The sequence below is a fragment of the Prochlorococcus sp. MIT 1223 genome (assembly GCF_034092465.1).
Lineage (GTDB): Bacteria > Cyanobacteriota > Cyanobacteriia > PCC-6307 > Cyanobiaceae > AG-402-N21.
Map to the genome: position 1 here is coordinate 569,788 of NZ_CP139303.1, position 56,061 is coordinate 625,848.

The window sequence follows — 56,061 nt, forward strand, 5'->3', positions numbered from 1 at the left end:
TTTCTATAACAAGTAAAAAGACTTAAATTAACTAAAATTAGTGGAAATATTATTTTTGAACACGTAAGTAGATTAATGGACTAGGTAGAAGACAAAGCAAGAATTTAGATTAAACTAATAATCATATAATTGCTAGAGAATTTTCTATAGATATCTAAGACTAGACTAGTCTAGAATGATAAAAAGGATTAACTCTGGAAATTAATAAAAAAAATTCATCAGTTGAAATCACTTAAAGAAGTTATGTTATTAAACATACAGAAGAGTTGATGCTCTTATTTACCGGAGAAGTTCCTTAGAGAAAAAGTAAAATATATTAATTCTACTTGAGCAGAAACTTAAAAGTTTTCATTCTAAAACTTTCTTTAAAAAATATGAAGTTAGATGTATTTATTCCCAATACGCTCTTGTCGAATCCAAGTACAGACGAGATGCTTGATTTGCAATATTAATCAATGATGTTTTTAATTTTTCTCTTGTTTTCAATCTCGATAGGAGCCTTAACTCTATTTTCATTAAAGAATGATGGTCCTAATAAGCAAGAATTAAAGTTAGCTCTAAGTTCCATGTACTCAAACTTTAAATCATTAATGAGATCTACTAAAGAGTTTCTTCTCCTTTTAGTCAAAGATATCATTCAGTCGAAATCCACTGATAATTCCCCGATAGAGAGTAGCCATAGACAAGATGAGGTTTTGATATCTCCTTCTACAACTATCCAACTATCAGATAATGTAGATGATAATTTAAATCCATCTTCTGAAGAAGATTTAGCCCTTAATGAATTTTCTCCTGATGTATTGCAATTAATAGAAGAAGAAGAAGAAAAAGTAGCCTAGGAGTATTTTATATAATCATGAACACTTGGTATGTATTTATATCCTAGGTAAGCAAGAAGAAATAAAGAGTTCAGGGCTAAGAAAACAAAGAATTGGATTTTTAAGAAAGTTTTACTGACTTGAGGATTGTCGCTTTTTATGTCAACTCTCATGGATTCATTTTCTGTTTACCTTTATCTTGAATGCAAGACCCGTTAATCATTTTTATCTTAATTTCTTGTAAAAATATAGGAAATGGAATTTTTTAGAATTTGACTTCAATTTCTGTTCAATCTTTATTGGAAGACTCTCTAAGTCAGCCAGCTATTGGAGATACCTCAAAATTTTTGTGGCATGCTACCCCTTTAGGGATAGCTGCTCTTTATAAGGAGAAAGAAGCTACTCCATCTAAGAGCACTTATGAAGAAGCTCTAACTGAAGGACTAGAAGTAGGTCTTGATTTAAGTAGAGAGGAGAGGGAATCTCATTATTCAGAGAAAGGATTGGTAATTTTGTTTTATTCTTAGCAGTTACCGAAGCTTAAAAAATTCCTATGAACCATCATTTAAGAGTCTCTTAAAAGCTTCTATCTAAACCCAAAATAAAAATCAAAGGAATAAGTTGGTTTTCCATTAACCAAGTTAATTCTTAATCATCACTAAAGAAATAATTCCAAATCAGCACATAGTTCTGATGTTAACTTCCAATAGCTTTTTTAAATAAAAAATGCTTGCTTCTCTAAACTTATGCTCAGTATTAGAAAATTATTGTTATTCCAAAAAATTATCCGATAAAGAGTTGGATTTCCTAGAAAGGTGCTGGCTAGATTCATTGAACACCTTTCACTACAATAGATATCCAAATATCGCGCCTGCAATAGTTTGCGATCAAGCTGGTATACAACGTGGAAGTTATTGGATCACTTGTAATGCAGCAATACTTGATCGTTTAAGACCAGTAGGAACGGGTAAAACAAGAAGAGCTAGGGTATTTGACGCTTTATGCGAATCTGGCCTAGCAGTTAATAGCTAAATAATTCTGAAATATTCAATCTACTAAAAGGAAGCTATAAATAATTCTAATAAAGTTTTTAATTTTTAGATTTAGACATAGCATTACCCTCTATCCAAAGGCTTTTTGTTTGAATCCTGCTTCTTAGCAAAAGCCAGGGAAGTGATAGCAGAATAAAAAGAGACGATAATGCAAACAAGTCAGTAGTAAATCTACTGATGCCCCATTCTGAGGAGGCTAGAGCGAAAAGATTAAATTCCATTTGAATCAAAACTTTTCACAAGCCTAAGCTGAAGTAGCAAATGATTATGGTTTTTGTAAAAAATATACAAGACAACTCCTATAGCATGAGTCTCTTGGCTCTTCGTAAATATATTTAAATTGATTTCACTGCTGATTAGTTAAGCATATAAATGAATTTGTTGTTTGATTGCAAAATCACTTAATTTCACAAGGAACAGAAAGAATTTAAACCTTATGTTTTGAAGACCTTTTGAATATTTGAATAAATGGCTTAAAAGGATTTAGCTCCATTACTTAATAACTCCTAAATTAAGTTGATTAGTTGTTTTAAAAGAGACTGCTTTGATTTGAGAAATTCACTTGTATAAGAAATTAATAATGGCTATTAAGCCTGGCACAAAAAAGTAACCAAACATACGCTGACTCAAATCATCAGTCATTAAGAACTGTAACATATCGTATGTATTTTTGTAAACCAAATTCCGGTAAAATTTCTGGGATTATCGAATGGGCTAAATTTGCTTTTGCAGACTTTTCTTTTGAAATTATTTGTTGATACTTATTTAGCCTGATTAATGATTATCTTAATTTTTTGGAGGATATTTATAATATAAAGGCATTCTAGTCTTAGCAGATTAAGGGAATAGGCTTATAATTAATTCCCAAAATGATATATTAATTTTAAAACTAAAATGAAAAAATTAAGAATAAATGTTATAATATTTGCAGTAACTATAGGAATTGAATTAATATTTAGACCATATATAATCCAACATGAAATACCTGAGAGGAAGCAAATAAGCATAACATAAGAGAAGTCCTCAGCAGACTTTGTTTTCCAAGTTTTTATAACCTGGGGCAAGAAAGCGAAAGTTGTTAGAATTGCCGCTGCGAATCCAAAGTTCACTGTATTTAGTATTATTTATGTAAAAGATAGTATAATATATTCAATTATTTAGTATTGAGTTTTTATTAATTAATATTAAATAGTATATATTTAGAAATGAATATTATTCAATATAAAACTAGCTCTTAATCAAAGTATTTTTTAGCCTATGTTATCTATTTCAGTTAAATAGTTTTTAAATTCTTCAACACCTTTTTCACCTATTAAGCCGATAGGATTACCACAAGTATCAATGATATTGCTGGCAATACTATCCTTTAACTGATTCTTATTAATTTGTTTAGTTAATTTATTTTTATATACCTCCTTTTTATTCTCTGCTATCGAAAATTTAATAGCACTTTCTTTAGAAAGTCCAAATCCAATAGAGTTACAGAATTTATTAGTAATATTTTTTGATACTTTATTTTGAAATTTAAGTATGCTTTCAGGTTTATTGTCTGCCGCAAAAATAGGTTTATTAAACTGAAAAAAAGTAAGTGTTAATGTAATTATAATAATTATATTATATCCTTTCTTAAGGTTCACTAATTTAGTGATTTTAACAAAATTTAGCTTCAGGTAATCCCAAAGGTAAATGCCATACATTGTTTTTTTTCTTATGCTGATTTTATGTTTATCAGAATTTTTAAGGAATGAAATACAATTCATGGCATAAAAGCATTTAAAATTAAACTTCATTTTAAATAAGCTTATAAGGCTTATATCTGCATAAATTCTCGCATTGCATCTTATTGCTATTGGGCAAAATTAAAAAAATACAAGAGTTTGCTTTTGAAAAGGAGTTTAAAAGATGTCAAGCCTATAAAAGTTTGTTATCTTTTTTTATGTGAGTATATTTACGAAATGGCGACTAGGAGAGAAAAGTACCCTGAGAAATGTCCTTGGGATGGGGGCCCTGATCAGAATTTAGCAAAAAAAGATCAATGGGTTATGCAAAATGGGATAGAAACTGTTGTTTTTAGCAAAAACAAACTAGATGAGCATTATTTCATTATAAAAACTCCTCAAAATGAGGAAACAATTCTGGCTTTTAGAGCCAGACTTCTTTTTCAAAAATTGCTCGACAAGGGCTTTAAGCTTCAAGAATTCTAATAAATCGTATTAGAGCTAGATGCTATGAGCTTTTAATTAGGCAAGTGTTGAATTGAAATCATTAAACTATTTATAGAGCGAAATGGCTAGGAAATTAAATTCCTAAATTTCTTGATGAAAGAAGTTTAAAGGAAAGGGTCCAAGAGTATTTGAGTCTTTATTAATGTCATCATGCTGGCAACTTATAAGTATTCCCTCTCCAAGGCCATATTCAATTCGAACATATATCTCCCCTGTCTTTTGATTTGCTTTCAAATAAACAGGGCCAGTAATATCAGTATTAGAAGAAATCTTCATTTGATTCCATTTAAATCTTTTTTCTATTTCTCTTAAAACATTGACTGCACTACTTGCAGAAGAGGCCATAATTCCAACAGTGAACCAATCTGCTTGATTCATATAAGGAAGAAGCTCATTAAACAAGAATTTATACTGATCTTTTTCGAGATCAGGTGCAGTTCTTAGAACTGATAATTGATTTAATGAGATTTTAGAATGAATAGAATTTGTTTTATCCATGCCAAATACTCCAAAAACTTATAAGGAATAATACCTACAAAAAAGAAAATTCACTAACTATAGTTTTCCACTTTTCCACAGGCAAGTAAAGTTTTTATGGCTAAAGAGGATTTGGAATTTTATAGATCTAATTTTCATTGGATCGTAAGAACCATTGATATGAATGAAGAATTATCTCAATATTTTAGGAATCAGAGATCAGAGACTTTTGTTTAAGTACAAGGTTATCGCTAGTTCTCGAATGATGACAATTCATTTCTGTGGAAAAGTATCCTATGAAACAGTATTCCCTATAAAGGCTTTAATTACTGCATAAGCTTGAAAAAAACAGATTAAGAATTTTTTCCGTAGGCCAGTATCATTTTCTACATTGTCAGGTTTGTCAGCACTTTCCCAATTGCTAAAAAATATTATTCCATTAGATTTCACTACTATTTAAATTTTTAATTCAGTGGATAATCAGGCATGTCATAAAATGATTGATTCCATTAACTGGGAAATGAAGGAGATGTTTTCAGAAAAATCACTGGAGAGTTTCTTCTATGAAGTGCTTAATCAGTATTCCAACTGCTATGAGGCTAATTCCAAGTAACTCAATAACTGAAAAAAGTAGAATTTATCAAACCAAATTTCAAGTATATTCGCCGGGTACATCATTCTTGCGTACTGTAACCTTACCTACTTTCTTCCCAGAGAATCTTAATAGCTCATCGCCTGAAAACTCATATCCAAGCTTAGAAGCTATTTGTGCTACGTCATCAGCTGTAGAGGTGCTTAAAACCCTATCCTTTAAATCATGGTCAGACTGCATTTTTTGTAGGAATTTCCTTAGTTGATCTAAAGACATGAATATTCTCTTATATACGAATGAAGCAATTCAATTCAATAAAAAGACCCTAGTTAAAATACCAGGGCCGGGTGATGGGGAACTTATTTCTAAACCATATGTCCAATTAAATCAACCCCCCTATATATAGTGCCGTTTCTTTTAATTAAAAGCGCTATATATAGGGTCTACTTTATCTCGATCAATATCTTATGAAATTATATCTATATAAATTCCTTCAATAGAAAGGAGTTATTTTATGCGTTTCTGAAGAATTCATTGTACTATAATTTATATATGCTTAAATATTATTTTAATTTTCTAATATATAAAAATATTAATTGCCATCCCATTTATTACAAAGTTTTTCCTCAACTAATATTTATTGATCTTTATTTTACTAATATTTCAATTAGATTTATCCTGAGATTTATAAAATTCAATTAGATTATTTAACATATCTATAACGACTTTATTTGAACATTTAGTTCTCTCTTGCAATCTCATGCAGGCTTCCTTGATATTGACAAAGGCATCTTCACAAATCTCAGCTAATTGCTCCTGTGATAATTGATTATCAGTCATTTTAATTTTAAGAAACTGTTCTCATAGTAACAAGAGAATCCTTAGATTGAAAAGAAATTTGCTTTAAAGTCTAGAAATTGACGTAATGAAAAATTATATTTAAATTCTTCTAATTGTTTTCATGATAATCAGTAATTTTCTTTGCGTCTTGTAATGACAATGAACTAATGCTTGAGGAGGCTGGCAATTTTAAGATTGCACAAATAGAAATAATGTCTGCAATCTCAACTCCTAAGGCCTCTGATAATTCCTTTACTCTGATTTTCATTTCTTAAAAGGTAAGGTTGAATTATTATAATTTATTATAAGAAAAAAACATCAAAGTTTCTTCTTATAATAAATTACATATTAATCATACTGATTAAATATCATATACTATTTTTTAGTCTTGGTCTTGATATAAGTAAAAATAATTGATTATCTAATTAGACATAATACACTTGGGGATGTTGAATAGAGTTAAAGCTGATAAAGAGAAAACTAGGTATGTCTTTGATTAGTCTTATAAATGCATCTAAAGATTTTGGAATAAAGAATATTTTCCAGGAGCTTGATCTACACATTAATAAAAACGAAAAGCTGGGATTAATTGGTGCCAATGGTTCAGGTAAATCAACTCTACTTAAGGTTATAGCTGGCATAGAACCACTTCTAGAGGGAGAAAGGAAGTGCGCTCCTTCATTAAAGATAAAAATAGTTCACCAAGATAGCTTGATCAAAGGGAATCATTCAATCCTAGAAGAAGTTTTAGAAGGGTGTGGTGAGAATAAAGAGCTCTTAATTCAATTTAAAGACGTCAGTGAATTGGTCGCAAAAGATCCAGAGAACAATGAGGCTCTTAAACAATTGGGGGTTATAAGTGAAAAAATGGATCACGCCAATACCTGGAATCTTGAGCAAAGATGCAAGGAGATCCTTAGGCGACTTGGGATAGAGAACCTAGATATGCCAATAAATAAACTATCTGGTGGCTATCAGAAACGTGTAGGTCTAGCTTCTGCATTGGTTGGGAATCCAGATGTCTTACTCCTTGATGAACCCACGAACCATTTAGATGCAACTGCGGTTGAATGGTTGCAAAATTGGTTGGAAAATTTTGAAGGCAGCCTTGTACTCGTTACTCATGACAGATATGTCCTAGATAGGGTTACAAAAAATATGATTGAGGTTGATAGTGGAAAGGTTAAAAAATATTCAGGGAATTATGCTTCATTTCTCCAGCAAAAAGTTGAACAGGAGCAAGCCGAAAAATCCTCAAACCAAAAATTCAAAGGAATACTAAAAAAAGAGCTGGCTTGGTTAAGACAAGGTCCAAAAGCCAGAAGCACAAAACAAAAAGCTAGAATTCAAAGAATTGAACAAATGAAACTAAAGAAAACTTCTATTAATAAAGGTTCATTAGAGATTATTTCTTCTTCTAGGCGCTTAGGAAATATAGCAATAGAAACTGAGAAACTTCTTGTAACTACTGATGGAGGAATGGACAGTCCTGTCTTGTTTAAAGATTTTACTTACAGCTTTACTCCAAATGACAGAGTTGGAATAATTGGGGCAAATGGAACGGGCAAGTCATCATTATTAGATGTTATTGCCGGCATTAAAAAACCAGCTTCCGGAAAAATAATAGTTGGAGAGACTGCACATATTGGATATTTAGACCAAAATACTCAAGATTTAGTTAAAGAAAGAGAGTTAAATAAAAAGGTTATAGATTTTATTGAAGAAGCTGCCATAAGGATAGAACTTGGCAAAAAAGAGTTTACAGCATCAAAACTTCTTGAAAAATTCTTATTCACTCCCAATCAACAACATTCTCCAATTGCAAAATTATCTGGAGGAGAAAAAAGAAGACTAAAGTTATGTAAAATGTTAATAAAAGTACCCAATATTTTACTTCTAGATGAACCTACAAATGACCTAGATATTCAAACTCTTAGCATATTAGAGGACTTTATAGAAACATTTAAAGGCTGCGTTATTGTTGTCTCACATGATCGATATTTTCTTGACCGAGTAGTTAATAGGATTTTCAATCTTCGGGAAAAGGAATTAAAGCGTTATGAAGGTAATTATAGTGACTTCCTTGCAAAAAATGAAGAGTCTAATAAATCAGGGAAAGATTTAATGGTAAATAAACATAGAGAGATGGATGTGTTAGCAGAAAAAGTAAATAATCAAAAATCTACTATCTCTATAAATTTAAGGAATCAATCAATTAATCCGAAACCTAGAAAAAGAAGTTTCAAAGAAAATCTAGAGCTTAAAAATATAAATAAAGAATTACCTTTACTTGAAGAAAGTAAGAATAGATTAGAGATTAAAATATCAACAGGAGATGGAAATATTATAGAACAAAGTAAAGAATTAGCTAATTTAATCGAGAGTATAAATAAATATGAGGAAAGATGGCTTGAATTAAGTGATATCTCTTACGATTAGAATAGAATAAGTATATTCAAAAGAGAAGGTCTAGGTAATATTAAAGATATACTTTACCAAGGTAATATTTGACCATTAGCATGCCAAAAGGTACCCGTATTAATTAAAGATAAAGAATCAATTCGATCAATTAGACCGGTTGCTGATTGCTTAGTAGTTATACCATTAGAGATAAATCCGGTCATACGAGTACTAACTAATCCAGGATGTAAAATAGCGACAGATATGCCCTTAGGATGTAAATCAATAGACAAAGATTTACCAGCCATACAAAGAGCTGCTTTTGACATTCTATATCCATACGAACCACCTGAAGTATTATCCTCAATAGACCCCATTCTACTTGTAATTAATATTATTTTTGATCCTTGCTTTAAATTGTCAATCATTGCTCTTGTAAAACATAATGGGCTCAAAGCATTAACTTCAAATTGCCTCTTTATACTTTCTGGATTAATATCTGATAATGTATTGGATTCATGAATACCTGCATTGTGAATTAAAACATCTATTTTTTGACCCTTAAGTTTATCTCTAAATTTAATAACTGAATTACCCGAGCTAATATCAACTCCTATCTCGACTCTTAAATTCAAATCATCTAGTTCATTGGATGATTTCCTACATGTAGCAATAACTTCTTCACCTCTAGCTTTTAACTGGCGGCAAAGTTCAAGGCCTATTCCCCTATTGGAACCAGTTACAAGATAAGTAGACAAATTATTTAAGCATCTTCAATTAGCTTAAGCAAGTGTCGATCCTTTAAGGGAATAGCTTGGATAAAAGATAAAATATTTCATATTTAGAAGAAATAAAGAGAATATTGTAAATAGTTATTTAAAATATTAGGAGAAAATATAAATAACTAAATTAGTTTTTCAGGTTGATTAAATGAGTTCAATTAAACATTACGACTTTTTAATCTGTATTTCTCGCCTGTTTTTGGTTGTACAAAAATAATTTGATTTTCATACTCACTAATTAATTTCTCTGAAGTTGCGTTAACTCTAGTTAAACTATTAATAAGACCAGAGAATTTTGCATCTCCACCTGTTGTACTAGCAAGTACAGTTAACGGTTTAAAAATACTTATTAGTTTAGGTAATACCCTTGCTCCTTGTATAAAATCTCCAACCATAGGTAATTTAAGATCGACCATCGGTGTTATAACTGCATCAAGCTCACGAGGAGAAATTTTACTATCAAAAAAACCATGAGGCTCCAAGTAAATTGAACCTATTTCATTAGAAATAATATATCCGTTTTCTTGATTAGGGACTGAAGCTCCAGCAGTTGCTTCTATTTCTAGTTGACATATTTGTTTTATATCTCCTGGGCTCAAGGTGGTTACAGATTCAAAACCTAGTCTTTTTACAACTTTAGAGGCTGACTTTGATCCAATAACAGGAATACTACGTGGCAAAAGTTCTAGAGAGGGTATATGAGAATGATCAGCCAAGCCTTGAGTCAGCACGAGCAAATCCAATTGATCAGGAGGTTCCAATTCTTTTTGCAATCGACCTTCTATCAACCAAGGGCCTGGGGGGAAAGAAAGAACTCCTTTAAGCCAAGGATCAATTAAGACTCTAACTTCGCCAAACTCAACTAACCATCCGCTCGATCCCAAATAGGTAGCAGAAAAACTCATAACTAAAAATCAATGTTTTTAAGTAGGTTAAATAAAAACCAACTTCTCATATGACTTCAATCGGTTTTGGGACATGGTCTTGGGGGAACAAACTCCTTTGGGGTTACAAGTCAGAAAAGCATGATGATCTTTTAGAAGAGACATTTCAAACAGCTATAGAAGAAGGCTTAACTCTTATTGATACAGCAGATTCTTATGGAACTGGTAGGCAGAAAGGTAAGAGTGAAGAATTACTTGGAAGATTTATCAATAATCTTCCTTCCTCTAAAAAAAAACACATCACCTTAGCAACAAAATTAGCTCCTTTCCCATGGCGTATTGGAAGGAAAGGTTTGCATCAAGCATTCTTTGAAAGCAAAGCAAGACTTAAAGGAAAGTTAAACAGAGTTCAGCTCCATTGGAGTACATATAAATATGCGCCATGGCAAGAGATTCAATTAATTGATGGTCTTGGAGACTTGCTAGAAAAAGGACATATTTTCGAAATTGGTTTATCAAATATCGGACCAAATAGACTTATGTATATATATAAAAGACTGATAAAACGAAAAATTAGAATTAAAAGTATACAGGTTCAACTTTCACTATTATCACCTCAAATTGATAAATACTTTATTCTTAAAGAAATATGTAATGAGCTTGGAATTGAGATCTTAGCTTATAGTCCTTTAGCCTTTGGTTTACTTACTCTACCTCCAAATATAGACGGCATATCATCAACTTTATTAAGAGAAAGTATTTATAAGAGGCTTTTACCATCTAGCAAAGAAATTAGAAGTAAGATTGAACAGATTTCTAATTCTAGAGATGTTTCAAGATCACAAGTTGCTCTAAATTGGTGCAGGTCACATGGAGCCATTCCCATACCTGGAATAAGAACTCCGATACAAGCTAAAGAAGCTGCTTCAGCAAAAAAGTGGGAGCTTTCTGAAACAGAAGTTTATGAGCTAGATAAATTGAGTAAAGCGTGTAAGATAAAAATGCCTAACAATCCATTTCAAAGTGATTAAGAATACTATTTAAATTAGTGGAATTAAATTTTCATATTATGATAATATTTTTAATTATATAAAATAATTAAATTAGGTAATACCTATCTTAAATAAATCTCCTATGGATTATTTAGAAAATGATGATTCAATGCCTGCATTTATTAGAGATGTAAAAGCATACTCAGAAAGACAATTTGAATATCATTCTCAACACAGCGCAGCTATACGTGAGCTAAAGGATTTAAATAAAAAACTATGTATAAGAGTAAATAATCTAGAAAAAGAGATTATATTAATAAAAAAGAATCTATAAGAGAACTTCTAATATTCTAAAAACATAGACTTTTATTAAGATTCAAGAGCTACTTCAATTGCGGCTATTAGTTTCTCGTTAGAAGGATCTATTTTTGGTTGAAAACGTGCAATAACATTACCATCTTTTCCTACTAAAAATTTTTCAAAATTCCAACTTACATCACCAGCAGGTTCTGTCTTATTTAAGGTTGTATAAGGTTCTGTTGTCTCACCTTTTGCATGAACTTTATTAAAGATCTCAAAATTAACTGAATACTTTACAGAGCAAAACTCCTGAATTTCTTCCAAAGTACCAGGCTCTTGGCCTCCAAAGTCATTGCAAGGAAATCCTAAAACCACAAAACCTTTACTTTGATACTTGTCCTGGAGGGACTGCAATCCAGAATACTGCGGAGTATTTCCACACTGACTGGCCACATTTACGATCAAAATGACTTTCCCTAAATAATCGCTAAGTTTCTTTAGGCTGCCTGTTGAAGTTTCGACAACAGTATCAATTACGCTTACTAACATGTCGATAAATAAAGATTTCACTATTACAACTCTAGTAAATTATCTAACAAATTGACTTTCTAAATTACATAATTCTGCCTTTTTAGGTCTATTAGTAATAAAAAGACGGTTTCAAGGCCAAAATCTATAAAAAGCATTAACGATTTTTCAATAATTGGCAGACGAGTAAAGGAATAGACCCATTATCATCCAACTAATGTATAAGCAGAATGAAAAGATACTGGTCAGATATCTCTCATAAGTTATTTCTGAATAGAGATTTAGTTTGTTATCAGTTGGGCAATATTAATAAATTAAATTTTCTTCAATGTATCCTTTTTAGCAAGGATTTTAACTTCTCTTATACATAGGGTAAGCCCCATTAAACAATACTATTAATGCAGTCGTTGATTAATTTATCAAATGACTCTAGTAATATAAGAAGAGCTTTTAGATTACTTCAGTATAATTATAAGGGAAAAGAATAGAAAAGGATTGGCATTTTTACTGAGGCAAAGTTATTTTTAACTTTAGAGAAGATACAGTTTTGCTTTCACACTAATGTAATAGTAGTTCTTATAATAAATAGAGATAAGTTCATTTAATGAATTGGGAATTAGCTAAAGTGCCTGATCAATCAGGAAAGATAGTTCTAATAACAGGGGCCAATAGTGGGCTTGGGTATGCAAGTACAAAAGCCCTGCTTATGAAAGGTGCAACTGTAATAATGGCTTGTAAATCAATGAGAAAGGCAACACTCTCCAAGAAAGAACTACTGGAAATAAAAGCACCTGGCGTTATTGATTTATTACAACTAGATCTATGTGACATAAAAAAGGTAAAAGAAGCCGCTGCAGAGATTTCAAGTAAATATTCTAAGCTTGACATAATAATAAATAATGCAGGGATTATGGCTCCTGACCATTATCTCAGCAAGCAAGGTTTAGAAAGCCAATTTGCAGTTAATCACTTGGGGCATATGGCTTTAACAACTTTTCTTCTTCCATTAATATCAAAAGAAAAGGACTCTAGGATTATAACGGTAACATCTGGAGCTCAACACTTCGGGAGAATTGAATGGAATAATCTAGATGGAAAAAATAATTATCAAAGGTGGAAGTTCTATGCCCAAAGCAAAGTAGCAAATGTAATGTTCGGATTAGAATTAGAGGATAAGTTAAGAGAAAAATTCGCGGAAACTAAATCTATACTTGCGCATCCAGGAATTGCTAAAACTAATCTTCAAAGAAATGTCTCTAAGAATTGGCATAATGTATATAAATCAATATCTCAAACATTTATTGAACCAATAATTCAAGAGGCAAGCAGCGGAGCCCTATCTCAACTTTGCGCAGCGACATATACAAATGCAAAAGGGGGTGAACAATATGGACCTAAATTTAATTTCTGTGGAAAGCCAAGAGTTGTCAAAAGTGCTAATTATGGAGTTAATAAAGAGAATCGAAGAAGATTGTGGGATTTAAGTTTAAATTTAATAAATGAATAAATCCTATATCTGTTCAGAGAAATCTAAAGTGATTCTGAATTAAAATATATGAAAGTATATCAATCAAACAGAAGAAAGGTACTAAAAAGCAAATGCGGCCTATATCGTCTTAGATTAGATGAACTATTACCTATATCTGGAAGAAGTTTAGTCTTTATAGGTCTAAATCCCTCAAAAGGGGATAGTTATACAAATGACAAAACCTTAATCCGCTTAAAGACTTTCTCTAAAGAATGGGGCTACGAGAAACTTACAGTTGTAAACCTATTTTCTAGAATTTCCAAAGATCCAAATATGATAAAAAAAGCAAGAAATCCTATAGGTAATTTCAACAATGAAATATTAGATGATGTTATTAAAGAATGGTCAATGAATTCAAAAGTAGATATGTGGTTAGCATGGGGAAATAAAGGAGCTTTGCTAAACAGAGATAAAGCAATTATAAAAAAAATAAAATCATATACTAATAATATTGAAAAGGAAAACAATAAGCGATTGTATGTTCTAAAATTAACTAAAGAGGGGCAACCAATGCATCCTCTATATGCTAAAAAGAAATCTGAATTAGAAAGGATTACAATCCTAGCGAATCTTCAGTTAAGCATTCTCGCAGAACAATAAGATTATTCTTATTGTTCAGAGCACAATCCATTCGAGTCTCAACGCAATTATTTTGGCTGACAGATAAACATTGACTAGAGTAAATGCCAATTAAATTAAATACGATGTTTCCAACAACCACAGCAAAGACTGACTGAAGGAATGAAAAAGTGAATTTCATAGAATAATATTTTAGAAATAATCTCAATAGACTTATATAACAATAATATTATATTAATTTCACAAAGATCTATTCAATATTATTAGAAAGGTTTAAAGACAATAAAAAATTAATCCCTTCATAAATGAATATAAAGAGATTAATCAATAAGTAAGTCTTAAGAAAATAATTAGTATGTCTGCAGAATTCCTTTATCTATCATCCTGCCTAACTTGATTGCTGCTGCAAGTTCACATCTTGAAAATTCAAATTGATGTAATGTTATCCAATCTAGTTTTTTACTGGCAATCATGCCAGTAGTTACAGATTCGAGATAAATAGAACCTATAGACATAGGTTTTTAACTAGAAGTATGTGACAGAGATTTTAAAAAGTATTTTTGAAATCTCTGAAGAATAGGCTTGAATGGGTTTAGTTCCATTGTACTTGTTTATAAATTTGAAAAGTTTAATGTAAGCTTATAGACTAGAAGACACCAGGTATAATCTGGCCTGTAAAAGCATAAGTGCCCAGTGCAGCAAAGACACCTATCATTGCAAATCTTCCATTTAATAATTCAGCATTGTTGTTCATTGATTTAAAAGGTGAAGGTTAATTGTGTAATTTAATTTGCCTCATCGGCAGATGCTATTAACAAATTCAACGAAGCTGTATCTCCTGGCTATTTATCAAACAAGTCCAGGAATCAATTGTCCGGTCGTTAAATAGGCGCCAACAGCAGCCCAGAAACCTAACATCGCTGCCCATCCATTAATTCTTTCTGCTACAAGCTTTTCAGGCTCTACAGAATTGTTCATAGCATTTTTGTCCATTTGAATAATAAAGAGATAGATAAGATAAAGGAGCCAGAAAAGGCTTCCGCTTGTAAAGAAATATAACACAATATGTTACTAAGTGTGAAGACAAAGGCGCTGTTCTTGCCTTAAAAGTAGTTAGATGACAACAATATACACTGGTAGCAAAGGGTTTATAAGGTATTAAATCCAGTTATTATAGGGGCATAAATTATTCTCATACATCAAATTTATAAGTCTAAATATAAATTTATTTAAAATCTTCGAGTCTCAATGCTTGAACAAGCTAAATCATTAAAGTCAAAGGCGAGATTTTGAATACTAATCCACACTAGAATAAAAAAAACACTAGGATAATTTTTTAATTTCCAATGAAAATGGGAGAATTAGAAGCTTCTATAGATATTTTCCCTATATGGAAGGCAGTTATTTGGTGTTTCTACCCGATGGCAGTTTTAGTACTTATAGAATTGCTCTCAAACAATATGAATGATGATGATGATGATGATGGAGGCAAAATGATACCTGCTTTTCAAGGTATGGGCGGTTAGGAAAATAAATAAAGCAATGCCTATTAAACTTGGAGATAAAGTACCAATTTTTTCCTTAAAAGATCAATTCGGAAAGATCAAAAGCAACGAAAAGTTAAAAGGGAAGCCATACGTACTATTCTTCTACCCTAAAGACGATACCCCTGGTTGCACAATAGAAGTATGCGGCTTTAGAGATAAATATGACCTATTCAAAATTCTAGGAGCAGAAGTATGGGGAGTTAGCAATGGAGATAGTGACAGCCACCTCGAATTCGCAAATAAAAATAATTTACCCTATCCACTCTTATGTGACACTAATAACTCTCTAAGAAAAGAATTTGGCGTACCCAAGTTTCTTGGATTGCTAGAAGGTCGAGTCACATATATTGTGGATTCAAAAGGTACTGTTTGTCATATATTTGAAGATTTACTAAATGGCCCAGCTCATATAAAAGAAGCTTTAAGAGTGCTAAAGGAAATACAAATCAAATAGATTTAAATATCTAAATATTCTACTTTTTAAATAGATTATTTAGTCTGTCTACATTCTTATATCCACTACTGTTAACCATAAAAGCTACAGTCGCAAACATCATTACACCTATAAATGAAACTCCGAAGAAAAGTTGTTGAACTGGTGAAAGTGCTATAAACATTTAGATAGAGAAGAAAAGCCATTTATAACTAAAATAATCAAATTCCGCGAGGATATTCTTGACATTAATACAATTAACAAACTATCTCGATTATTTATACTTTCCCAGAGCAAAGAATATATCGCCTCTTTAGCCGAAGTTTTTTTTGGTAATTTATATCTTAAATATTCTCGATAGGTTGAAGAGGCCATTAGCATATACATATTAAATTACCAAATAGAAACAACTTATTAACTTTCAGTGAATTAAATAAAATCACTACACTCAATATCTGAAGAAATAACATTTCATTACATTAGTCAAATCAATTGAATATTAAAAACTCGTTAATTAATTTCTGCATATCAATATCATATTTATTTCTTTTCAAGTTAAGTCTATTGAAATATTAATAATAATTCTACGTGTATATTCTTTTTATTTTAGTTTTATACAAATAAATAAAATATATTCCTGACGTAGCAATCATTGGAGCTGATAGCAGGAATAAAACCTGTAACATATTCATGTTATTTTATTTACATATTTATTATGTTGTCATGTTTTTTTCTATCTTGCAGAAGATCTTTACCTTTATTAACCAGCTTTGAATCATAGGCAATTAATCGTAATTCAGCACATACCTAGAGAAGGACCTGGTCTATTTGAAGTAATAGCAAAGGAATTAGGATTCGAGGTTAATGTTTTTAGAATGGACTTAAATCATCCCTTACCTAAACCAAAAAAAACAGATTTACTTTTGATAATGGGTGGACATATGGGAGTAAAAGACATTAATAATCCCTTATACAATTGGATGCAGAAAGAAGTGTTTTTAATACAAGAAGCAATTAAGAGTGGAGTTGGCGTTATTGGAATTTGTTTAGGAGCTCAATTATTAGCACATGCCTCGGGTGGAGGAATAGAAAAACTTCTAGAAGAGAGAAGTGGAAAACCATTGCCCGAGATAGGTTGGAGCAAGATTATTCCTGTATCAGAGAATAAAAACGAAGAAATTTCACAATATTTTAAGGCTCCATTAGATGTGTTGCACTGGCATGGAGATAGGATTCTTCTGCCTAAAAATTCACATCTGCTTGGAAGCAGCAATAGATGTAAAGAACAATTTTTTAAGATTGGGAATAGAGCTTATGGACTGCAATGTCATATAGAAACTAATGAAATGATGGTACAAGAGTGGATTAATAAAGACAAAGAATTCATTTACTCTGGACTAGGAGAGAATGGATTAGAAATACTTAGACGTGAGGAACTGATCTATGAAGGAATGAGTGAGAGTAGCAGAAAAGATTTAATAAGAGGATTACTAACAATACTTACATAAATTTAGATCAGAAAGTTATTAACAATTTAAATAGGTAAGAAAAGGGAATATTATTCAAAGAAACCATTTTTAAATAAAAAGAATCCCATTAGCAGAATTGGTCCTAATCCAAAAAATAACAAAACTATTTTCTGAACTAATGGACCAGGTTGATTTTCCTTCTTCAATTTAGGCATAATCTATTTAGGTTCTCTGAATATTATAAAATCTAATCACATAACTTTAAATCTAGAATTAAAATTAATCAAAAATTTATTATGTTTTCTGCCAAAAGTATCTTGATCTTCCTTCCTCAGGCCTTACAGCAATACAATTTCTAGCAATATTCCAAAGAGATTTATGTATTGGCATGGGATTAAAAAGATACACCTTTGGGAAAGCTCTTTTTATTGATTTGGTAGCAAGATTTGCGTAATAATGAGGAATAGTAGGTGAAATGTGATGTATTACATGTGTAGATCCAATTCGATGATGTAGAAAATCTATTATTCTTCCATATGGTCTATCAATTGAAAGAAAAGCACCCCTAATAAATGAAAATTCATCCCCAGCAAGGTGAGGGACGTCTGTATCTGTATGGTGAAGCCACGTATAAACTACAAGCCAACAATTAACTACCAAAAGAGGTCCAATATACATTGCTATTAAAGGAACAATTCCAAAGGAATTTCCAAAAGCAATAATAACTAGAAAAACTATTCCTACACCAAAATCAGAAATCCAAACTTTCTTTTTCCAAATAGATGGCCAAAGTTCCTGAGAGAAAGGCTCTATAGGCCAAAAATGATTTGACATTCCATACCTAGGTCCTCCAGTTGCACCTGTTAGCAAATAAGCAGGCCATCCAAACGAAAGATGTAAGACCAGTTGAACAATTCCATATTTATTTTTCCCTAAAGCGCGAGAAAATTCTATTTCTTTTTCGCCTCCTGGCTTTTCTCCGATGGAATTATTCCCAATAACTAATGGGACGTGAGTCTCTCCATCTGTAATGTGATTAGTAAAGCGGTGATGAACTGCATGTGAGCGTTGCCATGAAAAGTAAGGGACTAGTAGAAAAGAGTGCAGAATGTACCCCACAAAAGTTTCAAGTTTTTTATTATCCGAAAAAGCTCCATGGCCACACTCATGAGCTAAAACCCAAAAGCCCATTGCTGTAGTACCAGAAATCAATGAGTAAAGAATCCAAATAGGAATCATTGAATAGGTATATGGGATAGAAAGTCCAATGGCTATCACGAAGGACTGTATAACTAGAGATTGCAAAAGATAGCCCAGTGATCTGAGAGTACTGCGGGTAAAGCAAATATCTGGAACAACCTGTGTTATTTGTTTCATACTAGGAATATCTTCAAGGCTAATTTCCAAGGCCTTTCCTTTTAGACCAGATAGACGAACTTCTTTAAAGATCTTTAAACGTGAATTACTTGTCACAACTTAAGCTTTTAGTTATAGTATTTTTTTGCAAAATTGATTGCAATCAGGTTGATCTGCTTATTTATAAAGAAATAGTAACCTGAGTTATTTCATATTAATAGATCTTCAAGAGAAAAAACGACTAGGTCTCTTGACCAATATTTTTGGATATAAATATTAAAATGAAAATCATTAAATCTCAAAGAGTCAGATTTCATCAAAAAACCTAATTTCAGGAGCTTTGGCCTTGAGAAGCAATATTAAGGTTGTGCTTTTGGAGACGTTCTCATTTAGTCGATTATCGAGTCTATCCTCCCTTGCCTTTTATAGAGGTATTCCCTCTTACGAATTATTAGCCAACTAAATACGAAGATTTGAAATCTATTTATGATCATTGATCATTAAGTTTGTATGCTCATCCTGTTATCGATTCAAGTCTTAACCGTTTTTATGCCTTCACTATCATTCTCAACATTCGCCGTAGGAGAACTTAGTACCTCTGCAATCTTTGCTGGAGTGGCTTCTCTCGTTCTTTTCGCAGTCGTAGGATTAATTGCAGGACCAAATCTAGAAAAATTTGAAGAAGAGTAAAGGATGAAATAGCCACTAGGTACCATTCGACAAAAATGGTCCCACTATTTAGTGAATTTTAAAATTTGCCTATATAGCTAGTAAATCCATCTAGCTATATAGGCAAATTTTTTTAGGGATTAGTAATTATTGTAGATTGATTTACTGGCAAAAACTAACTATAGATTCTCTTTTCTGTATCAGGTCATTTTATAAATCAATATTCATTTAGCAAAAGTAAGTTCATATCAGTAAAAATTTATCTATATTAAATCAGAAAATATAATTAAAGAAAATAGAAATTCATCTTTTTAAAGCTAATTACTTCTATGGTTACAAATTTGATAAGCAAGAACAAAAGACTTTTCCCTAGAAATTTTATCCTTAGAAGGTGCTTCCGCTAGAAATCTTTCCTGCGCAATCGAGACACATTTATTCTTATGATCAACTAATTTAATTATTGGATTTATATAGATAGCAAATAAAATAAGAAAGCTTCCATAAGTAATAGAATTGCGATGTTTTTTCCACCATTCGTATCTATTTAAATGCAAATGCTTGATCAATTTCATGGTAGATTTTTTTTTATATTAGCAATTTATGCACTTTTTGCTATTTTTATTCTTATGTAATTAATCAATAAGATGTTTTTCTTCTAACTTGTTAGCTATTGCTTTGCCAGCAAGCCAACCACTAGTCCAACAATGTTGAAAATTGAAACCTCCTGTAACTCCATCAATATCAAGAATTTCTCCTGCAAAATATAATCCGCTACAACGATTACTCTCCATTGTTTTAAAATTAACTTCATCCAACTGAACCCCTCCAGCGGTAACGAACTCTTCTCCAAAAGGACCTTTGCCGATTATTTCTAAAGCATCACTTCTAAGAATTTCTACCAGTTTCCTTTCTTTAAAAGATGAGAAATTTGCCCATCTTAATTTATTAGAGATATCGGATTTATATAGCAAGTGAAGCCATAGTCTCTTTGGAATAAATTTAAAAGGGTGTACCCTAGATAAAGTTTGACATGGGTAATCATTTCTATACTGTTTGAGCAAGTCACTTATATATTCATTAGTATTGTTTACCCAGGCTATCCTCAATAAAGCTTTATATTTTATATTAAAAAGACTACGGGCGGCAAATGCAGATAATCTAAGTAAAGCTGGTCCGCTAATGCCCTTATGAGTAATTAATATGCGGCCTTCTTCCTCAAAAAGTTGATCTTCAAAATTGAGTGTTAATTTAACACTATCGACAGATATCCCTGCACAATTGAGAAGTGATTGATCACTTAATTTAAAACTAAATATAGAAGGCACCGAGGGGACTAATTCATGTCCTAAAGAAGATGCAATGCTCTTTCCTATTGGGTTGTCACCTGTTGCAAGTAAGACTTTATTGGAATAAAAGCAGCTCCCGTCTTTACATCTCAAAATAAACCGTCCTTTATCAATGGCTTCAACATCTATAACTGCTTTTTTCTTTAAACAAATTACACCTGCTCTGGAGGCTGATTGATGTAAGCAGCTAATCACTTCTCCAGATGAATTTGATTTAGGAAAGATTCGTCCATCTTTCTCAATAACAAGTTCCAACCCTCGTTCTTCAAACCAAGCAACAGCATCTCCAGTAGCGAAACGACTAAAAGCTGCTTTAAGTGGCAATTTTCCTCTTGGATAATTAGGGATCAGATCTGAAGGGACCCAGCTAGCATGAGTTACATTGCAACGTCCTCCTCCACTAATTCTGACCTTCTCAAGAGTTTTTCCTGCCGCTTCTAAAAGAATTACCGAAGTAACGCCTTCTTCCGCAGCTTTAATAGCCCCCATAAAGCCTGATGCCCCACCACCTACTACAGCTAATTGAAAATCTTTATTTAAATGCACTCTCAGGATTCAAATAATGAAGTAATTACTGCTAGGCAGATTAGATTAATTTTATGTCCTCACAGCATCTAATTACTATGAGAGATAATTAGATGTTTTTTGATTACTATTAACTAAATCTCACGACAAGATAATTAAAAAAAAATTAATGCATATAATTTTCATTGCTGTGGACTGTGTTTTAGGTGATTCTCATAGCTTTTTAAGGAGTCTTGCAGAATTTAACAATTAAAAGCCCCTTCAAGAAGAAGGGGCTTTTAATTGTTAAAAGAAAGCAGCTGCTTAATCAGCTTTTAAAACTATTTTTTTACTTCTGGAGCATTCATACCATCATAATCAGGTCCAACCATTACTCCGACAATTGCAAATAATACAATTGAGGCAATCCCAACCAAAATAGCTGTAGGAGCAGGTGTGCTTGTCAATCCAGCAAAAGTAGTGAGCATAATAATCACAAAATTTATCTAGCAAAAATACATTCCTAGGGGATAAAAAATGAAGAAGAGATTTATTTTGTAATTGATTTGTATCTAATGATCTAATCGTTACGATGCTTTGCAAACATTCTAAAAAAGACAAGTTACCAAAATCATAAGAATTTTTTATACGTAAAGGCTCAGAGAGGCCTCTTGCTATCTCAAAAGCTTGTTATCGATCCAACTAAAGCAATCAGAAGAGCAAGGCCTTCAGCAACATCAAAAGTCACTAACCAACAATTCTCAAAGGGCTCATAAGGCTAAGGGGCACCCTCAATAGAAGGTAATTCATTCTTGAGTTTCATATCTTTTTTTGATAGCTCACGAGTTTTGCTTGCTTCTATACAGTTATTCTTAAGTCTAAGAGTGTTAGGTATACTAGGTTTGATGACTACTTCACTGAGGAAAGCAAGACAACCTATGACGATAGACATTCTAAAAGCTCCAAATAGGTTATTCCCTAAATAGCTTCAGGCGTTGAAAAAGGGACATTAGAATACCCCATTTGAGCCCATACAATTGTTACGCCTTTAAAACAATTTCTGTTTTTCATCCCAAAGGTACATGGTTTAAATAAGAACTAGATCTGCATGTTTAACTACTTAAATTGAGCCGATATGGTCAATAATATCGTGAGCTATTACCTGGTTAATTGGCTGATAGTAATATTGTTATGTATAGCTGTAAGCTCTCTGATAGTCTCAATCAATATCAAATCAACTCCTCCAAAGATTATGGAAAAGAAACTTAAATTATTAGCTGAGAAAGCTATAAAGAGAAATGATTGATGCTTTTACACTAAAAGAATGCAAGAAAAACAAAGATATTCTTGAACTAAAAATCAAAAACCTTGAGTTCGCTATAGATAAATCAGAAAAGATGATTACAGAGTCTCAAATGGACCAGGAGACATTAAAATTCTTAAGACGCAAGCTTGCTCAATCAAAGCAAGACTTGGAAATTCTTTACTTGATCAAATATGAGCAATAACTTTCAATTCAATAATGCACACAAAGAATATCTCGCTGAGTTTTTTGACTGTGTTGATGCTGCCTGTTATGCATTACAAGAAGGTACCGGTTGTCCTGATGAAGCTATAGACCAATTACTTATGGAAGCAATTGGATCATGGCAAATACCTAACCTCGCGGAATTAGATCAAGCCCTTAAAGCTCAAGAACTAAAGACGTAACTTATACATATTTACCTTTCAAATACTAATACCAGTGTACGGCTTGGATATTATATTTTTTTTATTTAAAGAAACAAAGTAACTATTTTTCTTATCCCCAAAGCTTATAGATCTAAAGGGCTCACCATTTTTAAGATGCAATGCACAATTATCCTCAATTGCTATGCAACTATTTATATGCTTATCCAATAGAAGACTAGTTACATAAGGAATCCTACTTTCTTCTTCGTCATAATGAGGACAACATGTTCCTCTTACAAAATCCAAGCATTCAAGAATTGAAAGCTCTTTTTCCCAAGAATCAGTGATACCCTTCGTAAACCAACAAATTGCACCTGCGCTTACACCACTCATAATCACTCCTGCATCATAAGCATTTTTTAAAATTAGATCTAAGCCCCATTCTTTCCAAACAGCTAACATGCTCTTCGTATTTCCACCTCCTACATAAATAATATCTTGCTTATTGATATGGTCCTCCAAATCTATTGTCCTTTTAAATAAATCTATGTGTGTCGGTTTACACTCAAGCTTTGTAAATACATTATAAAAGCTAACCTTGTATGTATCACTATCTCCAGTAGCCGTTGGAATAAAGCAAATATTAGGATTCTTAACTTTGGAAAGATTAGTAATATATCTCTCAATTTTTAAATCCCTTAAAGATCTTCCAAAACCTCCTCCTCCTATAGCAATAATGTTTTTATCCTTATTCATCAAACTCATACTTTATAATTAATAGTATTATATCAATATTAGAAGAAGGACTAATCTCTTCTTCGTAAATTAAGCAGTAATAATTTGAAGTTAACTTATTAAGTAAAAACTATTTTCCAATTTGATTCAAAAATCTCCGACTTCTTTCATGTCTTGCATTAGTAAAGAAAATTTCAGGAGTAGACATCTCTATAACTTTACCTGAATCCATAAACAAAACCCTATCGGCAACTTCCTTTGCAAAACTAATCTCATGAGTAACGACAACCATTGTCATCCCTTTCATAGCAAGAGTACGTATAGCATCTAAAACTTCATTTACACGTTCAGGATCCAAAGCACTCGTTGGCTCATCAAACAAAAGCAGTTCAGGTTTTAATGCCAAAGATCTTGCTATAGCGACCCTTTGTTGTTCCCCTCCACTAAGTTGTCCCGGGAACTTATTGGCTTGCTGTAATATTCCCATTTGAGAGAGCAGAGACATCGCATGTTCCTCTACTTCCTTCCTATTAAGTTTCTGAACTTTGATCGGAGCAAGAGTTATATTGTCTAAAATTGAAAGATGTGGAAATAAATTAAACTGCTGAAACACCATACCTACTCTTTTTCTAATCTCCCGAACTTTCCGTTCATCCTGAGTTGAATAAAGTTGAATGCCTACAACATCAAGCATTCCAGAGTCAAAACTTTCCAATCCATTAAATGTTCTAATTAAAGTGCTCTTTCCTGAACCTGATGGTCCCATAACTACAAGAACCTCTCTTCTATTAACAGTCAAAGAAACATTATCAAGAGCAAGTAACCCTTTTGCATATGATTTCACAAGGTTTTTAGCTATGACTACTGGTTTCATGATTAATCAAGCATTGGTTTGCTAAAAGACATTGTTTTTTCAAGGTGCCTGGAAAGAAGAGCCATAAATGTGCATACAAACCAATAAACAAATGCAAGCCATAAATAAACTTCAATATAGCTTCCAATAAAGGCAGGGTTAGCTAATAAGCTTTGACTAATGCCAAGCAACTCTACTAATCCCAAGATTGCCATCAATGTTGTATTTTGAAGAAGTCCTATTGCTTGATTCCCAAGAGCAGGCAACGCAATTATTAGTGCTTGTGGAACAAGAATCAACCAAGTAATTTGCAACTTGCTAAGCCCCAAAGACTTAGCTGCCTCCTCCTGACTTATGGGTATTGACTGCAATCCACCACGTATATCTTCTGCTACATAAGCTGCAACAAATAATGAGAATGCAAATATAGCTCTTGAAACACGGTTAATTTCTAACCCCAAAGGAAGAAATAAAGGTATTAAGAGCTGACCAAAGAAAAGAACCGCTATAAGCGGAATAGCTCTTATGACCTCTATATAAATTGCACTTAGATATTTAACTATTGGTAATTCACTCTGCCGAGCTATCGCTAAAATAACTCCCAAGGGGAAGGCAATTAAAGAACTACACATCATCAAAAATATTGTAAGAGTTAACCCTCCCCAAGATCTACTCGCCACAGGTAATATGCCTAACCCACCAGATAAAAGAAAAATCCCAAGAGGAACAACACCTATCCAAGTTAAAGGTAATATTTTGCGAAGCCACCACCAGCGGGGGCCCCAAATAGTCACAATTGAAAGACATATTAAAATAACTAACCAGGTAGCAGGTCTCCACCTTTGATCATCAGGAAAAATACCAAATAAATATAAAGGTAGATTTGCAGAGACTACTTCCCAATTAGCTTCTAAGAAAAACCATTTAAATGTAAAGCCAAAAAGAATAGCAATCGTGGTAAAGACAGCTAATGAGATATAGACTTCAAAAGGACGTGAAACAAATATTCGCCTATAGAAATCACGTAATTTATCTCTTTTCATAGGAATAATCGTTTAACGTCTTTGATAGTTGAGAATAAATTTATTTACCACTTCCATTGCATTACTTATTATAAGATTAAGTAATAGAAAGCTAAGTAATAATAGAATAAACCCTTCGATAGCTCTCCCCGTTTGATTGATTACAGTATCACTAATTGCGTAGATATCTGAATACCCAACAGCAATTGCAAGAGTGCTATTTTTCGCAAGATTTAAATACTGACTAGTTAAACCAGGAAGGATTGCTGGAAGCGCTTGAGGAATTATAATTTTATATAGTCCATCGCTTTCTGACAGACCTAGACTCCTAAAAGCCTCCCATTGTCCTTTTTCAACTGAATTTATACCACCACGTACTACTTCGGAGATATATGCCCCAGTAAAGACACTAAGTCCAAGTAGTAATGCAGAGAATTCTGCCGATAAGGTAACACCCAAAAAATCCAAGCCCTGATTGGACATCGCTAAAATACCTCTAGCAGGAAAAAATAATGTGCCCTTAATTCCTAAGAATCCCACAAAATACCAACACATCAATTGCAAAAGGAGGGGCGTTTGCCTAATTAACATTACATAAGCTGCTGAAGTAACTCGAAGTAATGCATTAGTACCTGTACGCGCAAGTCCAACAAAAAAACCTATTAAAGTAGCTATTAATAAAGAGAGAAAAATAACTTTTAAACTATTCAGCCAACCAATAAATATAGCCCAGGCATAGCTGTCAGAGGGAGAGTAAGGTAAAGCATATTCAGCCAAAGCAAAGCTAGCTGGACGAGTTAACCAGGAAAAGCTAAACCCAAGACCTGTACGAATGAGATTTATAGATATGTTGTTAATCAATATCGACAACAACACAATCACTCCAGATACAATCCCAACTTGTAGCCAAAATCCCTTAAAGATTTTCATCTAATAAGTTAATAATTGCCTTTTATAAAGTTCAATTAAATGGTGGTGAAATTAGAATCCCACCACTATTGTAAAGTTGATTTAAGCCTCTAGGGATTGGTACATCGCTATTAGGTCCTAGGTGTCTATTATAAATCTCTCCATAATTACCAATAGAAGAAATTACATTGACTACAAAGTCATTGCTAAGGCCTAATTTTTCGCCAAGATCTCCTTCAACACCTAAAAAACGGCGTAATGATTTTAATTCAGGGTTTTCCCTTGCTAATTCTAGCTTGGCTCTAATATTTTCTTTTGTTATCCCCTTTTCTTCAGCCGCGATAAGTGAAAAGATAACCCAACGCATTGCATCTCCGAGTTTTTGATCGCCACCAATCGAGGCAGGAGAGAGAGGCTCCTTACTCAAAATATCCTCAAGAATAATATGATCTTTTGAATTTCTAAAACCTGATCGTGCTGCTGCTAGTTGAGATCGATCAGATGTCATAGCCGCACAGCGACCTTGTAAATATCCAGCAACTACCTGATTTAAGTCTTGATATTTAATAGGTGTATAAGGAAGAGATAAAGCTTCAAAAACATCATTTATATTTTGTTCAGTTGTTGTTCCCGAGCCCACACATATTGATTTATTCGCTAGATCGGAAATGTTTTTAATTCCACTATTTTTCTTCACCATAAGCCCCTGTCCATCATGAAATATAACCGGAGCAAATGTAAGACCATTCCCGGCTGATGAATCTCTGCTCAAGTTAAAAGTCGTATTTCGTGAAAGCAGGTCAACCTCTCCTGTCCTTACTGCAGTGAATCTTTCAGCCGCCGTGAGAGGTCTGTATTGAATATTTCCAGAGCTGCCTATAAAAGCAAAAGCAAAGGCCCTACAAATATCGACATCAATTCCTTGATAGTTTCCATCGCTTTTAAGAAAACTAAAGCCTGGTATTTTTCCACTAACACCACAAATAAGCTCATTACGTTTTTTTATCAACTCAAGCCTAGATTGATTCTTCTCGCTAGTTGAGGCACAGCCACTTATAAGCATTGAAATGGTTAGCATTCCAGCAAATAAACGTCTCATATTTTATGGTCCATGATTTTACAAGATATACCTAAACTAGTCCAAATAATCAAATGATTATTTTTTTTTTTCTAAATTAACTATTGGGAAATTAGAGGGAAACAAAAGGTATGGAGAAAAGAGTTTGGATGATCGGATATTTTGGAAGATCTAACATATCAGATCTGAACTAAAAACATAGAGTTAAAGAAGTAGAATGGTGAAATTTCATTCATCAAGAAATCATAGGGAAGAGTATTCTTCATAGGAAGCCGTGAAGAAATCACCTCTAAAAAAAATACTTCCATGAAGTTATAATTCACAAGCGATTATTTCAGTCTCTCTAGAGACTTGCATTAATCAAAATATGTATTTAAATATAATAAGTAATTATGTTTCAACTAAAATAACTAGCTCTTCAATGAAAATCGTGAAAATAATCCCCGGTTTTCAAAAAGCTTTTAAAGGTATTTTTTTCTCTAATTAATATCAATAAAATCTCTCTTTAGGAATAGAAAGGTTTGTCTTCAATAGAAAAAAAAATAAACGAGGTTTTGAGTAGTAAATCTTCTACTGGTTTTATAGATCCAATAAGATATAGAACAAATGAAGATATGCAAGTTTTAAAAGTTTCTGAAAGCAAAAGACTTTCTGGAGATATTAAAATTAGTGGGGCTAAAAACTCTGCTTTAGTACTAATAGCAGCATCCCTTCTCACCAAAGAATCTGTTCAAATAAGCAATGTTCCTAAACTAACTGATGTTTATTCAATGATAAAGCTACTTTTAGGCATAGGTGCAACGATCAGTGAAACATCAAATAAATTACTTTTGCAAACTAACCGAATAGATTTTCTAACAGAGAAATTAGATGTCGAAATAGTCCAGTCACTTAGAGCAAGCTTCTTTTGTATAGGACCTCTTCTTGCCAGATTCGGGGAACTTAGAATGCCATTACCGGGGGGGTGTCGGATAGGAGTAAGACCTATTGACGAGCATCTTAAAGGATTAAAAAGATTAGGGGCCAGTGTAAAGGTTGAGAAAGATCACATACTTGTAAAGGCCCTCAGTCCTGAAAAAAGATTGGTTGGAGCAAAAGTTAAATTCAATTGCAAAAGTGTTGGCGCTACAGAAACAATTCTAATGGCGGCAACACTTGCGCAAGGAAAAACGATTATTGAAAATTCTGCTCAAGAACCTGAGATTCAAGATTTAGCAAATATGCTGAGAAGAATGGGTGCGAAAATTAAAGGTGATGGAACTGATCGGATAGAAGTAGAAGGAGTCGATCAACTCAAAGGTTGTAGTCATACTGTAATGCCAGATCGAATTGAAGCAGGGACATTTCTGATTGCATCAGCTATTACACGTTGTCCTTTAACTATATCTCCTGTTATATATGAACATATTGAAGCTGTTATTTTCAAGCTAGAAGAGTCAGGTTGCTTAGTCAAAAAGAGCGATAACAGCATAAGTATATTCCCTATTAGAGATATAAAGTCGGTAGACATAACGACTCGACCTTACCCAGGATTTCCTACCGACTTACAAGCTCCTTTCATGGCACTTATGACTACAGCAAAAGGTACATCCAAAATAGAAGAAACGATTTTCGAGAAAAGGATGCATCATATTAATGAGCTCAATAAAATGGGGGCAAACATTGAGCTTCAAGGAAATACTGCTTTTGTAGTTGGAGTTAAAGAATTAAGGCCTTCTATTCTACAAGGGAAAGACTTAAGAGCATGCGCCGCCATAGTACTTGCTAGCCTTGTCGCTAGAGGTGAGAGCATAATTCAAGGATTAGAGCACCTCGATAGAGGATATGAGAATTTTGACATGAAGTTAAATAAAGCTGGGGCGTTTATTTCAAGATCTCGGACTTTCTAATCTACTTTTAAGAGTAGTTAGGTAGAGACTTATCTCTTTCAAGTTGGCATCATTCTGCTACTCCTATTAATAAGGCTAGGATAAAATCTATAGGGTGGAGTCAGAGCATTTCAACTTAAGTTTATCTTATATAACTAGTCCAGATAGCGATTAAGGGCTCTACCTATACTACTTAATCTATATTAATTATGGCGACAATAGTTATCCCAAAAAGTCTTAATAGCTGAGGAGAGGTTGTGGATGATATCGATTACTTAAATGTATGGATGATGAAATCTCCACTGCATCAGTCTTCTCTTGGAATTCCTCTATGCCCATTTTGCTTATCATCTTTCATCTCTTCCTTGGTTTTAGTATAGAAAGCAACCTCTTCTGGATCATTTGAACCAAGCTTATATCCCATGGTCACTATCAGATAAATTTTGTGTTTCCTATGTGCCGTTAGAGCCATTCATATAAAAAACATTGTTAATAGTCATAAGTTATCAAACTTGGAAAAGTTGTAATTCTATCTGCCCGACTACCTTCTTCCTATTATCAGAAGAAGTATGATTAAGGTGTCTCATTGCCTGAGGGTATCAAGAAAATTACCTATACATTAAATAAGAATTCCATCACATCTCCTTCCTTTACTTCATAGTCTTTCCCTTCACTCCTCAACCAACCTTTATTTTTAGCTTCAACTAATGAACCAGCTTCAATAAATTTTTCATATCCTATTGTTTGAGCCCTTATAAAACCTTTTTCGAAATCTGTATGAATAACGCCTGCAGCCTGTGGAGCTTTCATGCCTTTCCTAAATGTCCAGGCCCTAGTTTCTTTTTCACCAGTAGTAAAATATGTTCTTAGGCCTAATAAATCATAAGTTTCTTTTATTAAGGATTTCAATCCACCCTCAAGGATACCTAATCCCTTTAAGTAATCTAGTCTTTCATCCTCGCCTAATTCAATCAATTCAGCCTCTACTTGCGCAGATACTCGTATAGTCCGAGCGTTTTCAAGCATAGCTATTTCATTCACACTATTAGAATTTTGATTTCCCAAAGATAATTCGTCTTCCTTTAAATTTGCAGCATAAATAATAGGCTTATCTGTTAACAAACCTAAAGGTCTAATTAATTCTTTTTCCTCTTTAGTGAGTTTAATACTCCTTACTGAACCTCCTTTTTCTAATTCTTGATAGATAGTCTGCAAAGCAGCATCTTCCAATTTAGCCTCTTCGTTTGTTCTTAAATTCTTCTTAAGTCTTTCTCGCCTTTTTTCTACTTGAGCTAAATCTGACAAACTTAATTCTAGATTAATAATTTCTATATCTCTAGCAGGGTTAACTGAACCGGATACATGTATTACATCATCATCTTCAAAACATCGCACGACATGAACAATTGCATCAACTTCACGAATATTCGCTAGAAATTTATTGCCTAAGCCTTCTCCTTTGCTTGCACCTTTAACCAACCCCGCAATATCAACAAATTCAATTCTTGCCGGGATTATAATTTTGCTTGCACTAAGTCTTCCAAGAATATCCAATCGATTATCTGGGACAGAAACTGAACCAACATTTGGTTCAATCGTACAAAAAGGAAAATTTGCTGCCTGTGCTTTTGCATTAGCCACTAAAGCATTAAATAAAGTTGACTTACCCACATTGGGAAGTCCTACAATTCCAGCCTTAAGCATTTTTGGATTTAATTTTCGTATAATGGACCAGAAATTCATCATATTCTCGATAAATCGAAAATAGAGTTAGAAAATTCCAGGTCATGTTTCAAGAATAAAACATCCTACATAAATCAAAACTTTTTACAGTCTTGCCTCAAACGAAAAATGTCTGAAGGAACAAATTCCAAAAAGAAAAAAAAATTAATAATCCTTTCCACAGCTATATTTCTAGCGCTAAGTGGCGTCTTTTGGAAAGTCAAACCTGACAATGAAAGCAATAGAGATATAAGGAGCTTCACCACTATTGCAAAGGAAGGGACACTGCCTGGATTAATTACTGCAAGCGGTGAATTGCAATCAGAAAAGAGTGTAAATATAAGCCCAAAACGTCAAGGAATTTTAGAAGAAGTTTTTGTTGAGGCTGGCGACCAAGTTATAAAAGGTCAGCTTATAGCAAGAATGGACGATGGAGATTTGACCTATAAGCTAAATGAATTAAAAGCTGACTTCGAAAAACAAAAAACAAATTATATTAGAAGAAAATACTTGCTTCAGGAAGGTGCTATAAGTCAAGAAAACTATGATGACTATAAAAATCTTTTTTTAAAAAGCGAAGCCAAGCTAAATCAATTAGAAATACAGATAAATGACATAGATATTCGAGCCCCTTTTGAAGGCATCATTACTAGCAAATATGCAGTAGAAGGAGCTTTTGTCACTCCAACAAAAACTTCCACAAGTACTGGAAACGGAACTTCTCCACAGATTTCGATTGTGGAATTATCGCAAGGTCTTGAAGTAATTGCAAAAGTACCTGAAAGTGATATTGGACGAATTCAAGTTGGTCAAGACGCAACTGTAAGAGTTGACTCATTTCCAGAGAAACGCTTCCAAGCAAAAGTTCGAGACATTTCCCCAAGGGCAATAAAAAGCAATAATGTGACTTCCTTTGAAGTGACATTATTGCTTATCACTCCTCCACCAATTTTAAGAATAGGAATGAGTGCCGATATTGAATTCAATACTGGAGAGACATCAATAAGCACCTTGGTTCCGACTGTGGCAATTGTTACTCAGAAAGGTATGCCAGGATTACTTTTTGTTGGCGATAAAAAACAGCCAACCTTCAGACCAGTTGAACTAGGAGCTAGCAGTGGCAGCAAAACAGCAATACTTAATGGAGTAAACCCAGGAGATCAAATATTTATAGACTTACCTCCATGGTCTAAACAATCGAGAAATTAAGTAGCTACTTTTAAAAAGATTATTAATGAAAAAAAAAATTAAAAAACCAATATTACTCCTAGTAGATGGACACTCCTTAGCTTTCAGAAGCTTCTACGCCTTCAGCAAGGGAGGAGAAGGAGGACTTACAACAAAAGATGGTTTCCCTACAAGTGTTACATATGGATTTTTAAAAAGTCTTCTAGATAACTGCAAACTTCTTGGGCCAGAGGCTATCACTATTGCTTTTGACACTCCCGAACCAACGTTTAGGCATAAATCTGATCCCAATTACAAGGCAAATAGAGATGTTGCACCTGACATATTTTTTCAAGATTTAGAACAACTTCAGAAGATTCTTGAAAAAGCACTGAATATCTCTATGTGTTCAGTAGAAGGCTATGAAGCTGATGATGTACTTGGGACCCTGGCTTATCAAGCAATAAAAGATGGATGGTCAGTAAGGATTCTTACTGGGGATAGAGATCTCTTCCAATTGGTTAACGATTCACTTGATATAGCAGTGCTGTATATGGGAGGAGGACCATATTCTAAAAGTGGACAGCCATCTCTTATTAAAGAATCTGAGGTTATACAAAAGCTTGGTGTGATTCCTACAAAAGTTGTTGAGCTAAAAGCTTTAACAGGAGATAGTTCTGACAATATTCCTGGAATAAAAGGCGTAGGTCCTAAAACTGCGATTAATCTTTTGAAAGAAAATGGTGACTTAGATGGCATTTATACCTCACTGGAAAGACTTGAAGCATTAGGAGATAAAGCGACAAAAGGGTGCATTAAAGGAGCACTAAAAGCCAAGCTAAAAGTTGATAAAGATAATGCTTATCATTCAAAATATCTAGCAGAAATAATAAAGAAAGTTCCTATTAAAAAGCAACCTAATAGTCTACTTAGCAAAATAAATACAATAGAATTAAGAAATTCTCTTGAGGAATTAGAGCTTTTTAGCTTAGTACGTCAAATAGAAATTTTCAAAGCAACTTTTTCAGCTGGGGGTTATCTCTCCAATAAAGATCAGATAAAAGTTGATAACAATGAAATCAAGAGAAAGCCTCTTAGCATTAGTCAGAATAATTCAGAATCAATTAATAATTCGTCTATAGATATTAATCCTCAGATAATTAATACAGCAGATCAATTAACTAAGCTTGTTAGTAATTTAATGACCTATAAAGATATAGATTCACCTATTGCGATTGACACAGAAACAACAGATTTAAATCCTTTTAAAGCAGAACTTGTTGGAATAGGTTTGTGCTGGGGAGAAGGAAAGAAAGATTTGGCTTATATCCCTATCGGCCACAAATTACAGAATGAAATTTTTTCTCCTATTTCTAATAATCAACTTGGTCTAGATACCGTAATTAATGAGCTTAGACCTTGGCTTTCCAGTAATGAGCATCCTAAAGTACTGCAAAATGCAAAATATGATCGTTTAATACTTCTTAGACATGGAATAAACCTTGATGGAGTAACTATAGATACATTATTAGCCGATTACTTACTTGACGCAAGCAATAAACATAGCTTAGAAGAAATAGCAAAACGTGAATTTAGTTTTACACCTACCTCTTTCAATGAGATTGTTGATAAAGGTAAAACTTTTGCCGACGTCAGTATAGATTCAGCAAGTCTTTACTGTGGTATGGATGTTTATTTAACAAGAAAATTATCTAAAAGATTAAAGTCATCTCTTCAAGAAGTTGGCAATGAGTTAATCAAACTACTCTATGAAGTTGAACAACCTTTAGAGACAGTACTCGCCCATATGGAAAATACTGGGATAAGAATAGATGTACCCTACTTGCAGAAACTATCAAATTCTTTCCAAGAAAAACTTTCCTGCCTTGAAGGTGAAATCCAACAAGAAGCAGGGATAGATTTTAATTTAAATTCACCTAAGCAATTAGCAGAAGTTTTATTTGAAAACCTTAATCTCAACAAAAAAAAATCTAGGAAAACTAAAACAGGTTGGAGCACTGATGCTGCTGTATTAGAAAAACTATCTTCTGAACATACAATAATCCCTAAATTAATAGAACATCGAACAATCAGCAAACTTTTAAGTACTTACATTGACGCGCTTCCACAACTAGTTGAATCTGAAACACAAAGAGTGCATACAGATTTCAATCAAGCAGTAACAACGACAGGAAGATTAAGTAGCAGCAATCCCAATCTCCAAAACATTCCAAGTAGAACTGAATTCAGCAAGCAGATTCGTAAGGCTTTTTTACCTAAAGAAAACTGGAAATTACTTAGTGCAGATTATTCGCAAATTGAACTCCGTATTCTCGCTCACTTGTCAGAAGAAGAAGTTCTTCAAAAGGCATACAAAAACAAAGAGGATGTTCATTCTTTGACGGCAAAGTTATTACTAGAGAAGGACTCTATAAATGCAGACGAAAGGCGTCTAGGCAAGACAATAAATTTCGGTGTAATTTATGGAATGGGTGCACAACGCTTTGCTCGAGCCGCAGGCGTAACACAACAAGAAGCCAAAGATTTCCTGGCACGTTTTAAGGAAAGATATAAAAATATTTTTAAGTTCCTAGAACTTCAAGAAAAGCTTGCTTTAAGTAGAGGTTATGTAACCACTATTCTTGGTAGACGTAGATACTTTAATTTTGACAAAAGTGGGTTAGGACGACTACTAGGAAAAGATATAAATGAAATAGACCTTCTCACAGCACGCAGAGCAGGGATAGAAGCTCAGCAACTTAGAGCTGCAGCAAATGCCCCGATTCAAGGATCAAGTGCTGACATAATAAAAATTGCGATGCTGCAAATCAGTAGTAAATTAAAAGCATCTTCCTTGCCTGCAAATCTTTTATTACAAGTTCACGATGAGTTAGTACTAGAAGTAGATCCAAAAGCCTTAAATGAAGTCAAGCAAATAGTTGTTAATACAATGGAAAATGCATTAACTCTTAGTGTCCCTTTAACTGTAGAAACTGGTATTGGAAATAATTGGATGGAATGCAAGTAACAATTGCTCTCTTCATCTGAAATTTAAAGAAATAGAATAATTTGCTAATAAAGTTATCAGATTATTAAACGATCCACTCTCTAAGAAGAGCATCTGCATCCTTAATTTTATTTTCAACGCGGAGATTTTGAATTTGCTGTAATACACAGAAAGCAATTTCAGGATTCCTCTCTATAGAAACCTCATTTAACTCCGAAGATTCTGGTGTAGAGCTCATGTGTATTTAGAGTGAAACAGTTTTCTTGGGTAAAAAAGAACTATTTCTCGGACATATACAATATAAGACTAATGCATTAGCTCCCATTTTTTATCAAATCGTCTTCAATGAAAATCAATAGACTGATTTTCTAAAAGGAACAATATTTTCATCCCTCTAATCAATAGCTTATAATGCAAGGGTTAAATTTATTGAATCAACTCAGGAGGCAAGTCAATACGACTTAACTTCCAATGAAAAAGGCCTTCCCTCAACCAATAAGTTTTTATAGGTTGACTTAAATTATTTACTTTAGTACTTAAGATAAAGATATTCAGGCCCTGATAATAAAGATTTACTTTTATATCTTCCTCCTCCCATTGATCTTGATAGATTCTTGCATCTGTCAATAATTGGCCTTTATTAAGAAGTAATCTTAGACCATTATTTGTGACAGTGTAGTCAACTATTGAATCTACCATTTTCTCGAACACGGGATTAATCAGTGTCAATGAGAATGGAGATAATCTATTTCTATATTTGTTTAAAGCTTTATTTCTCAAGTTATTGGTCAATTGAGATTTAAGATCGCTTCTAAGCGAAGAGAAGTTTATATATTTATTAGCTTTTCTCGACTGCCTATTCTCTATCGCAGTTTTAAAAAAGAAGATTGATAAATATGGAGTAGAATAAAAGTATCCAAAGAAAATTAAAAAACTAATTACAAGGAGCCTGGTATTTAATTTATTAAATATTTTTATTGAAAATAAACTTTTCATCGGCATCCTAAATTAGTCTATTCTAAACAATGGTCTACTATTAACACTTTAGAAGTCCAACAATAAATACAGAATTATTTCCACAGGTATTTAATCCTATTAAAAATATCTTCTCTCAATTGCTTAGTTCAATATTCGTCTTTGGAGATTCACTTAACTCATAATTTCAATAGTTGTTTTTAGCAAAGTACTAATTATCTTACTTTTAAACTGATAATGCAATGGGCATTAAGGCTGATTGCATTAAATGTCAGAAAGGAGAAAAATAAGTTCAGAACTCGGAGGTACCAAATGTCGGTCGACACTCCACCTGAGTATCCCCCAGAAGTAATCTGACTTCTGGTTCCTGCTCCAACAGTCTCAATGACAAAGTAAGCTTGCGTCTGATGCGACAAAGACAATTGACATCTATCTAGGACAAGATGGATGTATTTTGCCAAGGATCAATGATTTAGGTGCGGCAAAACAATTAAGAACGTCAAATCAGTCGTATCTCTTCTGCATCGTATAGGTGCCCTCAAAAGAGATATAGCTTCACACCTAGAAAAATGGCCCCAGGTGCCAAAGCCAAGGTCTTCGAAAAGCTGGCGTAAATGCCATAAATAAAAAAGGGCCTCTTGGCCCTTTTTTATTTACAAGTTAATCAAGGAAAAAGCGTCTTTATTAAGTAAGTTTTCACGAGGTTAAGTATCAATGCATAAAGCTCATTAAGTTTAATTTTTGAGTTATTAGTAATTCGTTTACCTCTTTGATCAATGCACGCCTTCGCTCAACTCTGTGGAATAGTTGGATTTGCTCTTTATATTGTCTATTTCATTGGAGGAAAAAGCGACAATGACGGACAAGGAGTAAATCTTCCTGCTAAAAAGTAGTTTTAGCTTTTTCTCTCCTAAGGCTCAATTGAAAGATTAAAGCAAGTCTTCTTACTTCTTTGATTCAGGAGTGACAAGGCTTGCTTTTTAACGAGAACATCTTTCACTTTTTTTGAAGTTACTCAAATGAATGACTAGTCTAAAAAAGCCAACGGAATCTTCCCAACAAGGCAAAATAGAAACGAAGCTATCCAAGGAATCTCCAAAAGAAATTCCTAAAACCATATAAGACTGTGTCACTGAGGCTAACCAACACACTCACAAAGAAGAAAGAAGATTTCTTTTCTCTTGTACCCAATAAAGTAAGTATTTATTGTTGCGGGGTAACTGTTTATGACCTATGTCATATCGGTCATGCTCGCAGTTACATTGTTTGGGACATTTTAAGGAGATTTTTGACTTGGGAAGGGTTTGAAGTGACTTTTGTCCAAAATTTCACTGATATCGATGACAAAATCCTAAAGAAAGCCGCTGAAGAAGGTTGCTCCACAAATGAAATCACCGAAAGAAATATAAAGGCCTTTCATCGTGATATGGATTCATTAGGTATTTTGCGTCCAGATAGTATGCCTCGAGCCACCAATTGTATTGATGGCATATGCAATTTAATAAGAGAGTTAGAAGATAAAGGTGCTGCTTATTCAAAAAATGGAGATGTTTATTTTTCAGTTGAGAAGCACAAAGAATATGGGAAGTTAAGTCAAAGATCACTTGAAGAGCAGCAAATAGATGCTCATGGAAGGCTTACTAAAGGAGAGAAAGAAAACAAAAAAAATCAATTTGACTTTGCTTTATGGAAAAGTGCCAAAGAAGGTGAAACCAGCTTCCCCTCTCCATGGGGCGCTGGCAGACCTGGATGGCATATTGAATGTTCTGCAATGGTAAGGAAGGAACTCGGCGAAACAATTGACATTCACCTAGGTGGGTCTGATCTTGTCTTTCCCCATCATGAAAACGAAATAGCTCAATCCGAAACAGCTAATGGGAAAGAATTAGCTAAATATTGGCTTCACAATGGAATGGTGAATGTAGAAGGGAAAAAAATGAGTAAATCATTAGGTAACTTCAAGACAATTAGATCACTTCTAGAAAGTGGTTATTCCGCAATGAGTTTAAGATTATTTGTTTTACAAACTCATTACCGCAAACCACTAGACTTCACACAGGATGCACTCGATTCCGCAGCAAAAGGTTGGGATGGAATAAACTCAGCACTTTGCATTAGCCTTAAGTATTTTAATTATTTAAATTGGCCACATCCACATAAAGCAATTGAAGTGCTTGATAATCAATCAAAAGAGGAAGTTCTTACTGAAGAGTATTCCAAGCAATATCAAAGTTTTATTGAGGCAATGAATGATGATCTAAATACTTCAGCGGCACTTTCAGTAATCTTTCAAATTGCAAAGCCACTTCGATCACTTTCAAATAATATTGAAAGAGGCTCAATTGATGTAATTACTGAATTAGAAAAAGCAAAACATTATAATCGATGGAAATTCCTATTAAAATTAACTAATATTTTAGGACTAAAAGCAGAGATAAATAATATTAATCCTATTAATAAAGAGCTAAGCAATGAAGCAATAGAAACATTAATAAAAGAAAGAATTGATGCAAAACTATTAAGAGACTTCTCGAGAGCTGATCAGATAAGGGAAGTTTTAAGAAATAAAGGAATAGATCTTATTGATAAAAAAGATGGCACTACATCATGGATTTTCATTAAATAGATTTATCTTAATAAAAACATATTAAACTCATTAGATCCAGCTCTGAAAAAGGTCTGTAAGACTTATTACTAAACCAATTGCAATGACTGGAGGAGAAACCCAACGAAGCATAAATTTCAAATATTTACGCACCCTATAACTTGAATTAGCTAATGCTAAATCTTCATCATATTTTCTAGGTATTACCCAGCCAAGTAGAATTGAGATAAGAAATCCACCTAAGATTAGTAAAACATTGAAGATTGCATCCATATTTCCTAAAACATCTAAGGAAATCGCTGAAGGAATGCCAATAACAAAAACAATTAACGTTGAAACAATTACTGCCTTTCGCCTTTCCCAGTTAAGCTGATCCATAAGAGATGAGACTGGAACTTCTAAAAGAGAAATAGACGAAGTAATTGCTGCAATAAAAGCTAATCCAAAGAAAATTCCTGCTATTAATCTTCCAAAAATACCTAAATTTGCAAATCCCGTGGGCAACGCAATAAATAATGCTCCAACGGTAGATTCACTAATTACATCTGTAAGACCAAAACTTATTACTATCGGGAAAGTGATCATCCCAGCCAAAAGACCAACAGCAGTATCAAAAGAGACTATTCCCAAGGCTTCTTTTGGTAATTTATTATTTTTATCTAGATAAGAAGAATATGCAACCATAATTCCAATTCCAAGACTTAGAGAAAAGAAAGCCTGGGTAAAAGCATTGCGAATAGTGCCAGGTTCAAGAAGTTGTGAAGCATCCCATCTCAAAAGAAATGTGGAATAACCTTCCCAAGAACCTTTTAAGAAAGCCGCCCATATCGCAAGTAATAAAAGCAATCCAAATAACAATGGCATACATAACCGAGTTAGCCGCTCAATACCTCCTCTAACTCCCGCTGAAACAATAAAGGCAGTAAGCAATAAGCTAATGATTTGTCCGATAAAAACACTTTTACCAGTACTAATTCGATCAAAGAAGGCTCCTGCTTCAGAAATATCACTGGGCAATCCCACAAATAAAGAGTGAAAAAATGTATCAACTGTCCACCCCATAATGACAGCATAAAAAGAAAGGATTCCGCAAGAAGCAATTGCAAAAAGCCAGCCTAGTGGCTTCCAACTATCACCTGCGGCTTTGGAAGGTGCAAGAAAAGGACTAGCAGCAGTACTTCGACCTAGAACCATCTCTCCAACAAGTACAGGAACGCATACAAGTAAAACGATCAAGACATAAAGAAGCAAAAAGGCAAGTCCACCCCCTTGGGATGATCTATAAGCAAATCCCCAAAGATTACCTAGCCCAACAGCACTTCCAGCAGCTGCCATGACAAAACCAAAGCTAGATCGCCATTTTTCTCTTGATTGCATGTTTATCAACTCCAACTTTTTGAAGATATGTTTCTTGGGTTATACCTCCTAATGGGAGACTGGTCTTAATTGCCTTCACAATGTGAAAGCCATAAGCGTACTTGGGTCTACTGGCTCCATAGGGACTCAAACACTTGAAATTGCTGAAGAGTTTCCTGAAAAGTTCAATGTTGTAGCTCTTGCTGCAGGGAAAAACTTAGATCTCCTCACAAGACAAATCAAAACTCATTCTCCAGAAATTGTTGCTGTCGCAGACAGTTCTCTTATACCAGCTCTTAATGAACGAATAAATCACCTTCCAAAGGAAGGTTTTAAGAATGGCTTACCTAAATTGGTAGGAGGTCCAGATGGTTTAAATACCGCAGCATCATGGGACCATGCAGATATTGTCATTACTGGAATAGTTGGATGCGCTGGGCTTCTACCTACTCTTGCGGCAATTAAAGCAGGGAAAGATCTTGCCTTAGCCAACAAAGAAACACTCATTGCAGCTGGTCCTGTTGTTTTACCAGAATTAAAAAAAAGTGGAAGTCGATTACTTCCTGCAGACTCAGAGCATTCCGCAATTTTTCAATGTCTTCAAGGGACACCTTGGGCAGAAAATGCTCGTTTATCAACTGGAGTTCCCACTCCAGGACTTAGTAAAATTCTTCTAACTGCTTCAGGTGGTGCCTTTAGAGATTGGCCTCCAGAGAAATTAGAGCAAGCAACTGTTGAAGATGCCACATCTCATCCGAATTGGAGCATGGGCAGAAAAATTACAGTTGACTCAGCAACCTTAATGAACAAAGGACTTGAAGTAATAGAGGCTCATTATTTATTTGGACTTAATTACGAAAATATTGAGATTGTTATTCATCCGCAAAGCATCATTCATTCAATGATCGAATTAGAAGATACTTCTGTAATTGCACAACTAGGCTGGCCAGATATGAAACTCCCAATTTTATATTGCATGAGTTGGCCCCATAGGTTGTCCACTCCTTGGAAAAGGCTAAATCTAGCTGAAATAGGAAATTTAACTTTTAGGTCACCAGATACATCTAAATACCCATGTATGCAACTAGCATATGCCGCTGGCAAGGCTGGAGGAACAATGCCAGCAGTTCTTAATGCAGCAAATGAGGAAGCGGTAGCGCAATTTTTAGAAGAGAAGATTCATTTTCTGGGGATTCCCAAACTAATTGAAATGACGTGTGAGAAACATAAAAACGACTTAAGAAGCGATCCTTCACTAAATGATATTCTTTTAATTGATAAATGGGCTAGAAACGAAGTTAGATATCAGTCAAGAAAAGTATTAATTTAAAATAGACTAGTTTAAGAAATGAAAAATCAAATTGTTAGTCATCATCTATTACTATGCGCAACTCCAAGAAAATCTTCTTGTTGTGATAAATCAACAGGGGCATCAAGCTGGAAAAGACTAAAGTCAATACTTAAAGAATTGAATTTAGAGAACAGCAAACGTCCAGAAGGAATAGTTTTAAGATCAAAGGTAGATTGCCTAAGAGTATGTAAAAACGGTCCTATTCTTTTAATCTGGCCAGATGGAATATGGTATGGAAGAGTAAGTCCTAAAAGAATAGAGGCAATTATTTACAAACATATTTTAGAAGGCACTCCTATAAATGATTGGATAATAAACAAAACACCTATAAAGCAATCAAACACTTAAACAGAATTTTTTAAAAGCCATTTGTTTACCAAATAATCTCCCCAACATCCTTTCAAACCATGGAAACCATTATGACCACCTTTTTTAGTTAAGAGAATATCTATTTTCCTTTGTCCTAATTGTTTCACTCTCTCCATTAGTATCTGTGCTCCATAAACTGGAACCCATGGATCATCAAATGATTGAATAAAAAGAGATTTCGGAATCATCGTGTGGTTATCAAGTAAATATTTTAGTGGGGAGGCAAGTTTGTAATATTCTTCGACATTCTTAAAACCCCATCGCGGAGCTGTAATTGCAGAGTCAAAAGCGCGAATTGATGAAATTTTTTTTGTTTTATTTATATCAACTCCTAAAAGTAAACTTCTTTCTTCATCAGATATTCCAAAAGGGTCCGCAAGAGTTTGTCGAACAAGTCGCCATAAAAGCCATCTTTGATATACCGTATTTCTTCTTCTCTCAATTGATTCGCTACAAGCAGATAGATCTAATGGACTACTAATACATACCAGCCCATCAAGGCATGGAGAATTTGAATTAGCAGGATCCAAGCAAGTGTTTAGCAAAATGGTTCCTCCTAGTGAAAGGCCTACCCCATATAAAGGAAGAGATTTTCTACTTGGTAAATCTTCAGCAAGTGAATCACATATTTCCCTTGCGTGTGAAATAACTGGGAACAAATCACTGTTGCATTTAGCAGAGTAAGTTCCTGCCGCAAATTCCCTTCCAGGATCTGCTCCACGCAAATTCACTCGCAGTACAGCAAAGCCTGAATCAAGAAAAGAAGATGCCATTCGCCTTAATCCCTGCCTTCGACTAGACCCACCAAGGCCATGGAGTATTAGAACAAGACCTAGAATCTTCTTAGAAGAAATTGGTTCATCTAATAAACAAAGCAAATTCCCTGCTCCACATTTTCGAGAATGGTTTTCAGGAATAGGAACTAATATTTGCTTGCCTTTTTCTTGCTCTAATTCTTCAGATATAAAAGTATCCCGAAGAGTTTGAAGATCTCCCCCAATCCAAGGAAATCGCTCCTCAAAGTGAGGAACCCCAAGTTGTTCTAGACAAATTCCAGTTTGCTCATTAACCCTTACCACCTAATCCAAGCTCCTTTAATTCAACTAACAAGTCACCCAAGACTTTCTTAGCATCTCCAAAAAGCATAGAAGTATTGGGAAGATCAAATAGATCATTTTTTATACCTGAATACCCCGCACTCATTCCTCTTTTAACTACAAATACAGTTCTAGCCTCTTGCACATCTAAAACAGGCATCCCGTAAAGAGGGGAGGTTGTATCGGTTTTTGCCTGTGGGTTAACGACATCATTAGCTCCAAGTATTAAGACCACATCTGTAGCAGGAAATTCAGGGTTAATTATTTCCATTTCTTTTAATTGATCGTATGGAACATCTGCCTCTGCAAGCAAAACATTCATATGTCCAGGCATTCTTCCAGCAACTGGATGAATTGCATAAGAAACATTTATTCCACTTGCCTCTAGAGCTCTTGAGACTTCTCTAAGCGTATGCTGAGCTTGGGCAACTGCAAGACCATAACCTGGAACAATTACTACTCTTTCGGCCGCCTCAAGAGTTAATGCGCATTCTTCAACACTGCAACTTGTAATATTTGTATATTCGGCTGGTTCATTGGCTAATGAACCAGCGCTTGCGCCAAGCACTCCTCCAAAAAGAACGGATACTAAAGATCTATTCATGCCTTTACACATAACTTGGGTAAGAATCAACCCAGCTGCTCCAACCATTGCTCCTGCAACAATCAATAATTGGCTACCAACTACAAAGCCTGCAGCGGCAGCGGCAATACCTGAGTAACTGTTTAGCAGAGAAATAACTACAGGCATATCTGCTCCCCCTATTGAGAGAGTTACTCCAATACCAAGCAATCCAGAACTAATAACAAGTAGCCAAAGTCCACTGAAATTATTTCCATTGGAAAGTATTTCAACAATGGATGTTAGAGAAAGTACTGCGAAAGCAATATTTACTGCATGTCTAACTTTGCTTTGTGTCCAATTTGGTGTTGAGAGCCAACCTTGCAGTTTGGCCATTGCAACAATTGAACCAGTAAACGTTATTGCTCCTACAAAAATAGAAATAATTATAGATATTGATTCGACCTTGGATTCTGATATTGGGAAAAGTGAAACTCCAACGGCAACAAGCAAGGAAGACATTCCTCCACAACCATTAAAAAGAGCAACAGTCTCTGGCATAGAAGTCATTGGGACTCTTTGCGCAGTAAAGATGCCCAGCAATCCGCCAACTAAAGATCCAATAATTATCCAATAACCTTCAATAATGGATATATCATTTGTACCTATAAAATCAATTAAAACGCCTATTAAAGCAAGAGTAAGGGCAAAAGCGGCAAGACGATTTGCATCTCTCGCAGAACGAACCTTGGAAAGACCTTTAATCCCTAAAGCGAGAAGAAGAACAGCTAAAAGCTCTATCGCTGGCTTTAAAATCAATGAGATATTCATAATGATTACCTTTATTTTCTAGATGTTTTGCGGCTAAACATTGCAAGCATTCTGTCAGTGACAAAAAAGCCCCCTACAACATTGAACAATGCAAAGCCAAGAGCTATTGAACCCATTATCAACAAAGGCAAATTGCTACCTGCTCTAATAATCAAAGTTAATGCAGCTAACATAGTTACACCTGAGATTGCATTAGCCCCACTCATTAAAGGGGTATGCAAAGTAGGTGGGACCTTTCCAATTAACTCCAAACCAAGGAGACTTCCAAGGATTAAGACCCAGAGAGCATCCGAAAAAGATAATTCATTGCCAGTCATTAATTTAATTCTCCTGTAGAAAGAAGTTCTGGACATTGAATAACTCCATCTTTACTAATAAGGGCTCCCTTAACTAATTCATCTTCAGTATTAAGGGTTAACTCACCATTTGTAATCAAAGGATTTAAAAGAGCTAACAAATTCCTTGCATATAAATAACTTGCATGATTGGGAACTGTACAGGGCAAATCTGAAGCTCCAATAAGCTTTACGCCTTTTCTTGAAATGGTTTCATTGCTTTTTGTCCCTGAACAATTTCCACCTTGATCTACAGCAATATCAACAACAACTGAGCCAGGACGCATCTGATCAAGTATTTCATCATCTATAAGACAAGGTGCCTTTTTACCTGGCACCTGAGCTGTACAAATAGCAACATCGGCTTCTGATAAATGATGAATTAATTGCTGCCTCTGAGCTAATAAAAATTCCTTTGACACTTCTCGCGCATAACCACCAGATTCGGAAGGCTTTTCCGAAATTTCTGGAGGTTCAATAAATCTGGCTCCCAATGATTCAACCTGTTCTTTAACCGCAGGACGAATATCACTTACATATACAACTGCACCAAGTCTTTTTGCAGTTGCTATTGCCTGCAATCCAGCTACTCCTGCTCCAAGTACAACAACTTTTGCAGGCTGAACAGTTCCAGCTGCGGTCATCAACATAGGGAAATATCTATCAAGTGCGCTAGCAGCAAGAATTACAGACTTGTATCCAGAAATATTTGCTTGAGAAGAAAGTGCATCTGAAGATTGAGCTCTACTAATTCTTGGAAGCAGCTCTAGAGACAATGCAGAAAGACCTTTTAATTGAAGAACACTTGCAAGAGTTTTGTTCCCATAAGGTTCTAAGAGACCTGTAATTAAAGTCCCAGGAGAAAGTTTCTTTAAAAGCTCGTCATTTGGTTTTTTAACACAAAGTAAAACGTTGGATTCAGCTAAAGCCTTGTCATCTCCAGGTTCAACCAATTTAGCTCCTGCATCTATGTATGCTTGATCTAAAAAACCTGCTGATAAACCTGCTCCTTTCTCAAAATAAAGCGAACAACCCATAGCTATAAACTTTTTTACAGTTTCAGGAGTTGCGGCAACACGAGTTTCTCTTGGACTCGATTCCAGAGGAATAAAAAATCTAGCCAAAACAATTAATTTTATCTATCACAATTTGAGGTTACAGGGTGAAAAGGTTTTAATCCTTAGATCTTTCGTCAAGAAAGGTTTTCCTAATAAAGATTTTTAGCTATGAATAATATACGTAATTTAAATCGATCAATAAAATGAGCCTCACCGCGATCGAATGTCCAGATGGCGTATGTCATAGCCATCACGGTGGGCATGCTGTTCCAAGAACAGCCATGCAAAAAAATCTACAGACTCATGGCAAAGAATGGTGTGAGAGACTCGCCGAAAGAATATATGAGATGTCAGTAGATACTTACTCTCAAACTGTAATGCCAAGCCTTCATGGTTCAGGGTGGCAAAGAAAGCATCTTGACTGGGAATTCAAGCTAGCGAATCATGATTCCGAACCAGACGAAGCTCTCGTAGAAGGAATAATTAATGCCACAGAAAGCTTTCTACGGAGTAGTGAAGTTCATAGATTATTCATTCAAGAATTAGTTCAAGGAACTTTTGCTGAAGCTACTAATGACAAATTGAGATCAGTTGCTGTAAGGAAACTAATAGATAATGAGCTTATTAAAATAATTGAAGAAAAGAAAGATGAAATACTTGATCGCCTTGCAGAAAATCTTCTAGATGATGCTAATGGTGAGTTTGATTTAGCTCGTAAAGCAGCCAATGATGGAATAGAAGAGGTTGAAAGACTCCTTGTTAATCACACAGAGGCCATTTGAAGTTTTAACTTCAATCAAACAATTTCAAAAACAAAAAACCTAGTTTTTTTTGTTGATTAAGCCTCAAATAACAAGCGTAGCAAAAGAAAATTAAATAGTTAAGAAAAAGTAAAACCTTAAGGAAACATTCTTTTTTGTTCATAAAGCGTATTTGTGCTCACAAACAAAGCTTTATTGGCGCATCAAATGTATAGGGTGGTAGCCCCGTTGGAGAAAAAAAATGGATGCTTTTTCTGAACGGCGAATAAGCATTGCCAGCTCATGGGCTTCTAACAGAATATCTGTATTAGATACTTTTGAAAGGTATGAAGATAGTTATGCCATTACTCAAGAATTCAGGGAATGGATCATTTGCCTACATCAACACCCAGAACAATTAGAAGCTTCTCTTCTAAAATTCCCACATTATTTAAAAACTTCTCAAATTGAAGAGCCAATTGATTCTGATGAAGTTTTAGAGATGTAAACAAAAACATATTCCAACTTAGAAAATATATATAAGTTCATAAGAAATTCGTAGTTCTAGTTTTTTTTTCTTATCGTTATAGTTTTCCGCCTTAATTTATGGGCGTTCCAAATAAATCTGAACCTCAATTTATTGAGAATATTGTAATCGTAGGCTCTGGGCCAGCAGGTTATACATCTGCAATTTATGCCGCCAGGGCAAATCTACAACCATTACTAATAACTGGGTTTCAAAAAGGTGGGATCCCTGGTGGGCAGCTCATGACTACAACATTTGTAGAGAATTTTCCAGGTTTCCCAGATGGAATAATGGGCCCTGACTTAATGGATTTATTAAAGGCGCAAGCTCTTAGATGGGGAACAAGGCTTTTAGAAGCAGATGCAGAAAATGTTGACTTGTGCCAACATCCTTTTAATTTATTAACTTCTGAGCAAATGATCAAAGCAAAGTCTTTGATCATTGCTACTGGAGCAAGTGCAAACAAGCTTGGACTAATTAAAGAAAAAGATTTTTGGAGCAAAGGAATTAGTGCATGCGCAATATGTGATGGAGCAACACCACAATTTAGAAATGAAAAACTAGCAGTCGTGGGAGGAGGAGACTCTGCTTGCGAAGAGGCAGTTTATCTAACTAAATATGGAAGTCATGTTCATCTTTTAGTTAGATCTAACAAGCTAAAAGCTAGTGGGGCAATGGCAGACAGAGTTCTGCTAAATAAAGAAATCTCAGTACATTTCGAAACCGAAATAATTGATATTGAAGGGAATGAATGGCTAGAGAATATAAAAATAAAAAAAAGAGGTCTCAAAACTCATGAAACAATTAAGGTAAAAGGTTTGTTTTATGCAATTGGACATACTCCCAATACTGAACTATTTAAAAAGCAACTCCAAACAGATGGACTAGGATACATACTTACAAAACCTGGAAGACCGGAAACTTCAATTGAAGGAGTTTTTGCAGCAGGAGACGTTGCAGATTCAGAATGGAGACAAGGCGTCACTGCAGCAGCCAGTGGCTGTAAAGCTGCTTTAGCTGCAGAAAGATGGCTTACCAAAAACAATCTTGCACAAGTAATTAAAAGAGATTCTCCTGAACCTGCTTCAGCAGAAAAAGATATACCTATCAAAACATCAAACGAACAAAACTTTAAATTCGATGGGCCATGGCAAAAAGGTAGTTATGCACTTAGAAAGCTATATCACGAAAGTAAAATACCTCTTTTAGTAATTTATTCATCTAAGAGTTGTGGCCCTTGTCACGTATTAAAACCTCAATTAAAAAGAGTTCTTAAAGAGCTAAAAGGAAAATTCCAAGCAATAGAAATTGATATAGAAGAAGACCAAGAAATAGCCAAGCAAGCTGGTGTCGTAGGGACTCCAACTATCCAATTATTTCTAAAAAAAGAGCTAAAAGAGCAATGGAAAGGGGTAAAACAAAGAAGTGAATTCAAAAAAGCAATTACTAAGTTATTTTCCTCTAAAATATAAGACTTATCTGCGTCTGCCACCTCCAGGTCTGTTTCCGCCAGGTCTACCTCCACCAGCTCCAGCATTTCGTTCTCTATAAGTTATTCGCCCCCTAGTTAAATCGTAAGGGCTAATCTCCACTAGAACTTTGTCGCCAGCCAAAAGCTTAATTCTAAATTTAGTAAGCTTTCCAGCTGCTCTGCATAAGCATTGGTGACCTTCAGGCTGCTCAAGTGTTACCAAATAAAATCCATTGCCCTGTTCTTTCTCAATAACACCTGAGGTCTCAATCATGTTTTTAAAGTGTCCTTATTGGTTGAATCTAATTGTATTAATTAAACGTCCTTACTTTAAATCTTAAATAAGCATTATTGAAAAACTGATTGAAGCTCTCTAACGGTCTGTAATTGCCCGTAATAGTAATTTGCAGTCGCTCTACGGTCAAAATCCTTTAATTCGTCAAATGCTTCAAAGCCAAAGTTTTTCCACAATTCATTTCCACATGCCTTATCTAACTCAGACGAAGCCTCCTTAGCAAGGTTCTCTAGTCTTCTATTCAGGTTTTTAATTTGAGAAATTGACAAAACCAAACAAGCGTTGCAAGTAAATAGTACATCTGAACCATTAAAAAGCAATGCTTATTTGTTTAGATAGGAAATTTCTTCTTTTCTTCTGCATCAAGGTCTGCGCCAATCTCCTTAAGTCTCTTTAAAATTACATCGTAATATTCTTCTATGTAGCTTTCCATTGTTGTGGCTTTAGATTGCTCAAGGCCAAAAGCAGAATAGGTTTCTTCCATTGCTGCATCTAAAGATATGCCACTGCCGCTAACTTCTGAAAAAGATAATCGTTCGGCTACGTTTAAGGTTGATTCAAAAAATGATATTAATGATTGAGCCGCAGAAATAATTACAGGAGAGACTCTCCAAACTCTTGCTTTTCTATCACAAGATTTCTCACATAATTCAACAAGCTCTTCTGCTTTCCAAGCCTTTGGCCCAACAACAGGAAAGCTTTTTCTAATTGTCTTTGGACGATTTAATGCAGCTACAGCAAATCTTGCCATGTCTTGAGTATTCATATAAGCAATCTCTCCAGGCTTTCCACTTATCCATACTGGCTGACTATCTAGTATAGGTATTGCAAATTGTCCAAGTACACCTTGCATGAAAGCGGCACCCTGAATAATTGTGTAATCCAAGTCCGAATTGACTAAAAGTCTCTCAGTGCAATATTTAATATCCATTAAAGGCACATTTCTATATTTCTCAGCAGCTAACAAAGATAAAAAACTACTCTTTTTATATTTAATTGATCACAACATCTATACAGATTAAGCTTTCCATCCCAGTCAACATCGTAAACACTTCGAGGATCATCTGGCCTGCTTGTAGCCGAATCGATAACGGCATCAACTCCATTAAGAGAATTTTTAATATCTGAACTGCTCAACAGGTCACCTGCCGTCAATTCGCATCCCCATTCCTGAAGAAAAGATGCACTTCTAGGTCTACGAACCATGCACCTAACTTTATGACCAGAGTCAATAGCAGTTTTAGCTATCTGCCGTCCAAGGGTGCCGGTCCCACCAAGAATGAGAACCTGCATAGGAGATTTCATTATTAGAAGAAAGCCTAAAGGGAAGAATTAAAAAACGTGAGAACTTAATCTCCTTGAAGTTTTAACAACAGAGCACCCCCTAAAAGGCCTACTGGAATAAGTACCCAGAATACTGCTGCGATGCCAAAAATCTCTGATGCCATTTTTTAATTTTAAATCATCAAACCATTAAAGCTCACTTTTAATCCTATATGGCTTAAAAGTCTAGGTAAAGCCAACAAAAATCAACCAAATACAACTATATTTGGATAAAGTTCAATTCGAAAAATATTAAATTCAGTCCTATTGAATAAATCAAATTCCATCAATTATAAATTTGTTATTGCAAACAGTGATACCAATTGGGGTGATCATCATAAATGGGACTGGAATGGTCTTTATTGCCATTGGAGAGTAATGGGTAATAAAGAAAATAAAGCGATAGTTCTAATTCATGGATTTGGAGCAAGTTCAGATCACTGGAGAAACAATGCAAGTATCTTTGTTGAGGCTGGCTTTTGTGTATATGCTCTTGATCTAATTGGATTTGGTTCTTCTGAACAACCCAAACCTGAAAAGATCAGGTCACTAGATAACAATATTTGGGCAAGGCAATTAGCTGCTTTTTTAAAAGAAGTGGTTAAAGCTAGCAATAATAATAAAGCCATTTTGATTGGCAATTCTCTTGGTGGACTTGTCGCTGTTACAACATTTGCATTATTTCCAGAGCTTGTATTAAAAGTAATAGCAAGTCCTTTGCCTGACCCAGAATTAGCCTCAAATAATATCTCTCAAATTCAACCAATCAAGATGAAGTTACTTAAGAGATTAAAAGAATCACTTGTGAAAATATTTTTCCATCTGTTGCCACTGGAAATAATAGTTCCTTTTATATCAAGAACAAAAATAATTATTTTTGCTCTTGGATTAGCATATTTTCGAAATATTTCATCCGACAAAGGACTTCAAAGACTTGTTACAACACCAGCAAAGAAAAAAACTGCCGCACAAGCATTAAGAGCAATGTGTATTGGTATGTCATTAAGACCACCAGAGATCACAGCACCTTATCTTCTACTAAGACTTTCGAAAATAGTCAAAAATCCAAGCATTTTGCTCATATGGGGAGATTGCGACAGATTAGTGCCCATTTCAATAGGTCAAAATCTGATAAAGAAGCATCCTTGGATTAAATTATTAGTAATAAAAGATTCAGGGCATTGCCCACATGATGAATCTCCAAATTATTTCAATCATTACGTATTGAATTGGCTGGAGATTAACTAAAAAGATACAAAGCATGAAACATACACTTTCTGTACTTTTAGAAGATGAATCGGGGGCACTAAGCAGAATTGCCGGTCTTTTTGCTAGAAGAGGTTTCAATATTGAAAGTCTTGCTGTTGGTCCAGCCGAGGCACCTGGAATTTCTCGGCTTACAATGGTTTTAGAGGGAGATAATGAGACTCTTCAGCAAATGTCCAAGCAATTGGATAAACTCGTAAATGTGCTCAATGTTCTTGATCTCTCTAGTTTGCCAGCTGTTGAAAGAGAGTTAATGCTATTAAAGGTTTCTGCCTCAGAAGAAAATAGAAGTAAAATCCTAGACCTAGTTCAAGTATTCAGAGCAAAAGTTGTAGATGTTTCCGATGAAGCTTTGGTACTTGAAGTAGTAGGAGACCCTGGAAAACTAGTGACAATTGAAAAAATAATGGCACCTTATGGGATTATAGAAATTGCTAGGACAGGGAGAGTCGCACTTAAAAGAGCTTCTGGAATAAATACCGAAATGTTAAAAACCAAACCATCAGATAATTTACTTCCTACTTAAAGACAAATAAGCTGCACAATAATTAATTATTTAGGTGGACTACTTTATATATTTGATCTCCTTCTTCTAATACATCAAGAACTTTCATACCTTTAATTATTTGCCCAAAAACAGCATATCTGCCATCAAGGACTTCCAATAATTTCAATGAGATAAAAAACTGTGAGCTTGCCGAATTAATATTTTCTGATCTTGCCATTGAGATTGAGCCTTTCTGATGTTTTAGCTTTATATTTGATATTTGATTTGCGTCAACTATTGATTTACCGTATCTAGGGCTTTCCTCATTTTCTAATTTAATTTCAATTGGAATAAATCTAACCTGACCATTAATAGGATTAATATAATTATCCTTCGCATAAGATATATTTTTATTATCAGAGCTTTTATAATTTAGCATACCACCTTTGATTACAAAAGGTATTGGTTCTTTTATTGCGCCATGAAAGGTGGTTTCATTATATAATCCTTTATTTACTAAATCCAAGAAATTCCCAACTGTTAGAGGAGCTGATCTTCCATCAAGTAAAAATGTAATTATGCCCTTATTTGTATATATTTCGACAATCTCTTCATTACCTATACATTTAAAAGGAACGGTTCTACATACTTCATAAGAAGTAATTTTATCATTACATCCAAGCAATAATAATAATGTACTTAAATATAATAAATTAAAAAATTTCAAAATAAAAGCAACCCTAATTAGGCTTAATCGAATTATTAAATCTTAAACTCCTTCTAGATTAACGCTTAAAAACTTAGCAATTCTTGCTCCTTCTTCTTCTAATTCTAAAAGTGGCTGGGGTGATCCAACTTTTGATATTGGCAAATCTTTCTTAGACTGAATTCTTAAACAAAGTCTTCTTCTTGAATTAAAACCTTCTCTAGCGTCTAATTTAACTGCTTTTATTTGATTTAATGGTATGTCTATATCTATTTTATTGAAAAAGCCTTGTCTAGTTATCTTTAAAAGTCCAGAATTTTTATCAAATGAATTTTGCCCAGAACCATAATCAATAGAAATCATTCTCCAAAGATATACCGACAAAGCAGAAGCAAGAATTCCATAAATCCCCATTACCAGTCCTTGAGGTACAAATATCAAAGTTGAGGGCTTACCTAGAGGTAAAAAATCTTTTCCCAAATAACTTGAAAAAGCTGCAAGCAAAAAACCTATTCCTCCTATTGTCACCATTGAACCAATTAAGTAATTGGACAATTTACGTGAACCCTTAATTTCTTGAACAAAAAGTGTTTCAGGAGTCCCTTTATTGGGGATTGGAGACAGATCAGCCGACATGACTTCTTACAACTGACATTAATTGTGTATTAAAAGTGGTCAGAAAGCACTTATTTCTGTCAGAAATACTAAATACCAATACAAGCAGTTTCATATAAGCGCAATATTTCCCCAAATATCCCTTTAACCTTGTTAAACTCGCCCCGTATCCCAAAGTTCAGCAACGTTCACTCATGACGATCGCTGTTGGAAGCGCACCAGAAAGAGGATGGTTTGACCTCCTCGACGACTGGATAAAGCGTGACCGATTCGTATTTATTGGATGGTCTGGTCTCCTGCTATTCCCTTGTGCCTTCTTGGCAATAGGCGGATGGTTTGTTGGCACAACCTTCGTTACCTCCTGGTACACCCATGGTGTTGCCAGCTCCTACTTAGAAGGCTGCAATTTCCTAACCGCAGCTGTTAGTACCCCTGGAGATGCCATGGGTCACAGTCTTCTTTTCCTTTGGGGGCCAGAAGCCCAAGGAAGCTTAGTTAGATGGTTCCAACTAGGTGGTCTATGGAATTTCGTGGCTCTTCACGGTGCATTTGGCCTTATAGGCTTCATGCTTCGTCAATTTGAAATTGCAAGGCTAGTTGGTATTCGTCCTTACAACGCACTCGCATTTTCTGCTGTTATTGCTGTTTATACAGCTTGCTTCCTTATATACCCATTAGGTCAGCACAGCTGGTTTTTTGCGCCATCATTTGGAGTTGCAGCTATTTTCCGCTTTGTCTTGTTTATTCAAGGCTTCCATAACATCACTTTGAATCCATTTCACATGATGGGAGTGGGCGGAATTCTTGGAGGAGCACTTCTTTGTGCAATTCATGGAGCGACGGTTCAAAACACTCTCTATGAAGATTCAAGTCAATACTCTGATGGGAAAAAGCAAAGCAGTACCTTTAGAGCCTTTGATCCAGTTCAAGAAGAGGAAACTTATTCCTTTATTACTGCAAACCGTTTCTGGAGCCAAATTTTTGGAATTGCTTTCTCCAATAAGCGTTTCCTTCATTTCATGATGCTTTTTGTACCTGTAACAGGTATGTGGGCAGCTTCAATTGGTATTGTTGGTCTTGCACTCAACTTGAGGGCATATGACTTTGTTAGTCAGGAAATCCGCGCTGCAGAAGACCCTGAATTCGAAACGTTTTACACCAAAAACATACTTTTAAACGAAGGTATGCGCGCATGGTTGTCTTCTATTGACCAACCACACGAAAACTTTGTATTCCCAGAGGAGGTACTCCCACGTGGAAACGCCCTTTAATAACCTTTTAAAGGCTCCAAATCAAAGTATTGATGAAACAGGGTATGCCTGGTATGTAGGTAATGCTCGTTTAATCAATCTTTCTGGACGCCTTCTAGGTGCTCACATTGCACATGCTGGCCTAATAGTTTTCTGGGCAGGGGCAATGATGCTTTTCGAGGTGAGTCATTTCACTTTCGACAAGCCAATGTGGGAGCAAGGTCTAATTTGTATGCCTCATGTAGCAATGTTTGGCTATGGCATAGGACCTGGTGGAGAAGTCACAGATATATTTCCTTTCTTTGCAGCTGGAGTTGTACACCTAATTGCCTCGGCAATATTAGGTTTTGGAGGAATATTCCATTCTCTTGCTGGTCCTGAGAAACTAGAAGAAGCTTTCCCATTCTTTTCTACTGACTGGAGAGATAAGAATCAGATGACCAATATTCTTGGTTTCCATCTGATTGTTCTTGGGGTAGGTTCTCTTCTCTGGTCTATTAACTGGATGTATTTGGGTGGCGCTTATGACACCTGGGCTCCAGGCGGAGGAGAAGTAAGACTAATAAATCCAACCCTTGATCCAAGAATAATTTTTGGATATCTATTCCAAACCCCTTGGGGTGGAGGTGGATGGATGGTTGGAGTCAATTCAATGGAAGATATTGTTGGTGGTCACATTTACGTTGGTGTCATCGAAGTAATTGGTGGATTATTCCATGTATTTACTAGTCCATTTGGATGGGCTAGAAGAGCATTCATCTGGAATGGTGAAGGCCTTCTAAGTTATGCTCTTGGCGGAATTTGTGTTGCTAGTTTTGTAGCTTCATGTTTCGTATGGTTTAACAACACTGCCTACCCATCTGAGTTTTATGGCCCAACTAATGCTGAAGCATCACAAGCCCAAAGCTTTACTTTCTTAGTTCGCGACCAAAGAATTGGAGCAAATGTTGGCACAACAATGGGACCAACAGGACTTGGTAAGTATCTAATGCGCTCACCTACTGGAGAAATTATCTTTGGTGGAGAAACAATGAGATTCTGGGATTTCAGAGGACCATGGCTTGAGCCATTAAGAGGACCCAACGGTTTAAGTCTTGACAAGATTCAGAATGATATTCAACCTTGGCAAGTTCGCCGAGCTGCTGAATATATGACTCATGCTCCTAATGCTTCTATCAACTCTGTTGGAGGAATTATTACTGAGCCTAATGCAGTTAATTTTGTAAATCTTCGTCAATGGCTTGCTGCCGCACAATTCTTCCTTGGATGGTTTACATTCATTGGACATTTATGGCATGCAGGTAGAGCAAGAGCTGCTGCTGCTGGTTTTGAGAAGGGAATCGACCGCAAAACCGAACCTGCTCTTTCAATGCCTGACTTGGATTAAAGATAGTCCTTTTTGGGATATAGAAAAAAGCCCTCATTATTTGAGGGCTTTTTCATTGGGTACAAACCTTTAATAATCCTATTTTCTTTAAATTATTCCTTAG

The 56,061-nt window shown here is 34.6% G+C and carries 67 protein-coding genes and 1 pseudogene (1 of these 68 only partly in view); 28 read left to right on the forward strand and 40 right to left on the reverse strand.

What is annotated here, in order from left to right:
- Positions 1–566 precede the first annotated feature (566 nt).
- From SOI85_RS03105 to SOI85_RS03115, 3 genes are all read left to right on the forward strand, one after another.
- Positions 567–839, forward strand: a complete 273-nt coding sequence (locus SOI85_RS03105) for a hypothetical protein (protein ID WP_320664771.1) — start codon at positions 567–569, stop codon at positions 837–839.
- 260 nt (positions 840–1,099) lie between these two features.
- Positions 1,100–1,345, forward strand: a complete 246-nt coding sequence (locus SOI85_RS03110; RefSeq protein WP_320665104.1) for a hypothetical protein — start codon at positions 1,100–1,102, stop codon at positions 1,343–1,345.
- 199 nt (positions 1,346–1,544) lie between these two features.
- Positions 1,545–1,850: a hypothetical protein gene (locus tag SOI85_RS03115; RefSeq protein ID WP_320664772.1), complete on the forward strand. Its 306-nt coding sequence runs from the start codon at positions 1,545–1,547 to the stop codon at positions 1,848–1,850.
- Between the two features lie 58 nt (positions 1,851–1,908).
- On the opposite strand, the gene SOI85_RS03120 is transcribed toward SOI85_RS03115, so the two are convergent.
- The 3 genes from SOI85_RS03120 to SOI85_RS03130 all read right to left on the reverse strand — a co-directional run bounded on the left by SOI85_RS03120 (position 1,909) and on the right by SOI85_RS03130 (position 3,630).
- On the reverse strand, positions 1,909–2,091 hold the full coding sequence (locus SOI85_RS03120; protein WP_320664773.1) for a hypothetical protein: 183 nt from the start codon (positions 2,089–2,091) through the stop codon (positions 1,909–1,911).
- A 636-nt stretch (positions 2,092–2,727) separates the two neighbouring features.
- Positions 2,728–2,979: a SemiSWEET transporter gene (locus SOI85_RS03125; RefSeq protein WP_320664774.1), complete on the reverse strand. Its 252-nt coding sequence runs from the start codon at positions 2,977–2,979 to the stop codon at positions 2,728–2,730.
- 141 nt (positions 2,980–3,120) lie between these two features.
- Positions 3,121–3,630, reverse strand: coding sequence for a hypothetical protein (locus tag SOI85_RS03130; RefSeq protein ID WP_320664775.1), 510 nt, complete (start codon positions 3,628–3,630; stop codon positions 3,121–3,123).
- 195 nt (positions 3,631–3,825) lie between these two features.
- Between SOI85_RS03130 and SOI85_RS03135 the strand changes: the two genes are divergently transcribed.
- Positions 3,826–4,074, forward strand: coding sequence for a hypothetical protein (locus SOI85_RS03135; protein WP_320664776.1), 249 nt, complete (start codon positions 3,826–3,828; stop codon positions 4,072–4,074).
- A 102-nt stretch (positions 4,075–4,176) separates the two neighbouring features.
- Here SOI85_RS03135 and SOI85_RS03140 read toward each other — a convergent pair whose 3' ends face one another.
- The 4 genes from SOI85_RS03140 to SOI85_RS03155 all read right to left on the reverse strand — a co-directional run bounded on the left by SOI85_RS03140 (position 4,177) and on the right by SOI85_RS03155 (position 6,272).
- Positions 4,177–4,593: a DUF1824 family protein gene (locus SOI85_RS03140; protein ID WP_320664777.1), complete on the reverse strand. Its 417-nt coding sequence runs from the start codon at positions 4,591–4,593 to the stop codon at positions 4,177–4,179.
- Positions 4,594–5,224: 631 nt separating this feature from the next.
- Positions 5,225–5,440, reverse strand: coding sequence for a Nif11-like leader peptide family natural product precursor (locus tag SOI85_RS03145; RefSeq protein ID WP_320664778.1), 216 nt, complete (start codon positions 5,438–5,440; stop codon positions 5,225–5,227).
- Positions 5,441–5,827: 387 nt separating this feature from the next.
- A complete protein-coding gene (locus tag SOI85_RS03150; protein WP_320664779.1) occupies positions 5,828–6,004 on the reverse strand; it encodes a hypothetical protein in 177 nt (58 codons plus the stop codon).
- A gap of 109 nt (positions 6,005–6,113) precedes the next feature.
- A complete protein-coding gene (locus SOI85_RS03155) occupies positions 6,114–6,272 on the reverse strand; it encodes a translation initiation factor IF-2 N-terminal domain-containing protein (protein WP_320664780.1) in 159 nt (52 codons plus the stop codon).
- A gap of 218 nt (positions 6,273–6,490) precedes the next feature.
- Here SOI85_RS03155 and SOI85_RS03160 point away from each other — a divergent pair, with 218 nt between their 5' ends.
- Positions 6,491–8,443: an ABC-F family ATP-binding cassette domain-containing protein gene (locus SOI85_RS03160; RefSeq protein WP_320664781.1), complete on the forward strand. Its 1,953-nt coding sequence runs from the start codon at positions 6,491–6,493 to the stop codon at positions 8,441–8,443.
- Between the two features lie 53 nt (positions 8,444–8,496).
- Here SOI85_RS03160 and SOI85_RS03165 read toward each other — a convergent pair whose 3' ends face one another.
- Together SOI85_RS03165 and SOI85_RS03170 are read right to left on the reverse strand one after the other, a co-directional pair.
- Complete coding sequence (locus SOI85_RS03165) at positions 8,497–9,162, reverse strand: SDR family oxidoreductase (protein WP_320664782.1); 666 nt, start codon at positions 9,160–9,162, stop codon at positions 8,497–8,499.
- Positions 9,163–9,344: 182 nt separating this feature from the next.
- On the reverse strand, positions 9,345–10,091 hold the full coding sequence (locus SOI85_RS03170) for an MBL fold metallo-hydrolase (RefSeq protein WP_320664783.1): 747 nt from the start codon (positions 10,089–10,091) through the stop codon (positions 9,345–9,347).
- Positions 10,092–10,141: 50 nt separating this feature from the next.
- Between SOI85_RS03170 and SOI85_RS03175 the strand changes: the two genes are divergently transcribed.
- Positions 10,142–11,101 (forward strand): aldo/keto reductase, encoded by a 960-nt coding sequence (locus SOI85_RS03175; protein ID WP_320664784.1) that lies wholly within the window; start codon positions 10,142–10,144, stop codon positions 11,099–11,101.
- 103 nt (positions 11,102–11,204) lie between these two features.
- The gene (locus SOI85_RS03180) at positions 11,205–11,396 is read left to right on the forward strand and encodes a hypothetical protein (protein WP_320664785.1); all 192 of its coding nucleotides are present in this window, start codon (positions 11,205–11,207) and stop codon (positions 11,394–11,396) included.
- 35 nt (positions 11,397–11,431) lie between these two features.
- Here SOI85_RS03180 and SOI85_RS03185 read toward each other — a convergent pair whose 3' ends face one another.
- Positions 11,432–11,911 (reverse strand): glutathione peroxidase, encoded by a 480-nt coding sequence (locus SOI85_RS03185; RefSeq protein WP_320664786.1) that lies wholly within the window; start codon positions 11,909–11,911, stop codon positions 11,432–11,434.
- 583 nt (positions 11,912–12,494) lie between these two features.
- Here SOI85_RS03185 and SOI85_RS03190 point away from each other — a divergent pair.
- Together SOI85_RS03190 and SOI85_RS03195 are read left to right on the forward strand one after the other, a co-directional pair.
- A complete protein-coding gene (locus SOI85_RS03190; RefSeq protein WP_320664787.1) occupies positions 12,495–13,397 on the forward strand; it encodes an oxidoreductase in 903 nt (300 codons plus the stop codon).
- A 48-nt stretch (positions 13,398–13,445) separates the two neighbouring features.
- Positions 13,446–14,018 carry a DUF1643 domain-containing protein gene (locus SOI85_RS03195; protein ID WP_320664788.1) on the forward strand — a complete coding sequence of 191 codons (573 nt, stop codon included), beginning with the start codon at positions 13,446–13,448 and terminating at the stop codon, positions 14,016–14,018.
- A 329-nt stretch (positions 14,019–14,347) separates the two neighbouring features.
- On the opposite strand, the gene SOI85_RS03200 is transcribed toward SOI85_RS03195, so the two are convergent.
- From SOI85_RS03200 to SOI85_RS03210, 3 genes are all read right to left on the reverse strand, one after another.
- Positions 14,348–14,512 (reverse strand): hypothetical protein, encoded by a 165-nt coding sequence (locus SOI85_RS03200; protein ID WP_320664789.1) that lies wholly within the window; start codon positions 14,510–14,512, stop codon positions 14,348–14,350.
- A gap of 131 nt (positions 14,513–14,643) precedes the next feature.
- Entirely contained in the window at positions 14,644–14,751 is a 108-nt protein-coding gene (locus SOI85_RS03205; RefSeq protein ID WP_414477800.1) for a high light inducible protein, read from the reverse strand.
- Positions 14,752–14,846: 95 nt separating this feature from the next.
- Positions 14,847–14,990, reverse strand: a complete 144-nt coding sequence (locus tag SOI85_RS03210; RefSeq protein ID WP_320664790.1) for a high light inducible protein — start codon at positions 14,988–14,990, stop codon at positions 14,847–14,849.
- A gap of 359 nt (positions 14,991–15,349) precedes the next feature.
- On the opposite strand from SOI85_RS03210, the gene SOI85_RS03215 reads away from it, so the two are divergent.
- Both SOI85_RS03215 and SOI85_RS03220 read left to right on the forward strand, forming a co-directional pair.
- Positions 15,350–15,523, forward strand: a complete 174-nt coding sequence (locus tag SOI85_RS03215; protein ID WP_320664791.1) for a hypothetical protein — start codon at positions 15,350–15,352, stop codon at positions 15,521–15,523.
- Between the two features lie 16 nt (positions 15,524–15,539).
- Positions 15,540–15,998, forward strand: a complete 459-nt coding sequence (locus SOI85_RS03220; protein ID WP_320664792.1) for a peroxiredoxin — start codon at positions 15,540–15,542, stop codon at positions 15,996–15,998.
- 19 nt (positions 15,999–16,017) lie between these two features.
- On the opposite strand, the gene SOI85_RS03225 is transcribed toward SOI85_RS03220, so the two are convergent.
- Positions 16,018–16,161, reverse strand: a complete 144-nt coding sequence (locus SOI85_RS03225; protein ID WP_320664793.1) for a hypothetical protein — start codon at positions 16,159–16,161, stop codon at positions 16,018–16,020.
- 586 nt (positions 16,162–16,747) lie between these two features.
- Between SOI85_RS03225 and SOI85_RS03230 the strand changes: the two genes are divergently transcribed.
- Complete coding sequence (locus tag SOI85_RS03230; RefSeq protein ID WP_320664794.1) at positions 16,748–17,485, forward strand: type 1 glutamine amidotransferase; 738 nt, start codon at positions 16,748–16,750, stop codon at positions 17,483–17,485.
- Between the two features lie 50 nt (positions 17,486–17,535).
- Here SOI85_RS03230 and SOI85_RS03235 read toward each other — a convergent pair whose 3' ends face one another.
- Together SOI85_RS03235 and SOI85_RS03240 are read right to left on the reverse strand one after the other, a co-directional pair.
- Positions 17,536–17,661 carry a hypothetical protein gene (locus SOI85_RS03235; protein WP_320664795.1) on the reverse strand — a complete coding sequence of 42 codons (126 nt, stop codon included), beginning with the start codon at positions 17,659–17,661 and terminating at the stop codon, positions 17,536–17,538.
- A gap of 79 nt (positions 17,662–17,740) precedes the next feature.
- On the reverse strand, positions 17,741–18,823 hold the full coding sequence (locus SOI85_RS03240) for a fatty acid desaturase (protein ID WP_320665105.1): 1,083 nt from the start codon (positions 18,821–18,823) through the stop codon (positions 17,741–17,743).
- 528 nt (positions 18,824–19,351) lie between these two features.
- Between SOI85_RS03240 and SOI85_RS03245 the strand changes: the two genes are divergently transcribed.
- Complete coding sequence (locus SOI85_RS03245) at positions 19,352–19,492, forward strand: hypothetical protein (RefSeq protein ID WP_320664796.1); 141 nt, start codon at positions 19,352–19,354, stop codon at positions 19,490–19,492.
- Between the two features lie 296 nt (positions 19,493–19,788).
- Here the strand turns inward: SOI85_RS03245 and SOI85_RS03250 are convergent, their stop codons facing one another.
- The 4 genes from SOI85_RS03250 to SOI85_RS03265 all read right to left on the reverse strand — a co-directional run bounded on the left by SOI85_RS03250 (position 19,789) and on the right by SOI85_RS03265 (position 22,273).
- On the reverse strand, positions 19,789–20,043 hold the full coding sequence (locus SOI85_RS03250) for a hypothetical protein (protein WP_320664797.1): 255 nt from the start codon (positions 20,041–20,043) through the stop codon (positions 19,789–19,791).
- 60 nt (positions 20,044–20,103) lie between these two features.
- Positions 20,104–21,363: an NAD(P)/FAD-dependent oxidoreductase gene (locus tag SOI85_RS03255; RefSeq protein ID WP_320664798.1), complete on the reverse strand. Its 1,260-nt coding sequence runs from the start codon at positions 21,361–21,363 to the stop codon at positions 20,104–20,106.
- Between the two features lie 299 nt (positions 21,364–21,662).
- Complete coding sequence (locus tag SOI85_RS03260; protein ID WP_320664799.1) at positions 21,663–21,809, reverse strand: hypothetical protein; 147 nt, start codon at positions 21,807–21,809, stop codon at positions 21,663–21,665.
- A gap of 290 nt (positions 21,810–22,099) precedes the next feature.
- Entirely contained in the window at positions 22,100–22,273 is a 174-nt protein-coding gene (locus SOI85_RS03265) for a hypothetical protein (protein WP_320664800.1), read from the reverse strand.
- Positions 22,274–22,619: 346 nt separating this feature from the next.
- Between SOI85_RS03265 and SOI85_RS03270 the strand changes: the two genes are divergently transcribed.
- Both SOI85_RS03270 and SOI85_RS03275 read left to right on the forward strand, forming a co-directional pair.
- Complete coding sequence (locus tag SOI85_RS03270; RefSeq protein ID WP_320664801.1) at positions 22,620–22,829, forward strand: hypothetical protein; 210 nt, start codon at positions 22,620–22,622, stop codon at positions 22,827–22,829.
- Positions 22,819–23,031: a hypothetical protein gene (locus SOI85_RS03275; RefSeq protein ID WP_320664802.1), complete on the forward strand. Its 213-nt coding sequence runs from the start codon at positions 22,819–22,821 to the stop codon at positions 23,029–23,031. The genes SOI85_RS03270 and SOI85_RS03275 overlap by 11 nt, the downstream gene beginning before the upstream one ends.
- Before the next feature lie 18 nt (positions 23,032–23,049).
- Here the strand turns inward: SOI85_RS03275 and SOI85_RS03280 are convergent, their stop codons facing one another.
- The 5 genes from SOI85_RS03280 to SOI85_RS03300 form a co-directional block, all read right to left on the reverse strand.
- Positions 23,050–23,748 carry a peptidase E gene (locus SOI85_RS03280; protein ID WP_320664803.1) on the reverse strand — a complete coding sequence of 233 codons (699 nt, stop codon included), beginning with the start codon at positions 23,746–23,748 and terminating at the stop codon, positions 23,050–23,052.
- 109 nt (positions 23,749–23,857) lie between these two features.
- Positions 23,858–24,601 carry an amino acid ABC transporter ATP-binding protein gene (locus tag SOI85_RS03285; RefSeq protein WP_320664804.1) on the reverse strand — a complete coding sequence of 248 codons (744 nt, stop codon included), beginning with the start codon at positions 24,599–24,601 and terminating at the stop codon, positions 23,858–23,860.
- Positions 24,602–24,603: 2 nt separating this feature from the next.
- Entirely contained in the window at positions 24,604–25,623 is a 1,020-nt protein-coding gene (locus tag SOI85_RS03290) for an amino acid ABC transporter permease (protein WP_320664805.1), read from the reverse strand.
- A gap of 12 nt (positions 25,624–25,635) precedes the next feature.
- Entirely contained in the window at positions 25,636–26,532 is an 897-nt protein-coding gene (locus tag SOI85_RS03295; RefSeq protein ID WP_320664806.1) for an ABC transporter permease subunit, read from the reverse strand.
- A gap of 31 nt (positions 26,533–26,563) precedes the next feature.
- Positions 26,564–27,610: an amino acid ABC transporter substrate-binding protein gene (locus SOI85_RS03300; RefSeq protein WP_320664807.1), complete on the reverse strand. Its 1,047-nt coding sequence runs from the start codon at positions 27,608–27,610 to the stop codon at positions 26,564–26,566.
- A 593-nt stretch (positions 27,611–28,203) separates the two neighbouring features.
- Here SOI85_RS03300 and murA point away from each other — a divergent pair.
- Positions 28,204–29,478 (forward strand): UDP-N-acetylglucosamine 1-carboxyvinyltransferase, encoded by a 1,275-nt coding sequence (murA, locus tag SOI85_RS03305; protein ID WP_414477805.1) that lies wholly within the window; start codon positions 28,204–28,206, stop codon positions 29,476–29,478.
- Positions 29,479–30,069: 591 nt separating this feature from the next.
- Here the strand turns inward: murA and ychF are convergent.
- Complete coding sequence (gene ychF / locus SOI85_RS03310; protein WP_320664809.1) at positions 30,070–31,161, reverse strand: redox-regulated ATPase YchF; 1,092 nt, start codon at positions 31,159–31,161, stop codon at positions 30,070–30,072.
- Positions 31,162–31,308: 147 nt separating this feature from the next.
- Here ychF and SOI85_RS03315 point away from each other — a divergent pair, with 147 nt between their 5' ends.
- Positions 31,309–32,388, forward strand: coding sequence for an efflux RND transporter periplasmic adaptor subunit (locus SOI85_RS03315; RefSeq protein ID WP_320664810.1), 1,080 nt, complete (start codon positions 31,309–31,311; stop codon positions 32,386–32,388).
- 25 nt (positions 32,389–32,413) lie between these two features.
- Complete coding sequence (polA, locus tag SOI85_RS03320; protein ID WP_320664811.1) at positions 32,414–35,374, forward strand: DNA polymerase I; 2,961 nt, start codon at positions 32,414–32,416, stop codon at positions 35,372–35,374.
- A gap of 64 nt (positions 35,375–35,438) precedes the next feature.
- Here the strand turns inward: polA and SOI85_RS03325 are convergent, their stop codons facing one another.
- Entirely contained in the window at positions 35,439–35,591 is a 153-nt protein-coding gene (locus tag SOI85_RS03325) for a hypothetical protein (RefSeq protein ID WP_320664812.1), read from the reverse strand.
- 188 nt (positions 35,592–35,779) lie between these two features.
- A complete protein-coding gene (locus tag SOI85_RS03330; protein ID WP_320664813.1) occupies positions 35,780–36,355 on the reverse strand; it encodes a DUF2939 domain-containing protein in 576 nt (191 codons plus the stop codon).
- Positions 36,356–37,454: 1,099 nt separating this feature from the next.
- On the opposite strand from SOI85_RS03330, the gene cysS reads away from it, so the two are divergent.
- Positions 37,455–38,954 carry a cysteine--tRNA ligase gene (gene cysS, locus SOI85_RS03335; protein ID WP_320664814.1) on the forward strand — a complete coding sequence of 500 codons (1,500 nt, stop codon included), beginning with the start codon at positions 37,455–37,457 and terminating at the stop codon, positions 38,952–38,954.
- Between the two features lie 30 nt (positions 38,955–38,984).
- Here the strand turns inward: cysS and SOI85_RS03340 are convergent, their stop codons facing one another.
- Positions 38,985–40,310: a sodium-dependent transporter gene (locus tag SOI85_RS03340; RefSeq protein ID WP_320664815.1), complete on the reverse strand. Its 1,326-nt coding sequence runs from the start codon at positions 40,308–40,310 to the stop codon at positions 38,985–38,987.
- 82 nt (positions 40,311–40,392) lie between these two features.
- On the opposite strand from SOI85_RS03340, the gene SOI85_RS03345 reads away from it, so the two are divergent.
- Positions 40,393–41,619, forward strand: coding sequence for a 1-deoxy-D-xylulose-5-phosphate reductoisomerase (locus SOI85_RS03345; RefSeq protein ID WP_320664816.1), 1,227 nt, complete (start codon positions 40,393–40,395; stop codon positions 41,617–41,619).
- Positions 41,620–41,637: 18 nt separating this feature from the next.
- Entirely contained in the window at positions 41,638–41,988 is a 351-nt protein-coding gene (locus SOI85_RS03350; RefSeq protein WP_320664817.1) for a (2Fe-2S) ferredoxin domain-containing protein, read from the forward strand.
- Here SOI85_RS03350 and SOI85_RS03355 read toward each other — a convergent pair.
- The 4 genes from SOI85_RS03355 to SOI85_RS03370 are packed head-to-tail and all read right to left on the reverse strand — an operon-like array spanning position 41,985 to position 45,958.
- Positions 41,985–43,088 carry an alpha/beta fold hydrolase gene (locus SOI85_RS03355; protein ID WP_320664818.1) on the reverse strand — a complete coding sequence of 368 codons (1,104 nt, stop codon included), beginning with the start codon at positions 43,086–43,088 and terminating at the stop codon, positions 41,985–41,987. The two genes, SOI85_RS03350 and SOI85_RS03355, sit on opposite strands and share 4 nt — an antisense overlap.
- Positions 43,075–44,499 (reverse strand): NAD(P)(+) transhydrogenase (Re/Si-specific) subunit beta, encoded by a 1,425-nt coding sequence (locus SOI85_RS03360; protein WP_320664819.1) that lies wholly within the window; start codon positions 44,497–44,499, stop codon positions 43,075–43,077. The genes SOI85_RS03355 and SOI85_RS03360 overlap by 14 nt, the downstream gene beginning before the upstream one ends.
- Positions 44,500–44,510: 11 nt before the next feature.
- The gene (locus SOI85_RS03365) at positions 44,511–44,816 is read right to left on the reverse strand and encodes an NAD(P) transhydrogenase subunit alpha (RefSeq protein ID WP_320664820.1); all 306 of its coding nucleotides are present in this window, start codon (positions 44,814–44,816) and stop codon (positions 44,511–44,513) included.
- On the reverse strand, positions 44,816–45,958 hold the full coding sequence (locus SOI85_RS03370; protein WP_320664821.1) for an NAD(P) transhydrogenase subunit alpha: 1,143 nt from the start codon (positions 45,956–45,958) through the stop codon (positions 44,816–44,818). The genes SOI85_RS03365 and SOI85_RS03370 overlap by 1 nt, the downstream gene beginning before the upstream one ends.
- Positions 45,959–46,095: 137 nt before the next feature.
- On the opposite strand from SOI85_RS03370, the gene SOI85_RS03375 reads away from it, so the two are divergent.
- The 3 genes from SOI85_RS03375 (at position 46,096) to trxB (ending at position 48,630) form a co-directional block, all read left to right on the forward strand.
- Positions 46,096–46,674 carry an EF-1 guanine nucleotide exchange domain-containing protein gene (locus tag SOI85_RS03375; RefSeq protein WP_320664822.1) on the forward strand — a complete coding sequence of 193 codons (579 nt, stop codon included), beginning with the start codon at positions 46,096–46,098 and terminating at the stop codon, positions 46,672–46,674.
- Positions 46,675–46,894: 220 nt separating this feature from the next.
- Positions 46,895–47,140 carry a hypothetical protein gene (locus SOI85_RS03380; RefSeq protein ID WP_320664823.1) on the forward strand — a complete coding sequence of 82 codons (246 nt, stop codon included), beginning with the start codon at positions 46,895–46,897 and terminating at the stop codon, positions 47,138–47,140.
- Positions 47,141–47,238: 98 nt separating this feature from the next.
- Positions 47,239–48,630 carry a thioredoxin-disulfide reductase gene (gene trxB / locus SOI85_RS03385; protein ID WP_320664824.1) on the forward strand — a complete coding sequence of 464 codons (1,392 nt, stop codon included), beginning with the start codon at positions 47,239–47,241 and terminating at the stop codon, positions 48,628–48,630.
- 3 nt (positions 48,631–48,633) lie between these two features.
- Here the strand turns inward: trxB and infA are convergent, their stop codons facing one another.
- The 4 genes and pseudogenes from infA to petM form a co-directional block, all read right to left on the reverse strand.
- A complete protein-coding gene (infA, locus tag SOI85_RS03390) occupies positions 48,634–48,903 on the reverse strand; it encodes a translation initiation factor IF-1 (RefSeq protein WP_320664825.1) in 270 nt (89 codons plus the stop codon).
- 74 nt (positions 48,904–48,977) lie between these two features.
- Positions 48,978–49,193: a hypothetical protein gene (locus SOI85_RS03395; RefSeq protein WP_320664826.1), complete on the reverse strand. Its 216-nt coding sequence runs from the start codon at positions 49,191–49,193 to the stop codon at positions 48,978–48,980.
- Positions 49,194–49,255: 62 nt separating this feature from the next.
- A pseudogene (locus tag SOI85_RS03400) lies at positions 49,256–50,217 on the reverse strand (NAD(P)H-binding protein).
- A gap of 56 nt (positions 50,218–50,273) precedes the next feature.
- Positions 50,274–50,372, reverse strand: a complete 99-nt coding sequence (gene petM, locus SOI85_RS03405; protein ID WP_320664827.1) for a cytochrome b6-f complex subunit PetM — start codon at positions 50,370–50,372, stop codon at positions 50,274–50,276.
- A gap of 142 nt (positions 50,373–50,514) precedes the next feature.
- On the opposite strand from petM, the gene SOI85_RS03410 reads away from it, so the two are divergent.
- Both SOI85_RS03410 and ilvN read left to right on the forward strand, forming a co-directional pair.
- The gene (locus SOI85_RS03410) at positions 50,515–51,495 is read left to right on the forward strand and encodes an alpha/beta fold hydrolase (RefSeq protein WP_320664828.1); all 981 of its coding nucleotides are present in this window, start codon (positions 50,515–50,517) and stop codon (positions 51,493–51,495) included.
- 13 nt (positions 51,496–51,508) lie between these two features.
- Positions 51,509–52,039 (forward strand): acetolactate synthase small subunit, encoded by a 531-nt coding sequence (gene ilvN / locus SOI85_RS03415; RefSeq protein ID WP_320664829.1) that lies wholly within the window; start codon positions 51,509–51,511, stop codon positions 52,037–52,039.
- A 22-nt stretch (positions 52,040–52,061) separates the two neighbouring features.
- On the opposite strand, the gene SOI85_RS03420 is transcribed toward ilvN, so the two are convergent.
- Together SOI85_RS03420 and SOI85_RS03425 are read right to left on the reverse strand one after the other, a co-directional pair.
- On the reverse strand, positions 52,062–52,685 hold the full coding sequence (locus tag SOI85_RS03420) for a peptidylprolyl isomerase (protein WP_320664830.1): 624 nt from the start codon (positions 52,683–52,685) through the stop codon (positions 52,062–52,064).
- 84 nt (positions 52,686–52,769) lie between these two features.
- Entirely contained in the window at positions 52,770–53,342 is a 573-nt protein-coding gene (locus tag SOI85_RS03425) for a photosystem I assembly protein Ycf4 (protein WP_320664831.1), read from the reverse strand.
- A gap of 173 nt (positions 53,343–53,515) precedes the next feature.
- Between SOI85_RS03425 and psbD the strand changes: the two genes are divergently transcribed.
- Positions 53,516–54,592 (forward strand): photosystem II D2 protein (photosystem q(a) protein), encoded by a 1,077-nt coding sequence (gene psbD / locus SOI85_RS03430; RefSeq protein WP_320664832.1) that lies wholly within the window; start codon positions 53,516–53,518, stop codon positions 54,590–54,592.
- Positions 54,576–55,958, forward strand: coding sequence for a photosystem II reaction center protein CP43 (gene psbC / locus SOI85_RS03435; protein ID WP_320664833.1), 1,383 nt, complete (start codon positions 54,576–54,578; stop codon positions 55,956–55,958). Before psbD ends, psbC begins: the two co-directional genes overlap by 17 nt.
- A 52-nt stretch (positions 55,959–56,010) precedes the next feature.
- Here the strand turns inward: psbC and SOI85_RS03440 are convergent, their stop codons facing one another.
- Positions 56,011–56,061, reverse strand: partial view of a nucleoside triphosphate pyrophosphatase gene (locus tag SOI85_RS03440; RefSeq protein ID WP_320664834.1) — the final stretch only. 591 nt of this gene lie beyond the right edge of the window; 51 of the gene's 642 nt are visible here — the last part of the coding sequence; the start codon falls outside the window, past its right edge; it ends in the stop codon at positions 56,011–56,013.

Bases quoted from the DNA above. Each gene is read 5' to 3' on its own strand.
- SOI85_RS03105 (WP_320664771.1), top strand. From the start codon at position 567: ATGTACTCAAACTTTAAATCATTAATGAGATCTACTAAAGAGTTTCTT.
- SOI85_RS03115 (WP_320664772.1), top strand. From the start codon at position 1,545: ATGCTTGCTTCTCTAAACTTATGCTCAGTATTAGAAAATTATTGTTAT.
- SOI85_RS03120 (WP_320664773.1), bottom strand. From the start codon at position 2,091: ATGGAATTTAATCTTTTCGCTCTAGCCTCCTCAGAATGGGGCATCAGT.
- SOI85_RS03130 (WP_320664775.1), bottom strand. From the start codon at position 3,630: ATGAATTGTATTTCATTCCTTAAAAATTCTGATAAACATAAAATCAGC.
- SOI85_RS03135 (WP_320664776.1), top strand. From the start codon at position 3,826: ATGGCGACTAGGAGAGAAAAGTACCCTGAGAAATGTCCTTGGGATGGG.
- SOI85_RS03140 (WP_320664777.1), bottom strand. From the start codon at position 4,593: ATGGATAAAACAAATTCTATTCATTCTAAAATCTCATTAAATCAATTA.
- SOI85_RS03145 (WP_320664778.1), bottom strand. From the start codon at position 5,440: ATGTCTTTAGATCAACTAAGGAAATTCCTACAAAAAATGCAGTCTGAC.
- SOI85_RS03150 (WP_320664779.1), bottom strand. From the start codon at position 6,004: ATGACTGATAATCAATTATCACAGGAGCAATTAGCTGAGATTTGTGAA.
- SOI85_RS03155 (WP_320664780.1), bottom strand. From the start codon at position 6,272: ATGAAAATCAGAGTAAAGGAATTATCAGAGGCCTTAGGAGTTGAGATT.
- SOI85_RS03160 (WP_320664781.1), top strand. From the start codon at position 6,491: ATGTCTTTGATTAGTCTTATAAATGCATCTAAAGATTTTGGAATAAAG.
- SOI85_RS03170 (WP_320664783.1), bottom strand. From the start codon at position 10,091: ATGAGTTTTTCTGCTACCTATTTGGGATCGAGCGGATGGTTAGTTGAG.
- SOI85_RS03175 (WP_320664784.1), top strand. From the start codon at position 10,142: ATGACTTCAATCGGTTTTGGGACATGGTCTTGGGGGAACAAACTCCTT.
- SOI85_RS03180 (WP_320664785.1), top strand. From the start codon at position 11,205: ATGGATTATTTAGAAAATGATGATTCAATGCCTGCATTTATTAGAGAT.
- SOI85_RS03185 (WP_320664786.1), bottom strand. From the start codon at position 11,911: ATGTTAGTAAGCGTAATTGATACTGTTGTCGAAACTTCAACAGGCAGC.
- SOI85_RS03190 (WP_320664787.1), top strand. From the start codon at position 12,495: ATGAATTGGGAATTAGCTAAAGTGCCTGATCAATCAGGAAAGATAGTT.
- SOI85_RS03195 (WP_320664788.1), top strand. From the start codon at position 13,446: ATGAAAGTATATCAATCAAACAGAAGAAAGGTACTAAAAAGCAAATGC.
- SOI85_RS03200 (WP_320664789.1), bottom strand. From the start codon at position 14,512: ATGTCTATAGGTTCTATTTATCTCGAATCTGTAACTACTGGCATGATT.
- SOI85_RS03205 (WP_414477800.1), bottom strand. From the start codon at position 14,751: ATGAACAACAATGCTGAATTATTAAATGGAAGATTTGCAATGATAGGT.
- SOI85_RS03210 (WP_320664790.1), bottom strand. From the start codon at position 14,990: ATGGACAAAAATGCTATGAACAATTCTGTAGAGCCTGAAAAGCTTGTA.
- SOI85_RS03215 (WP_320664791.1), top strand. From the start codon at position 15,350: ATGGGAGAATTAGAAGCTTCTATAGATATTTTCCCTATATGGAAGGCA.
- SOI85_RS03220 (WP_320664792.1), top strand. From the start codon at position 15,540: ATGCCTATTAAACTTGGAGATAAAGTACCAATTTTTTCCTTAAAAGAT.
- SOI85_RS03225 (WP_320664793.1), bottom strand. From the start codon at position 16,161: ATGTTTATAGCACTTTCACCAGTTCAACAACTTTTCTTCGGAGTTTCA.
- SOI85_RS03235 (WP_320664795.1), bottom strand. From the start codon at position 17,661: ATGCCTAAATTGAAGAAGGAAAATCAACCTGGTCCATTAGTTCAGAAA.
- SOI85_RS03240 (WP_320665105.1), bottom strand. From the start codon at position 18,823: ATGAAACAAATAACACAGGTTGTTCCAGATATTTGCTTTACCCGCAGT.
- SOI85_RS03245 (WP_320664796.1), top strand. From the start codon at position 19,352: ATGCCTTCACTATCATTCTCAACATTCGCCGTAGGAGAACTTAGTACC.
- SOI85_RS03250 (WP_320664797.1), bottom strand. From the start codon at position 20,043: ATGAAATTGATCAAGCATTTGCATTTAAATAGATACGAATGGTGGAAA.
- SOI85_RS03260 (WP_320664799.1), bottom strand. From the start codon at position 21,809: ATGCTCACTACTTTTGCTGGATTGACAAGCACACCTGCTCCTACAGCT.
- SOI85_RS03265 (WP_320664800.1), bottom strand. From the start codon at position 22,273: ATGTCTATCGTCATAGGTTGTCTTGCTTTCCTCAGTGAAGTAGTCATC.
- SOI85_RS03270 (WP_320664801.1), top strand. From the start codon at position 22,620: ATGATTGATGCTTTTACACTAAAAGAATGCAAGAAAAACAAAGATATT.
- SOI85_RS03275 (WP_320664802.1), top strand. From the start codon at position 22,819: ATGAGCAATAACTTTCAATTCAATAATGCACACAAAGAATATCTCGCT.
- SOI85_RS03280 (WP_320664803.1), bottom strand. From the start codon at position 23,748: ATGAATAAGGATAAAAACATTATTGCTATAGGAGGAGGAGGTTTTGGA.
- SOI85_RS03285 (WP_320664804.1), bottom strand. From the start codon at position 24,601: ATGAAACCAGTAGTCATAGCTAAAAACCTTGTGAAATCATATGCAAAA.
- SOI85_RS03290 (WP_320664805.1), bottom strand. From the start codon at position 25,623: ATGAAAAGAGATAAATTACGTGATTTCTATAGGCGAATATTTGTTTCA.
- SOI85_RS03295 (WP_320664806.1), bottom strand. From the start codon at position 26,532: ATGAAAATCTTTAAGGGATTTTGGCTACAAGTTGGGATTGTATCTGGA.
- SOI85_RS03300 (WP_320664807.1), bottom strand. From the start codon at position 27,610: ATGAGACGTTTATTTGCTGGAATGCTAACCATTTCAATGCTTATAAGT.
- murA (WP_414477805.1), top strand. From the start codon at position 28,204: ATGCAAGTTTTAAAAGTTTCTGAAAGCAAAAGACTTTCTGGAGATATT.
- ychF (WP_320664809.1), bottom strand. From the start codon at position 31,161: ATGCTTAAGGCTGGAATTGTAGGACTTCCCAATGTGGGTAAGTCAACT.
- SOI85_RS03315 (WP_320664810.1), top strand. From the start codon at position 31,309: ATGTCTGAAGGAACAAATTCCAAAAAGAAAAAAAAATTAATAATCCTT.
- polA (WP_320664811.1), top strand. From the start codon at position 32,414: ATGAAAAAAAAAATTAAAAAACCAATATTACTCCTAGTAGATGGACAC.
- SOI85_RS03325 (WP_320664812.1), bottom strand. From the start codon at position 35,591: ATGAGCTCTACACCAGAATCTTCGGAGTTAAATGAGGTTTCTATAGAG.
- SOI85_RS03330 (WP_320664813.1), bottom strand. From the start codon at position 36,355: ATGCCGATGAAAAGTTTATTTTCAATAAAAATATTTAATAAATTAAAT.
- SOI85_RS03340 (WP_320664815.1), bottom strand. From the start codon at position 40,310: ATGCAATCAAGAGAAAAATGGCGATCTAGCTTTGGTTTTGTCATGGCA.
- SOI85_RS03350 (WP_320664817.1), top strand. From the start codon at position 41,638: ATGAAAAATCAAATTGTTAGTCATCATCTATTACTATGCGCAACTCCA.
- SOI85_RS03360 (WP_320664819.1), bottom strand. From the start codon at position 44,499: ATGAATATCTCATTGATTTTAAAGCCAGCGATAGAGCTTTTAGCTGTT.
- SOI85_RS03365 (WP_320664820.1), bottom strand. From the start codon at position 44,816: ATGACTGGCAATGAATTATCTTTTTCGGATGCTCTCTGGGTCTTAATC.
- SOI85_RS03375 (WP_320664822.1), top strand. From the start codon at position 46,096: ATGAGCCTCACCGCGATCGAATGTCCAGATGGCGTATGTCATAGCCAT.
- SOI85_RS03380 (WP_320664823.1), top strand. From the start codon at position 46,895: ATGGATGCTTTTTCTGAACGGCGAATAAGCATTGCCAGCTCATGGGCT.
- trxB (WP_320664824.1), top strand. From the start codon at position 47,239: ATGGGCGTTCCAAATAAATCTGAACCTCAATTTATTGAGAATATTGTA.
- infA (WP_320664825.1), bottom strand. From the start codon at position 48,903: ATGATTGAGACCTCAGGTGTTATTGAGAAAGAACAGGGCAATGGATTT.
- petM (WP_320664827.1), bottom strand. From the start codon at position 50,372: ATGGCATCAGAGATTTTTGGCATCGCAGCAGTATTCTGGGTACTTATT.
- ilvN (WP_320664829.1), top strand. From the start codon at position 51,509: ATGAAACATACACTTTCTGTACTTTTAGAAGATGAATCGGGGGCACTA.
- SOI85_RS03425 (WP_320664831.1), bottom strand. From the start codon at position 53,342: ATGTCGGCTGATCTGTCTCCAATCCCCAATAAAGGGACTCCTGAAACA.
- psbD (WP_320664832.1), top strand. From the start codon at position 53,516: ATGACGATCGCTGTTGGAAGCGCACCAGAAAGAGGATGGTTTGACCTC.